This window comes from Ideonella paludis, assembly GCF_018069865.1.
GTDB lineage: Bacteria > Pseudomonadota > Gammaproteobacteria > Burkholderiales > Burkholderiaceae_C > Ideonella > Ideonella paludis.
This window is the reverse complement of the sequence record NZ_JAGQDG010000008.1, coordinates 1-57,671: the sequence shown is the minus strand read 5'-3', so window position 1 is coordinate 57,671 and position 57,671 is coordinate 1. Positions and strand designations below refer to the sequence as shown.

Genomic DNA, 57,671 nt, shown 5'->3' with positions numbered 1-57,671 from the left:
CGACAACGCCGGCCCCGTGCGTGGCGAGATCACCGAAGGCAGCACCACGGACGACGCGACCCCCACCTGGCAAGGCAAGAATGCCGAGCCCGGCAGCACCATCACTGTTTATGACAAGGGCGTGGCCCTGGGCAGCACCACGGTGGGCCCCGATGGCACCTGGCGCTTCACGCCGCCCGTCGCCCTGCCTGATGGCCCGCACAGCCTGACGGTGACCGCCACCGATGCCGTGGGCAATGTCAGCACGCCCACCGCGCCGCTGAACTTCAGCATCGACACCAGCGTGGTGTCCAGCCCCACCATCGACAGCGTCACCGAAGCAGGGGCCAGTGGCGAAGTGCCCATGGCTTTCAACCAGGCCAGCAAGGACACCACCCCCACCCTCAGCGGCAGCAGCAAGCCCAACCAAGTGGTGCAGGTGTTTGACGGCGAGACCCTGCTGGGGGAGACCCGCGCCGATGCGAGCGGCCAATGGCGCTTCACGCCCAGCACGCCGCTGCCCGATGGCCCGCATGACTTTGTGGCTGTGAGCCTGAACGCAGCCGGCGTGCCCAGCGAGCCTTCCAACGCCTTCCGTGTGGTGGTGGACACCCAAGCCCCCGATGCCCCGCCCAGCCTGCAAATCAGCGACGACGTGGGCCGCGTTCAAGGCAGCCTGCAGAGCGGTGACAGCACTGACGACAACACGCCCACCTTCAGCGGCAGCGGCGCCAACCCCGGCGACACCATCACGGTGCTGGACGGCGGACAGCCCGTGGGCACCGCCGTGGTCAAGCCCAACGGCACCTGGAGCCTCACGCCTCTCACACCGCTGACACCCGGCGCGCACGAGTTCACGCTGACCGCCACCGACCCGGCGGGCAACACCTCTGCGCCCAGCGCACCGTTTGCGCTGACCATCGACATTGCGCCGCCGGATGCGCCCACGATTGGCGGCATTTTTGACAACACCGGCGCCGTCGTCGGCGAGATCGCGCCTGGCGCCACCACGGACGACGCCAAGCCCACCATCTGGGGCTCGGCCGAGCCTGGCTCCACCGTTGAAGTCTTTGACGGCGATACCCTGCTGGGCCGCGTCACCACCGGACCGGATGGCTATTGGACCTTCACCCCCACGCTGCCGCTGCTGCTGGGTGAGCACGAGATCAGCGCCCGCGCCGTGGACGAAGCCGGCAACACCAGCGCCCCCAGTGCGCCGCGCGACTTCAACCTGATGGATGATGCACCGCCCTCGGCGCCGGCCATCGTCAATGTCATGGACGACCAAGGCACGGTGCAGGGCCATGTGGCCAAGAGCACCGGCATCACCGACGACACCCAGCCCAGCATTCGCGGCACGGCCGAGCCCGGCGCACTGATCACCGTGCGCGACGGCAGCAGGGTGCTGGGCACCGCCAACGCCGACAGCAGCGGCCGCTGGGCCTTCACGCCCGCCACGCCGCTGGCCGATGGCCCGCATGCCATCACCGTCACCGCCACCAATGCGGCCGGCAATGTCAGCGCGCCCACTGGCGTCTATGACTTTGTGGTGGACACCCAAAACCCCGACGCGCCCAACTCCGTCATCGCGCTGGACAACGTCGGCCCCGTGGTCGGCACCATCAGCAACGGCCAAACCACCGACGACGCCACCCCCAGCCTCAGCGGCACCGGTGAGCCCGGTGCCACGGTCACCATCTACGACCTGGGCCAGCCCATTGGCAGCACCGTGGTCAAACCCAACGGCACCTGGCAGTTCACCCCCACCACACCGCTGCAGGACGGTGAGCACAGCCTGAGCACCACCCAAACCGATGTGGCGGGCAACACCAGCCCGGCCTCGGCACCGACCACCTTCACCCTGGACACCAAGGACGTCACGGCCCCCACCATCACCGCGCTGCGCGATGACGTGGGCGCGGTGCAAGGCGCGGTGCAGCCCGACGGCGTCACGGACGACACCCTGCCCACGCTGCAAGGCACAGCCCCTGCAGGCACCACGGTCAGCGTTTATGACGGCACGACCTTGCTGGGCACCGTGCCGGCAGACAGCGCCGGGCGCTGGAGCTTCACCCCCAGCAGCCCGTTGGCCGACGGCCCGCACAGCTTCAGCGCCACCGCCACCAACGCCGCCGGTGTGGTGAGCCCCGCCACCGCCCCCTATGCAGTGACCGTGGACACCCAAGGCCCGGCTGCGCCCGCCATCACCAGCTTGGGCGACGATGTGGGCACGGTGCAAGGCGCACTGACCGAAGGCGCGCGCACCGACGACACCACCCCCACCTTGAGCGGCACGGGCGAGCCCGGTGCCACCATCAAGGTCTATGACGGCAGCGACCTGATCGGCACCGCCACCGTGGACCCAGACGGCCGCTGGACGCTGACCCCGGCCACGCCGCTGAGCGAAGGCCCGCACAGCTTCACCGCCACCGCCACCGACCCCGCCGGGAACACCGGCCCGGCCAGCCCGGTGCAGTCTTTGGTGGTGGACCTGACGGCCACAGCCGCGCCCACCCTCACCATTGCCGAGGACGCCAACGACAACGGTGTGGTCAACCTGGCGGAACTGTCCGGCAAGGTGGACATCACCATTGGCCTGCCTGCGGGCGCTCGCGTGGGCGATGTGCTCAACCTGAGCACCTCCACCGGCAACCAGACACTCACCATCACCGCCGAGCAGCTCGCCGCGGGCCGCGTGTTGACGCAGGTGGACGCCCCGGCCTCGGGCGAAGCCTTGATCGCCCGCGTCACGCTGACGGACGAGGCCGGCAACACCTCGGCTTCAGCCGGCGATGCGGCAGAGTTCGACTACACCACCCCAGACGCCAGCACCACCGCCCTGGTCATCAACTCCATCTCGGCCGACAACATCGTCAATGCGGCGGAGGCCGGCCAGACCTTGCAGGTCACCGGCCAAGCCCAAGGTGAGTTCAGCACCGGCGACACCGTCACGCTGAGCGTCAATGGCAAAAACTTCACCGGCATCGTCGCGCAAGATGGCAGCTTCAGCATTGCCGTGCCGGGTGCCGACTTGGCCGCCGACCCGGACCACAGCGTGGCCGGCTCTTTGCGTGCCACCGACCCCGCCGGCAACCAAGCCGACATCGGCGCCAGCCGCCTCTTCAGTGTGGACACCAGCGCCACCGGCGCACCCACCGTCACCTTGGTCGAGGACGCCAATAACGACGGCTTCATCAACCGTGCGGAGCTCAATGGTTTGATCATCACGCGGGTCGACCTGCCGCAAGGCGCCGCCGTGGGCGACCGCATCGATGTCTCCAATGGGGAGGTCACCAACAGCATCGTGTTGACGGCCCAAGACCTGAGCGCAGGCCATGTGCTCACCGGCTTTGTTGCCCCGCCCACCGGCGGCACCGTGACCATCACCGCCACCCTCACCGATGTGGCGGGTAACACCTCGCCGCAGGGCAGCGACAGCGCCCGCGTGGACACCAGCGGCCCCAGCAGCGCGACCACCGGCATCAGTCTCAACCCGCTGACGGCGGACAACGTGATCAACGCCGCAGAAGCTGGCGGCACGGTGCCCGTCACCGGCCAAGCCACGGGTGAGTTCACCCCCGGCGACGTGGTGACCCTCACCGCCAACGGCAAGACCTTCACCGGCACCTTGGGGGCAGACGGCAGCTTCACCGTGTCCGTCCCTGGCTCAGACCTGGCGGCCGACGGCGACAAGACGCTGGAGGTCTCGATCCGCATCACCGACCCCGCCGGCAACCAGGCAGACATCACCGCCACCCGCCCTTATGGCGTGGACACCGCAGCCACCGGCGCGCCCACCGTCACCATCGCCGAGGACGCGAACAACAACGGCTTCATCAGCCGCGCGGAGTTGAATGGTGTCATCGACGTGCGGGTCGATCTGCCCGCAGGCACCGTGGCCGGCGACAGCTTGAGCGTCTCCAATGGCAGCACCACGTCGACCTTCACCCTGACCCCCGAGCAAGTGGCGGCAGGCTTTGTCAACACCAGCTTTGCAGCCCCGGCTGAAGGGCAGACCGTCAACGTCACCGCCATCCTCACCGACATCGCCGGCAACGCCTCGGCCCAGGGCTCGGATGCCGCGCGCATCGACACCACCGGCCCCAGCGGCGGCCCTGGCGGCACCACCGGCTTGGTGCTGGACAGCCTGAGCGCGGACAATGTGATCAACGCCGCCGAGGCGGGTGACACGGTGCGCGTCACCGGCCATGCCACGGGCGAGTTCACCGCGGGCGACACCGTCACCCTGGACATCAACGGCCAAAGCTTCAGCGGCCAAGTCGCCGCCGATGGCAGCTTCAGCATCGCCGTGCCTGGCGCCGAATTGGCGGTGGATGCGGACAAGACAGTGCAGGCGTCTTTGCGTGCCACCGACCCTGCCGGCAACCAGACCGACATCAGCGCCAGCCGTGCCTATGCCGTGGACATCAGCGCCACGGGCGCACCCACGGTGGCCATTGCCGAAGACGCCAACAACAACGGCTTCATCAACCGCGCTGAGTTGAATGGCGTGATCGATGTGCGCGTGGGCCTGCCCGCAGGCACCGTGGCGGGCGACACGCTGACCGTCTCCAACGGCAGCACCACCGCCAGCTTTGTGGTGACGGCCGCTCAAGTGGCCGCAGGCCACATCGACACCAGCTTTGCCGCGCCGGCCGATGGCCAGATGGTCAACATCACCGCCATCCTCACCGACATCGCGGGCAATGCTTCGCCGCAAGGCACGGATGCCGCGCGCATCGACACGACCGGCCCGTCTTCGGCCACCACCGGCATCACCGTCAACCCGGTCTCGGCCGACAACATCGTCAATGCGGCAGAAGCGGCAGGCCCGGTCAATGTGACCGGCCAAGCCACGGGCGAGTTCACCCCCGGCGATGTGGTCACCATCACCGCCAACGGCAAGCCCTACACCGGCACGCTGGGCGCCGATGGCTCCTTCACCGTGGCCGTGCCCGGTGCCGATTTGGTGGCCGATGGCGACAAGACACTCGATGTCTCCATCCGCATCACCGACCCGGCCGGCAACCAAGCCGACATCGGCGCCACCCGCGCTTACTCGGTGGACACCACCGCCACGGGCGCGCCCACCGTGACGATTGCTGAGGACGCCAACAACAACGGCTTCATCAGCCGCGCCGAGTTGAATGGCGTGGTCGATGTGCGCGTGGGCCTGCCCGCAGGCACTGTGGCGGGGGATACCTTGACCGTCTCCAACGGCACAACGACGACCCCGATCACCGTGACTGCAGCGCATGTGGCCGCAGGCTTTGTGGACACCAGCTTTGCGGCGCCCGCCGATGGCCAGATGGTCAACATCACCGCCATCCTCACCGACATCGCGGGCAATGCCTCGCCGCAAGGCACGGATGCCGCGCGCATCGACACGACCGGCCCGTCTTCGGCCACGACCGGCATCACCGTCAACCCGGTCTCGGCCGACAACATCGTCAATGCGGCAGAAGCTGCAGGCCCGGTCAATGTGACCGGCCAAGCCACGGGCGAGTTCACCCCCGGCGATGTGGTCACCATCACCGCCAACGGCAAGCCCTACACCGGCACGCTGGGCGCCGATGGCTCCTTCACCGTGGCCGTGCCCGGTGCCGATTTGGTGGCCGATGGCGACAAGACACTCGATGTCTCCATCCGCATCACCGACCCGGCCGGCAACCAAGCCGACATCGGCGCTACCCGCGCTTACTCGGTGGACACCGCCGCCACGGGCGCGCCCACCGTCACGATTGCCGAGGACGCGAACAACAACGGCTTCATCAGCCGCGCCGAGTTGAATGGCGTGGTCGATGTGCGCGTGGGCCTGCCCGCAGGCACTGTGGCGGGGGATACCTTGACCGTCTCCAACGGCACGACGACGACCCCGATCACCGTGACCGCAGCGCATGTGGCCGCAGGCTTTGTGGACACCAGCTTTGCCGCGCCGGCCGATGGCCAAACCATCAACGTCACGGCCATCCTGACCGACATCGCGGGCAATGCTTCGCCGCAAGGTGCTGATGCCGCGCGCATCGACACCACCGGTCCGTCTTCGGCCACCACCGGCATCACCGTCAACCCGGTCTCGGCCGACAACATCGTCAATGCGGCAGAAGCGGCAGGCCCGGTCAATGTGACCGGCCAAGCCACGGGTGAGTTCACCCCCGGCGATGTGGTCACCATCACCGCCAACGGCAAGCCCTACACCGGCACGCTGGGTGCGGATGGCTCCTTCACCGTGGCCGTGCCCGGTGCCGATTTGGTGGCCGATGGCGACAAGACACTCGATGTCTCCATCCGCATCACCGACCCGGCCGGCAACCAAGCCGACATCGGCGCCACCCGCGCTTACTCGGTGGACACCGCCGCCACCGGCGCGCCCACCGTGACGATTGCTGAGGACGCCAACAACAACGGCTTCATCAGCCGCGCTGAGCTGAATGGCGTGGTCGATGTGCGCGTGGGCCTGCCCGCAGGCACTGTGGCGGGCGACACGCTGACCGTCTCCAACGGCACGACGACGACCCCGATCACCGTGACCGCAGCGCATGTGGCTGCAGGCTTTGTGGACACCAGCTTTGCGGCGCCGGCCGATGGCCAGATGGTCAACATCACCGCCATCCTCACCGACATCGCGGGCAATGCTTCGCCGCAAGGCACGGATGCCGCGCGCATCGACACGACCGGCCCGTCTTCGGCCACGACCGGCATCACCGTCAACCCGGTCTCGGCGGACAACATCGTCAATGCGGCAGAAGCGGCAGGCCCGGTCAATGTGACCGGCCAAGCCACGGGCGAGTTCACCCCCGGCGATGTGGTCACCATCACCGCCAACGGCAAGCCCTACACCGGCACGCTGGGCGCGGATGGCTCCTTCACCGTGGCCGTGCCCGGTGCCGATTTGGTGGCCGATGGCGACAAGACACTCGATGTCTCCATCCGCATCACCGACCCGGCCGGCAACCAAGCCGACATCGGCGCCACCCGCGCTTACTCGGTGGACACCACCGCCACGGGCGCGCCCACCGTGACGATTGCTGAGGACGCCAACAACAACGGCTTCATCAGCCGCGCCGAGTTGAATGGCGTGATCGATGTGCGCGTGGGCCTGCCCGCAGGCACTGTGGCGGGGGATACCTTGACCGTCTCCAACGGCACAACGACGACCCCGATCACCGTGACTGCAGCGCATGTGGCCGCAGGCTTTGTGGACACCAGCTTTGCGGCGCCCGCCGATGGCCAGATGGTCAACATCACCGCCATCCTCACCGACATCGCGGGCAATGCTTCGCCGCAAGGCCTGGATACCGCGCGTGTGGACACCAGCGGCCCGAGCGCAGCAGGCACGGGCTTGGTGCTGGACGCACTGACCGCGGACAACGTGGTCAACGCGGCGGAAGCCGGCGGCACCGTGGCCGTGACCGGCCGTGCCACCGGCGAGTTCACCCCCGGTGACACCGTGACCTTGACGGTCAATGGCAAGCCTTTCACAGGCACCGTCGCGGCCAACGGCAACTTCAGCATCAATGTGCCGGGGGCTGACCTGGCTGCCGATGGCGACCGCACGCTGGACGCCAGCCTGCGCGCCACCGACGCTGCAGGCAACCAGGCCGACATTGGCGCGAGCCGCGTCTACTCGGTGGACACCACCGCCACCGGAGCGCCCACCGTCACCATTGGTGAGGACAGCAATAACAACGGCTTCATCAACCGCGCTGAGTTGAATGGCGTGATCGATGTGCGCGTCAGCCTGCCCGCAGGCGCGGTGGTCGGCGACACCCTGACGGTGTCCAACGGCACGACCACCACACCGTTCACCTTAACGGCCGCCCAAGTGGCCGCTGGCTTCATTGACACCAGCTTTGCGGCCCCGGCCGAGGGCGCGATGATCAATGTCACGGCGGTGCTGACCGACATGGCTGGCAACAGCTCGCCGCAAGGCAGCGACAGCGCTCGCCTGGACACCACCGCCACGGCCGCCCCCACCGTCACCATTGCGGAAGACCTGAACAACAACGGCTTCATCAACGCGGCCGAGCTGGCCGGCCAGGTGGATGTGCGCATCACCCTGCCCGCCGGTGCGGCCGCGGGCGACACCCTGACCGTGACCGACGGCACCACCCAGCGCACCTTCACGCTGACGGCGGCCCAGGTCAGCGCCGGGCAGGTGCTGACCGACTTCCCGCCCCCGGCGGAAGGTGAGGTGCTGAACGTCACCGCCACCTTGCGTGACATGGCGGGCAACACCTCGGCGCCAGGCAGCGACAGCGCTCAGCTCGACACCACCGGCCCCTCGGGTGCCGGCACCGGCGTGACGCTGGACCCACTGACCGCCGACAACGTGATCAACGCCGCCGAGGCCGGTGGCACCGTCGCGGTGACCGGCCGCGCCACGGGCGAGTTTGCCGAGGGCGACCGCATCACCTTGACGGTCAACGGCAAGACCTTCACCGGCACGGTGGCGGCGAACGGCAATTTCAGCGTGAATGTGCCCGGTGCCGACTTGGCGGCCGACGGCGACAAGACCCTGGACGCGAGCCTGCGGGCGACCGACGCCGCCGGTAACCAGGCCGAGATCACCGCCTCGCGCGCCTACACGGTGGACACTACCGCCACCGGCGCCCCCACGGTGACCATCACCGAAGACGCCAACAACAATGCCTTCATCAGTGCAGCAGAGTTGAGTGGCGACATCGGCGTGCGCATCACCTTGCCTGCAGGGGCGCAGTTGGGCGACACGCTGACGGTGTCGGATGGCACCACCACCGACCGCTATGTGCTGAATGCGGCGCAACTGGCCAATGGCTTCATTGACACCAGCTTTGCCGCGCCGGCCGAAGGCGGCACCATCAGCGTCACGGCCACGCTCACCGACGTGGCCGGCAACACCTCCGCGCAGGGGCTGGATTCGGCCCGCATTGACACCACCGGCCCGAGCAACGCGACCACCTCCATCAGCTTTGGCAACGTGACGGCCGACAACGTTGTCAACGCGGCGGAGTCGGGCGGCAGTGTGAACGTCACAGGCACGGTGGCCGGCGAGTTCCGTCAGGGCGACACCATCACCCTGACCGTGAACGGCAGGACCTTCAGCGGCACCTTGGCGGCCAATGGCAGCTTCAGCGTGGCCGTGCCGGGCAGCGACCTGGCCGCCGACGGCGACCGCCGCATCGATGCCAGCCTGCGCGCCACTGATGCTGCAGGCAACCAGGCCGACATCACCGCCAACAAGGGCTACGGTGTGGACACCACCGCGGTGGCGACACCGACCGTGACCATCACCGACGACTCGGCCAACGACGGCTGGATCACACCGGGCGAGTTCGCCGGCGCCTTGGACGTGCGTGTCGGCCTGCCGGGCGGCACCGCGGTGGGCGATGTGGTCTCGGTCACCAATGGCCAATCCTGGCAGCACATCACCGTCAGCCAAGCGCATCTGAACCAAGGCTTCGTGGCCACCTCCTTCAGCATGGCCTTCTCGGGCTCGGCCACGGCACAGGCCTACATCACCGATGTGGCAGGCAATCGCTCGGGCACGGGCAGCGACAGTGTCACCTTCTATGACCCGCTGATCCTGGACCTGGACGGCGACGGGGTGGAAACCATGGCCATCAGCGAGGGGGTCAACTTTGACCTCAACGGCGATGGCGTCAAGGACCGCACCGGCTGGGTGGGCAAAGACGATGGCTTGCTGGTGGCCGACCTGGACAACAGCGGCACCATCGACAGCGGGCGCGAGCTGTTTGGCGATGCCACGATCAAGGCCGATGGCAGCCAAGCCAAGCACGGCTTTGAAGCCCTGGCCGACATGGACAGCAACCAAGACGGCAAGATCAGCGCGGCGGATACCAACTTCAATGTGCTGAAGATCTGGCAAGACGCGGACAGCGACGGCCTGACCGACACCGGCGAGCTGAAGTCCCTGACGGAGATGGGCGTGGTGGAGATCAACCTCAGCCACAGCACCGGCAATGAAAAGCAGGCCGGCAACTTCATCACCATGGAGTCGACCTACCTGAAGTCGGATGGCTCAGTGCTGGAGATCTCTGACGTCTGGCTGCGCAACAACAGCTCGGCCGGCGCGGCCCAGGGTGAAGAAGCGGGTGTGGTGCACATCAGTGACTTCAACCCGGCCACGGGCGATGCGCTGGACCTGCGCGACCTGCTCTCGCCCGAGCAAGGGATAGATCTGTCCACTTACCTGGACTTCGACACCACCAGCCAGCCGGGCAGCACCGTGGTGCATGTCTCGACCACGGGCCAATTCGCCAATGGCGAATACACCCCGGGGGCGAGCGACCAGACCATCGTGCTCGACGGCGTGGACCTGCGCAGCGCCATGGGCTTGGGCGCCAACTCCAGCGACAGCCAGTTGATCCAGACCCTGCTCAACCAAGGCAAGCTGCTGACGGACAACGGCGGTTAACCCCAATCCACCGCGCTGGGGGGCGCGGGCAGAATCTCGACTTCAAAAAAGTACGGTCGTGCTATTTTGTCGAGGTTCTGCAGTGCCCCACCCCGTTTGTCCCACGTCGTCTTTCTCCCGCCGCAAGGCCCTGGTTTATGCCGGGGCCTGCGCCGCTTGGCCCCTGGCTGCCCCCGCCGCTGAAGTCGCCGGTGTCAAGTTTGACGAGCGCATCACCGTCGCCGGGGTCAACCTGGGCCTGAACGGCGCCGGCATCCGCCACAAAGCGGTGTTCAAGGTCTATGCCGCCGGGCTCTACCTGAGCCGCAAAGCCGACACCCCCGAGGGCGTGCTCAGCGCCCCCGGCCCCAAACGCCTGAGCATCACCATGCTGCGCGACATCGACTCTGGCGAGCTGGGCAAGCTGTTTGCGCGGGGCATGGAAGACAATATGGACCGCAGCATCTTCTCGCGCCTGATCCCCGGCGTGATGCGCATGAGTGACCTGTTCTCTCGCCACAAGCAGCTGCGCACGGGCGAGACTTTCCAGGTCGATTGGGTGCCCGGCGCTGGCACCGTCATCACGGTCAAAGGCCAGGTCGAGGGCGAGCCCTTTAAAGAGCCTGAGTTCTTCAACGCGCTGATGCTGATCTGGCTGGGCCCCCGGCCGGCCGATTGGCAGCTCAAGGAAGCCCTGCTGGGCCAGGCGCCAACGTTGCGTCCTCGCTGAAGACACGCCTAGGGTTGTCCCTGGCTGAGGCGCGATATCACCCTGAGCCCGTGAAGCCTGCTCCGCAGCCGGTAGACTGCACGCGATTTCATCTCTTGTGCACACCACTCTCATGGCCCTCACCGATCAAGCCGTTCTGGCTGCGCTTCAAGCTGTTGTTGACCCGAATACGGGCAAAGACTTTGTATCCACCAAGCAGGTCAAGAACCTGCGGGTCGACGGGGGCGATGTCTCTTTTGATGTGGAGCTGGGCTATCCGGCCAAGAGCCAAGTGGCGGAGCTGCGCAAGCGCCTGATTGCGGCCGTGCGCACGCAAAGCGGCGTCGAGAACGTCAGCGTCAATCTCAGCACCAAGATCGTCGCCCACCAGGTGCAGCGCGGCGTGTCGCTGCTGCCGGGCGTGAAGAACATCATCGCCGTGGCCTCGGGCAAGGGCGGCGTGGGCAAGAGCACCACGGCCGTCAACCTGGCCCTGGCGCTGGCGGCCGAAGGCGCCACCGTCGGCATCCTGGACGCCGACATCTACGGCCCCAGCCAGCCCATGATGATGGGCATCAATGGCCGCCCTGAGAGCCTGGACGGCCAGACCATGGAGCCGCTGGAGAACTATGGCGTCAAGGTCGCTTCCATCGGCTTCTTGATCAATGTGGACGACGCGATGATCTGGCGCGGCCCCATGGCCACCCAGGCATTGGAGCAACTGCTGCGCCAAACCAACTGGGGCGAACTGGACTATCTGATCGTCGACATGCCCCCGGGCACCGGCGACATCCAGCTCACGCTCAGCCAGCGCGTGCCCATCACCGGCGCAGTCATCGTCACCACGCCGCAAGACATCGCCCTGCTCGACGCCAAGAAGGGCTTGAAGATGTTCGAGAAGGTCGGCGTGCCCATCTTGGGCGTGGTCGAGAACATGGCGGTCTACTGCTGCCCCAACTGCGGCCACACCGAGCACATCTTTGGCGCCGATGGCGGCAAAGCCATGGCCACCCAATACGGGGTGGACTACCTGGGCGCCTTGCCGCTGAACCTCAGCATCCGCGTGCAGGCCGATGCCGGCCGCCCCACGGTGGTCAGCGAGCCCGATGGCGAGATCGCCGGGATCTACAAGCAAGTGGCCCGTCAAGTGGCGGTCAAGGTGGCGCAGCGGGCCAAGGATTTTTCGTCCAAATTCCCCACCATCACCGTCTCCAAGAGCACCTGAGAGCCTTGGCCCCTGTGAGCAGTCCCCTCCCCACTTTGCGCGTGGCCGTGGTCATGGCCCGCGACACCCAGCCCAACCGCTGGGAAGACTGGCGGCACAGCCTGGTGGACGTACTTGTAGACGAGGGCCAGTGGGGCGAGCAGCCCCTGGTGCTGCGCGACGACGGCCGCCAGCGCCAAATGCTCTACCCCGGCTTCACGCTCAGCCTGCACCGCGACGAGGCCGAGGGCTACCACCTCAACCTCAGCAGCGGCTCGCCCGTCTGGTTTGTGATGTGGCGCCCGCGGGAGGAAGACCCCTCTGAAGCCCAGCCCGAGTTTGTGACCCTGTCCTACAACGAGGCCGGGCGCTTGCTGGATGCCCAAGAGCGGGTGGACAACTGCCCGCTGCCTGCCGAACTCTGCGCTTGGCTGCAAGCCTACACCGACGAGCACTACAAGCCCGAGCCCAAGAAGCGCAAACGCCCGGTGTCCTTCCAAGCGCCTGACCAGCGGCCACAGTCATGAGTGGCGAGGGTCAAGGGTTTTTCTCGCGCTGGTCGCAGCGCAAGGCCGAGGTGCGGCAGGCCCAGGCAGCACAGAAGGCAGCGCCTTTGCCGCCTGCTGCAGCCGATGCAGCCCCTGTGGCCCAGGCCGACAGCAAGCCACCGGCCACCGAGCCCGCGCCCGCCGATGCGCCCACACTGGCCGATGTGCAAAGCCTGGAGCCCGGCCAAGAGGTCAGCCGCTTCATGCAACGCGGGGTGGACCCGCAGGTCAAGAATGCGGCCATGAAAAAGCTCTTTGCCGACCCTCACTTCAATGTGATGGACGGCCTGGACACCTACATCGACGACTACAGCCAGCCCGACCCCATCCCGCAGGCCATGCTGCGCCAATTGGTGCAAGGCGAATTCCTCGGCTTGTTTGCAGAAGAAAAGGCGGCCGAAGACGCCGAGCGCCAACGCCTGGCCACCGCGCAGGCGGAGCTTCAAGCCTTGGCTACCCCCTCTGACCACCCGCCGGCCCCCGCGCCTGACGCACCCGACACCCCCGCAGCCCCTGCGCCCATCGCCCAAGAGCCCCTCCATGAAGACGCTGATCTGCGACTGCAACAAGACCCTGCCGCTCAACCCCCAAGCCCTGAGCCAAGCCCTGGCCCAGACACCCGGGGCTGACGGCGCCGGCCTGTCGGCCGTCCACACCGCCTTGTGCCGCCGCGAAGCGGCGAGCTTTCAGCAAGCCGCGAAATCGGGCGAAGACCTGCTGATCGCCTGCACCCAAGAGCAGCACCTGTTCTTGGCGCTGAACGACGCCACCGTGGGTGCGCAGCCGGTCAGCGAGCGCCCCATCCGCTTTGTGAACCTGCGCGAGACCGGCGGCTGGAGCCGTGACGGCGCCAAAGCCACGCCCAAGATGGCCGCCTTGCTGGCCGCAGCCCAAGGCCCAGCCCCCGAGCCGGTGGCCACCCACACCTATCGCAGCCAAGGCCGCGTGCTGGTGATCGGCGCGGCGGATGCCGCCCAAGCCGCCGCCAACCTGCTGGCCGACAAGCTGGAGGTCACGCTGCTGATCACCCGCGTCGGCGGCGCCTTGCCCCAGGTGCGGGCGCAGGCTGTGCACACCGGCACGCTGAAGAGTCTGACCGGTTGGCTGGGCCACTTCACCGCCGAGTGGGAAAGCAGCAACCCGATTGATGCCGAACTCTGCACGCGCTGCAATGCCTGCATTGCCGCCTGCCCCGAAGGCGCCATCGACTTCAGCTACCAAGTGGACTTGGACACCTGCCGCAGCCACCGCGCCTGCGAAGCCGCCTGCGAGGTGATCGGGGCGATTGACTTCAAACGTGCGCCTCAGCGCAGCAGCGACGAGTTCGACTTAGTGCTGGACCTGCGCGCCACGCCGGCCTTCAGCCAGCACCAGCCCCCTCAGGGCTATGCGCATGTCGGCAGTGACCCCGCCCTGCTCTTGAAAGCAACGCTCAACTTAAGGGAGTTAGTGGGCGAGTTCGACAAGCCCAAGTTCTTCCATTACAAGCAGCGCCTGTGCGCCCACAGCCGCAACGAGAAGATCGGCTGCCAGGCCTGCATCGATGTCTGCTCGGCCAGCGCCATCCGCTCCAATGCTTCGGCCAAGGGCGCCACCAAGCTGCAGGCGGCCACCGGCCATGCGCCGGGCGGCATCATCGTGGAGCCAGCGCTGTGCGTAGGCTGCGGCGCCTGCACAACCGTTTGCCCCAGCGGCGCCCTGACCTATGCCACGCCCACGGCAGGCGAGACCGGCCAGCGCCTGCGCCGCCTGCTGACCGCCTACCAAGCCGCCGGGGGCCGCGATGCGGCCGTGTTGCTGCACAGCCAAGGTACAGGTGCGCGCCTGATCGACGAGCTAGGCCGCGCGGCCGCTGTGGACAAAGCCGTGCACGGCGTGCCTGCCCGCGTGCTGCCGCAAGCCCTGTGGCACAGCGCCAGCGTGGGGGTGGAGTTGTGGCTCAGTGCCATCGCTTACGGCGCCAACCAAGTGATGGTGTTGGTCACCGACGAAGAAGCGCCGCAGTACCGCGACGCCCTGCGCGCGCAAATGGACATCGCCCAAGCCATCTTGAGCGGCCTGGGCTACAGCGGTGTGCATCTGCACCTGCTGCAGGCCCGCGACGCCCGCGACCTGGCCGATCTGGACGCCGCCCTGCGCTGCCCGCCCGCCCAAGGCGTGGCACAAGCCGCGCGCTTTGCGGTGCAAGCAGAAAAGCGCGCCACGCTGGACTTGGCGCTGGAGCATCTGCTGGCCCAGGCGCCAGCCCGCGCCGCCCTGCCCGAGGCCATCGCCCTGCCCGCCCAGGGCTCGCCCTTGGGCAGCCTGAGCGTGGACACGGATCGCTGCACGCTGTGCCTGTCTTGCGTGGGCGCTTGCCCTGAAAGCGCCCTGGCCGACAACACCGAGCGCCCGCAGTTGCGCTTCACCGAAAGCAATTGCGTGCAATGCGGCCTGTGCGCCAGCACCTGCCCTGAGCAAGCCATCACCCTGCAGCCGCGCCTGCTCTTGGCCGAAGGCGGCCAAGCCCGCAAGACCACCCGCGTGCTGCACGAGGTGCCGCCCTATGCCTGCATCCGCTGCGGCAAACCCTTTGGCACGCTCAAGGCCATTGAGAACATGCTGGGCAAGCTGGCCGGCCACAGCGCCTTCCAGGGCGCGGCTTTGGAGCGCCTCAAAATGTGCAACGACTGCCGCGTGATCGACATGTTCAACGACCAGCGTCAGACCCGCATCACCGACCTCTGAGCCCCCAGCCATGACCGCATCCCAAGCCCTCTCTTTTGCCACGGCCGACCAGGCCGAAGAAGGCGCCCGCGCCGAGCTCTATGGCGTGCTGGCCCTGCTGTGGCTGGCGCCCCCCAGCGACGAGCTGCTGGCCCAGTTCCGCGTGGCCGTGACCGAGGCCCCCGAGGCCGGCGCCTTTTTGCAAGGCCCCTGGGAAGCCTTGGTGGGCGCCCTGCGCAGCACCACGGTGGCGCAGGCGCAAGACGAGTTCGACGCACTGTTTGGCGGCGTGGGCAAGCCCGATGTGCTGGTCTATGGCTCGCACTACCTGGCCGGTTTCTTGAACGAGAAGCCGCTGGCCCTGCTGCGCCAAGACATGGCCCAACTGGGCCTGCAGGGGGATGCGCAAAGCGGCCAAACTGAAGACCACATCGCCGGGGTCTTTGAAGTGATGCGCTACCTGATTGCGGGCGACGATGTGGCCGTGTGCAACCTGGAGCAGCAGCGGCGCTTCTTCCGCACCCATGTGCAGCCCTGGGTGGAGCAGCTCTGCAACGCCGTGGATGCCCACCCCCGCGCCCAACTCTGGCGCGCCGTGGCCGACATGACCCGGGCCTTTGTACAGGTCGAAACCCAAGGCTTTGATTTGGTGGAGTGAGCGGGGGACTGCGACAAGCCCGCGGCACTAGTACTTCTCAGCCCTGCGCCAAAATGTCGGGTTGTTAATGCTGCGAAAAATCTGGCCAGCGATGCAATAGGTCAATATTGATCAGCATTTGGTGACACCGCGCTCCGCCTGTTGCAGGGAACAGGGCTTCTCGGGCGACCCGGGCGACAGGAGCATTTGCCACGCAAAAAATTGAAGGGAAGGTGATGCACGACCCAAAAATGTTGGTTTCATGGTTAACTGTTTTTGCTGCTGCAGGTCTGGCTTGTTACCTCGGCTACAGAACCAAGAGCCCAATACGACATGGTGGTGTCATTGGAACTTTAGTGGTGTATAGCTTTTATGGTTTTCTACCGGCCATAGCCATGAATGCAATCATGGCAACCCTCAATGAAATAGGTGTTTGGGAAAGTGGTGGGGACACGGATATAGGACCCGTCCTAACCCCACTTCTGATGACTCCTCTGTATTGGATTGGTGCTTTTTTTGGAATGTCACGATCCAAAAAATGACAAACATAGATTTCGTGGAATAAATTTTCATTTGCATGATCCCTGCCGATGAAGGCTAGGTAGCGCGAAGCCGCTACCTAGCCGTTTGTTAGATATTCCCGGTGAGCTTGAGATGGCGGGAGTTGCCACCGTAGATTGATCCGAGGCTCCAGACTGGCGGCGTGGGGCGCTGGGATCGGGGAGAGTGGGCCGCTGATGATCAGCGACACACAGGCTTGGACGGGGGATGCGTTGAGGCTGCTTCAGGTCTAGCTTTGAACGAGTTCCAGCCCCGACCGATCCCGCCTCGTGAACTTTGGCCCTGGGAATTTGTACGCCCAAGGCGTATAGTCCAGCAATGCTCACTGTCGTCGAAACCCTACTCTTCCAACGGCAGTGGCCGCTCTATTGGACAGAGGAAGAGCGTGGCGTGTTTGCGGCCTACATTGCTGAGCACCCTACTGCCGGAGACGTCGTGCCCGAATCCGGCGGCATTCGAAAAGTGCGCTGGGGTCGCGCAGGTTCGGGCAAGTCTGGTGGCGTGCGAGTGATCTACTTCACTCGGACGGAACATGGTGAAGTTGTCTTGCTCACGCTCTATGCGAAGTCAAAAACAGACAACCTGACCGGCCCAAAGTTAAAGGAGATTCGCCGTGCCCTCGAAGCGTAAACCCCTGACAGATGCGGAACTGACCGCTTACGAATCCAAACGAGATCTTGCTGCTGAGCTTCTGCAGTCCATCAACGAAATGAAGGCGGGGCAAGTCCGTGTTGTGTCGTCGCCTGTCATTGAGGCGCGGAAAAAAACTGGGCTTTCTCAGTCGCAGTTTGCCTCACTGATGGGCGTGTCTGTTCGTACCCTACAGGGTTGGGAGCAAGGGCGCAAACAGCCAAGCGGTGCAGCTCGCACCTTGCTGGCCATTGCGAGTTCTAACCCGAAGGCACTGCTCGCAGTGGCGCAAAGGTAGGCCTCGTGCGCAAGAGGTCGTGACCTGCCCCGCCCCCCCCCCGAGCCCTACTAACCAAAGCGAGCAAGCCGCTACGACAAGGCCAAAGCTAACGGCATCCCTAAGTGGCAGACCTGCCTCACCTGAGACGTCGGCTAGAAGCATGTCACACTGTCTGACCTGACTCGAGTTTTGGAGTGCCCATGTCAGCAGACACCAGCCCAGCAGCCGTCGTCCAGCGCCAGTTGGATGCCTACAACGCCAAGGACCTGGACGCGTGGCTGGCCACCTATGCGCCAGAAGCCCGCCAGTACGAGCACCCGGCCACCTTGCTGGCCATGGGCCGCGACGAGATCCGCGCCCGCACCGAGCCCCGCTTTGCTGAGCCCAATCTGCATGCCAAGCTGCTGCAGCGCTCGGTGGCTGCGAATGTGGTGATCGACCATGAGGTCGTGACCCGCACCTTTCCGGAAGGCCCTGGCAGCATCGAGCTGGTCTGCATCTACGTGGTGGAGGATGGGCTCATCCAGACCGCGTCTTTTGTGTTTGGCGAGACGCAGCTGGACTGAAAACGCGGCATCATGCCGCCCATGAGTACCGCACTTTCTCCCTCTGACATCACCGGCTTGGTCTTGGCCGGTGGCCGTGGCAGCCGCATGGGCGGCGTCGACAAAGGCCTGCAAAAACACCGCGGCCAAGCCCTGGCCCTGCATGCCTTGATGCGCCTGGGCCTGCAGGTGGGCGAAGTGATGATCAATGCCAACCGAAACCTCGGGGCCTATGAGTCCTTTGGGGTGCCCGTTTGGCCCGACGCGCTGGCTGACTACCCCGGCCCCTTGGCCGGCTTCCTGGCCGGCTTGGAGCACTGCGAAACCCCCTATCTGGTGACGGTGCCCTGCGACACGCCGCACTTCCCGCTCGACCTGGTGGAACGCCTGGGCCAAGCCCTGTTGGCCGAAGACGCTGACGTGGCGATGGCCGCCACCCGCGAGCCAGGGCCGGACGGCGCGCTGCGCCTGCAGGTGCAGCCGGTGTTCTGTTTGATGAAGGCCAGCTTGATGGAAAGCTTGGTCAAAGCCACGGCCGCTGGAGAGCGCAAAATCGACCGCTGGACCGCCCAGCATCGCTGTGCCACGGTGGTGTTTGAGGATGCCGACGCATTCTTCAACGCCAACACCTTGGACGAGTTGCAGCGCCTGGCCTGAGACCGTCCCGTCCCCGTCGCTGCTATCCCTTGCCTGATAAGGATGCCCATGAAGCTTGGCTACACCATCCTCTATGTGCCCGATGTCGCAGCCTCGCTCGACTTTTTTGAGCGCGCCTTTGGCCTGCACCGCCGCTTTTTGCATGAGAGCGGTACCTACGGCGAGTTGGAGACCGGGGCCACCACCTTGGCCTTTGCCGATCATGCTTTGGGCGAACACAACTTCCCCGGCGGCCATGTGGAGGCCCACCGTTCGCCCCAACCCTTGGGCATGGAGATTGGCTTGGTGACCACCGCCGTGGTGGCGGCCCATGCCCGAGCGCTGGCCGCTGGCGCACAGGAGTTGTGCCCGCCCACCGAGCGGCCGTGGGGCCAGACGGTGTCCTACCTGCGCTGCCCCGACGGCTGCTTGGTGGAGCTATGCAGCCCGATGGGAGGCGCTTAAACATGGCACGCCTGTGGATCAAGCGCGTGGCGCTGGGCCTCTTGGGCCTGCTCATCTTGGCGCTGCTGTGGCTCTGGCTGAACCCGCCCGCGATCTTGCGCGTGGGCGCCAGCTATGCCGCCAAGATCGTCTGCTCCAACGTCTTCTTGGCCCAGCGCGACGCGCAGGCCGTGCTGCGTGATGACGTTCAAAACCACGGACACCCGCTGTTGAAATACATGCGCGTCACCGTCGACCGCGAACGCGGCGAAGTCCACGCCGCCTTGTTGGGCGTGGTGGGCAAAGGCTTGGCGCTGCACCGGCCAGGACATGGCTGTGCCGTGGTGCCCGACGGTGACTTGGCAGCGGCGCGGGCGGCAGCCCCAGCCATTGAGCAAACCGCGTCCGCCCCTCCACCCATGCCCCCCGCACCGGCGCCCCATGCGCCACCACCGAATTGGCCGCAGGTCGACGCGGCGCCGACGGGCGGCCAATTGGCTGCACTCGTCAACCAATCCGCCCTACAAGGGCCGGGCATGCGGGCGGTGGTGGTGGTGCATAAAGGCCAGATCGTGGGCGAGACCTATGGCCCAGGCTTTGGCCCAGACACCCCACTGCTAGGCTGGTCCATGACCAAAACCGCTACGGCCACACTGATCGGCCGCCGCTTGCACGAGGGCGGCTTGACGCTAGAGCGCCCGCTGGCCCCCGCCCTCGGGTGGGAGAGCAGCGACCCACGTGCCGCCATCACCGCCTCGCAACTGCTGGCCATGTCCAGCGGCCTGAAGTTCGACGAGAGCTATGGCAGCGTCTCCGATGTCACGCGCATGCTCTATCTGGAGCCTGATATGGCGGCCTTTGCGGCGCAGCAGCCCCTGCTGCATCCACCGGGCACGCAGTTCAACTATGCCAGTGGCAGTTCGCTGCTGCTGTCGCGTTGGTGGACCCAAGGCGCCAACACCGACGCCCGGCGCCTGCTCTTTGCGCCTTTGGGCATGCGCAGTGCCACGCTGGAGAGCGACGCACGCGGCACCCCTGTCGGCTCATCCTATCTGTATGCCACGGCCAAAGACTGGGCTCGGCTCGCCCTGTTCCTGCTGAACGATGGCGTGTGGATGGGCCAACGCCTCTTGCCGGAGGGCTTTGTGGCGCGGATGACCGCAGCCTCTGCCGCCAAGCCCGGCAGCTACGGCCAAGGGCATCTGTGGCTGCATGGCCCGCAAGGCGCCACCCCCGAAGGCCAAGACCCCGACGTCGCCGCAGGCCTGCCCGCGGACACCTGGTGGATGCGCGGCCATGACGGCCAGTACATCGCCGTCATCCCCTCCAAGCAACTCATCGTGGTGCGCTTGGGGCTCACGCCTTCCAAGCTGGGGTATCAGCCGCAGGCGCTGGTCAAGCAGGTGATGGATGCGGTGAAGTGATTGTTCATCCAGACCTTGCCTGGCGCCGAGAGGCTCGGTAGAGGCGGGCCACCGCCGCCGCCTCTTGGGCCACGGCGGCTCGCAAGGACGCTGGCGCCAGTACTTCCACCTCGGTGCCTAAGCGCAGGAGCTGCCGCGCTGCATAGGCCTCGGTCTCGGTGGGCAGCTCGGCCGTGATCCAACCGCTGGCTGACGCAGAGCCTTCAGTGTGGGTTGCTGTGCGCACAGCCCAAGCCGCGACGGCCGGCTGGGTGGCGCGCAAGATTTCCAAGCCCGCGGGCGAGAGCCGCACCGTGGCCCGGCCGGACATCAGGCGCGCTTCAAATTCGGCCACCGAGGCCGGCCAATGCGCCGCCAACACAAAGCCTGCAGGGCGCTGAGCGGCCGTGCTCAGCACCCGTAAGCTCACGATGCCGCTGACGCGGTAGGTGCGCACCGCGCCGGCTTTGCCGCGCCCCTCCGCACAGGCCACGAGGTACCACAGCCCGCCTTTGAGCACGAGGCCCAGCGGCGAGAGTGTGCGCTCCGTGAGGTCGGTCCAGCTTTCATAGGCCACGCGCACGCGGCGCGCTTCCCACACCGCCTGCGCCAACTCCGGCAAGTGCGGCAGCGCCTCGGGGCGGTGATACCACGGCAGTGGGTCCACATGAAATCGCTCGGCAATGCGCCCCGCATCCGCCGCCGCATCGGGGGGCAAGCTGGCCAACAGCTTGAGCTGCACATCGGCGGCTTCGACGCCCCAGCCCAGGTCGCGCATGGCGTCCGCCAAACCCGCCAACGGCAGGCTGCGGGCCTCTTGCTCGGTCAGGCCGGTGAGCGAGGTGCGCCAGCCCCGCGCCAACACCATGCCACCGCCCCGACCCCTCTCAGCATGAACCGGCACACCGGCGGCGCTGAGCGCGTCCAGGTCTCGATAGATGGTGCGGACGGCGACCTCGAACTCGGCCGCCAGGTCGGCCGCCGTGCAGCGCCCGCGCATCTGCAACCTCAACAAGATGGAAAGCAATCGACTGGAACGCATGGCCTCGATTAGATGACATTCGATGTCATGTTTAAAGGCCCATCATGCAGACCCTGATCCTCAACCTCTGCCCAGGACGCCGCCACCATGACGCTGACTCGACGTGACTGCTTGATCGCCGGCTCGGCCACGCTGGCAGCCGCCCCCCTGGCAGGCGCCGCCTCTGTTTTGAAGGAGCACCACCGCACCATGCCTGACGACGACATGATCAACGCCGAGCCGAAGCGCTTCAGCCCGGTGCCGGCACGCCCCGCCACGCCCACGCCGGGCCAGCCCGGCGACTTTGCATTTCTCGACGGCCGTTGGCGCATCCGCAACTTAAAGCGGCGCAGCACCGGTTGGGATCGCTTTGACGGCGAGGCCCGCTGCGTCAGCATCTTGGGCGGCATCGGCAGCGTGGAAGAGCTGCTGATCCCGGCCCGCGACTTCAGCGGCATGGGCTTGCGCATGCTGGATGTCGAGAAGCGCCAATGGTCAGACCACTGGGTCAATGCCAAGAGCGGTGTGCTCACCACGCCCGGGCAATTGGGCAGCTTTGAAAACGGGGTTGGGCTGTTCACCAGCACCTATGAAGACAGCGGCAAGCTCATTCACTCCATGGGCATCTGGGACCAAATAGGCCCTGACCAATGCCGCTGGCGCCAGGTCTATTCGGCCGACGGCGGCCAAACTTGGGAGCACGACTGGGTCATGCATTGGCGGCGTGTGGGGTAGGTTCCAGTCTCTCGCCCTGCAGCCCTTGCGCTAGCGCACAGACGGCGCCTGCAGCGCCGCCGCACAATCAAGCGATGAACACCACCACTTCATCGCTGGGCCTGTTGCAACAGCCCCCACGCTTTTTGTTCTTCACCGGCAAGGGCGGCGTGGGCAAGACCTCGCTGGCCTGCGCGAGCGCCATTGCGCTGGCGGATGCCGGGCGGCGGGTGTTGATTGTCAGCACGGACCCGGCCTCCAACTTGGATGAAATGCTGGGCTTGCCGCTCAAGGCCAAGCCGCAGGCGGTGCCGGGGGTGAGGACCTTGTGGGCGCTAAACATCGACCCTGAGCGGGCAGCAGAAGCCTATCGGGACCGGGTGCTGGCGCAGATGTCGGAGCGAAGCACACTGGAAGAGCGCCGCACCGTGCACGAGCAGCTCTCAGGCGCCTGCACCACCGAGATTGCGGCGTTTGATGAGTTTGTTGCCCTGCTGGCCGACCCACTGCCCGAGTACGACCACATCGTCTTTGACACCGCGCCCACCGGCCACACGCTGCGTCTGCTGAGCCTGCCCAAAGCCTGGAGCGGCTTTCTGGAAGGCAATGACCGCGGTGCGTCCTGCCTAGGCCCGCACTCCGGCCTCAAGATGCAAGAGGCGCGCTTTCGGGCGGCTATGCAGGCCTTGGCCGCACCAGAGCGCACGCGCTTGGTCTTGGTGACTCGCGCAGATGCATCCGCCCTCAAGGAAGCCGCTCGTACCCATCATGAGTTGCAAGGCCTGGGTTTGAGCCACTTGTGGCTGGCGGTGAATGGCCGCTTCATGGCGGACCCGCAAGGCGATGCTGTAGCCGCTGCGTTGCAGTGCCAGCAAGCCCAAGCACTGGCGGATATGCCGCAGGCCCTCAAGCTCTTACCGCGCGACGACCTGCCGCTCAAACCTTTTGATATGGTGGGCCTGCCCGCGCTTCGGGCCTTGCTGCAAGACGACGCGCCACTGCCGCCCACCACCCAAGGAGCGCTGGAGCCTGTGCACGGCACCGAAGACTTGTGCGACTTGGTCGACCGCTTGGCCCAGCAAGACCATGCTTTGGTGATGGTGATGGGCAAGGGCGGCGTCGGCAAAACCACCGTGGCCGCCGCCTTGGCCGTGGCTTTGGCCGACCGGGGCAAGAGCGTGCACCTGAGCACCACCGACCCCGCCGCCCACCTGACGGCCACGCTGGGTGCCGAGGTGCCAGGCTTGCAAGTCGACCGTATTGACCCAGTGCTTGAAACCGAACGTTATATCGACAAGATGATGGCCACCCGCGCTGCCGGACTGAGCGCCGAGCAGCAAGCGCTGATGCTGGAAGACCTGCGCTCGCCCTGCACAGAGGAAGTGGCGGTCTTTCATGCCTTTTCGCGCACGGTGGCCGAGGCCCGCAGTGCCTTTGTGGTGCTGGACACCGCCCCCACTGGCCACACCTTGCTGCTGATGGATGCAACCGGTGCCTACCACCGCCAAGTGGTGGCTGGGCTGCCCGACAACCAGCGCCATCACTTCAAGACACCGCTGACGCGCCTGCAAGACGCCGCCTACACCCACATCGTGCTAGTGACCTTGCCAGAGACCACCCCAGTCTCTGAGGCGGCCGCCTTGCAAGAAGACCTGCGCCGTGCGCAGATTGAGCCGTCGGCCTGGGTGGTCAACCGCAGCTTGCTGGCCTCGGGCAGCCGCCACCCCATGCTGCTGCAGCGGCTGGCCGGGGAGCGCGCGCAACTCTTGCGCGTCAGCACCCGCTTGGCGGCACACACCCATGTCATCGCCTGGCAGGCCACGCCTCCCGTTGGGGTGGCGGCGCTGAGGGGCCTGACGGCCAAAGAGCGCTGACGTCAGCGCTCTTTGCATTCATGCGGCGCAGACCGCGGGGCAAACTTCAGCCCTGCGGCCTGCCTGCGCGCCCGCTTACTTCGGCAGCACCACCGTGTCGATCACGTGGATCACGCCGTTGTCGGCCACCACATCGGCGCTGATCACTTTAGCGCCGTTGACGGTGACGCCACCCGTGGTGGCCAGGGTCAACTCACCGCCTTGCACGGTCTTGACCTTGCCAGCCTTGACGTCCTTGGCCATCACCTTGCCGCTGACCACGTGGTAGGTCAGCACAGCGGTCAGCTTGGCCTTGTCTTTGAGCAGGGCATCCAGGTCCGCCTTGGGGATCTTGGCGAAGGCTTCGTCGGTAGGCGCGAACACGGTGAACGGGCCCTTGCCCTTGAGCGTGTCCACCAAGCCAGCGGCCTGCAGCGCGGTGGCCAATGTCTTGAAGGAGCCCGCAGCGACGGCGGTGTCCACGATGTCCTTGGCTTGGGCGGCCACAGCAGAGGCGCACAGGGCGGCAGCAATGATCAGTTTCTTCATGGTGTCTCTCAGTTGGTAGGGGAATGTCAGAGCAGCAGAAGCGCCACGCACCGTGGCTTCACCGCCGGAGACCTCACCCGAATGGCGAGGTCACGGAGCGGAGTATGAACTACAAAGTTCTCCATGTGAACTGTGTGGTATTTTTTATTACCAAACGGTCACACATCAACATCCCCAGGGAAAGCGATGCATCACCCCTGCCTGCCCTCCTCTTGCGGCCCATGCACCCGCACAGCCGCAGTTGCCAAACTGGTTCCGGCCCACAACTCTTGCAATATCCCGCACGCCTGCGCCGGCCCGCTGTGATGGCAGGCGGCCTGCAACGCTTGCAATTGCTGCTGCAGCGCTTCAAGCTCACGCAAGCGCTCGGCCACATGGCCCAGGTGCGCGTCAATCAAGGCGCTCACCCGATCGCAAGACGCCTCAGGCTCATCCATCACCGCCAAGAGCGCCCGGACCTCGTCCAAGCTCAGCCCCAGCGCGCGGCTGCGGCGTATCACCTGCAGGCGCTGCAAATGCGCCGCGCTGTAGCGCCGGTAGTTGTTGTCACCCCGCGCAGGCGCAGGCAATAGCCCTTCGCGCTCGTAGTAGCGAATGGTCTCGGTGGGGGTGTCGGTGGCACGGGCCAGGTCGCTGATCTTCATGCGCGCATGCTACCGACGCTCTTGACCTTGCAGCGGCTTCAACGTTTCCAATGCAGGCATCAACCCTTTGGAGAGACCCATGAGCGGCCATTGCTGTGACCATGACCATGCCCCTTCGGCCACCAGCTCGCCCCGTTATCGACGCGTGCTGTGGGCAGCCCTTTTGATCAACTTGGGCATGGCGGTGGTGGAGATCATCAGCAGCCGATTGACAGGTTCGGTGTCGCTGCTCGCGGACGCAGCGGACTTCATGGGGGATGCGGCCAACTACGGTGTCTCGCTGTGGGTCTTGGGCGTGGCGGCCGTTTGGCGGGCACGCACGGCGTGGCTCAAAGGCCTGAGCATGGGCCTGTACGGCCTGGGCGTCTTGGCGGTCGCAGGCTGGCAGTGGTGGCAAGGCAGCACACCCGAGGCCGCCAGCATGGGCTTGATCGGCGCGCTGGCGCTCGCGGCCAACCTCAGCGTCGCCGCACTGCTCTACGCCTTCCGCGAGGGCGACGCCAATATGCGCGCGGTGTGGCTGTGCACCCGCAATGACGCGATTGGCAATGTGGCCGTGCTGGTGGCCGCTGGGCTGGTGATGCTCACGGGACAAGCCTGGCCAGACCTGGCGGTGGCAGCGGGCATGGCAGCCCTGGCCTTGACGGGCGGGGTGTCGGTGATGCGCCAAGCGCAGGCTGAGCTGCGCTGGGAGCACGGCGGTGCCGAGGCTCATCGCACCCACGGCACCTGATGAGAACTCAATGACCCGATTGGCCGGTGAGTTGGCGGATCGCCCCGGCCCAGTCTTCCAAATGGTGGGTGTAGGCGATCTTACCGTCCCGCAAGGTGTGGATGTCGATGGACATCACCTTGAAGCTGCGGCCGGTGTGAGGCACGCCAAAGAACGGGCCCGCCGGTGTGCCCGAGCCTTGGCCGCGCACCACGATGCGGTCACCCGCTGCGATCACTTCCAACACCTCCCACTTCATGTCGGGCAGGCCTTTCTTGATGCCGCCCAACTGCCCCGCCAAAGGCTCGCGGCCTTGGCAGTCGCTGCCGTTGGCACCACAAGACTGAAAGTCTGGCGTGGTGGTTTGAGCAAAAACCTTGGCGGCATCCCCTGCCACGCCATAAGCGCTGTAGTGCAGGTCGATCAGCGCGCGCTGAGCGGCTGTGGGCGCGGAGCTTTGGGCCCACACGGGAGCCGTTGCACCCAGCACGACCACAGCCAGCATTCGACGAAAAGACATGGAGCAAACCTCTGGACAATGAAAAGCTCAGTGTGCGTGCGCTGGCAAGGGCTGCAACAGCGCCCCACCACGCCCGCCGACTTGACAAACCCTTAATCCAGAGACAGGCGCTGCGCCAGAAAATCCAACCAAGCCCGCACCGCGGCCGACACCAAACGCGTGGTGGTGACGGCCTGCAGGGGCAAGCTGGGGGCGGCCCAAGCCGGCAGCACCGGCTCCAGGCGACCGGCGAGCACGCTGTCGCGCACCTGTTGCGGCGGCAGCATGGCCACCCCCAGACCTTGCTCGGTCAGGCGCTGCACCATGCCAATATTGTTCAGCCCCAGTGGCCCGCGCACCGGCACCTCCACCACCTCTTTGCCTTGGCTCAGGCGCCAGCGGCTGCTGCGTTGCGCGCTGCCCAACACCAGCGCTTGATGAGCGGAGAGGTCGGCCGGTTGCTTGGGCCGCCCTGCACGAGCCAAGTACTGCGGTGAGGCAAACAAGGCCTGCTCCACCCTGCCCAGCCGACGCACCACCAACTGCTCGCCCCTCACGGTGCCCAAGCGCAGCGCCACATCCACAGCTTCTGCACGCAGGTCCACCACCTGGGCCGATAAATCCAAATCCAGGCTGATGCCCGGAAAGCGGGCCAGGAACTCCGGCACCAAGGGCGCCACCCAGAACTGCCCAAAGTCCACCGGCATGGTCACGCGCACATGGCCTTCGGGGCGTTCGGCAGTCTCGCGCAAGGCTTCTTCGGCCAAGAGCGCTTGCGCCACCACCGGCTCACAACGCTCGTAGAAGCGCTGGGCCGCTGCCGTCAGCGTCAGGCGGCGGGTGCTGCGCTCAAACAAGCGCACCGCCAAGCGCTGCTCCATCTGCGCAATGCGCCGCGACAGCGTGGCCAATGGCACACCCGTCTGGGTACTCGCCTTGTTCAGGCTGCCCGCTTGGGCCACCGCCACAAAAAGCGCCATGTCATCCAGCGCTGTGAATTTGTTCATGCCCTCAGTGTCTCATTCCTGGAAGGCCGGTTTTCGCGGGTGGAATCCCTTGTTCAGCAGGGCGCAGCGCTGGGCTCACTCACAAGAAAACAAGCCCTCACAGAGGAGGGCTTGCTCTCAGGGCAGATGAATGATCTGTCTATGCGTCAGACCGCCAAACGCTGCCCCCGCAAGCGCAGGAACACCCACACCAAGCAGCGCCACACAAAGCGCACCAACACCAGCGTCAAGATCGCCTCGATGAAGGTCTGGATGAAGGCCACAAAGGCCCCACCCCGGCGCTCGCTGCGGCGGCGGTATTTGGCGGCCATGCGGTCCCGCGCGATCTCGATGCTGTCGTAGAAGCTGGGCACCATCAGCAGGGTCAGGAAGGTGGAGGTGATGGTGCCGCCGATGATGGCCACGGCCATGGGACGGTAGAACTCACCGCCCTCACCGACGCCGATGGCCACCGGCAGCATGCCGGCCACCAGGGCAAAGGTGGTCATCAAGATGGGACGGAAGCGCTTGCGCCCCGCATGCATCAAAGCCTCTTCACGCGGCACACCCTTGGCTTCTTCTTGGCGTGCGGCGTCCAGCAGCAGGATGGCATTCTTGGCCACCAAGCCCGCCAGCATGATGATGCCGATGAAGCTCATCAAGTTCAGCGTGCCCTTGGTCATCAGCAGCGCCAGCACCACCCCAATGAGGGACAGCGGCTGCGAGAGCATCACGCCCAAGGGTGCGGTGAAGCTGCCGAACTGAATCACCAAGATGAAGTACATCAGCGCAATGCCCGAAACCAAGGCAATGCCCATCTCTGAGAAGACCTCTTGCTGGTCTTTGGACGCGCCGCCCAACTCAATGCCATAGCCCTCGGGGAAGGTCATGCTCTTGGCCAGTTTGAGCGCATCGCTGGTGACCTCACCGGGCGAGCGGCCCTGCGCATTGGCCGACACGGTGATGACACGTTTGCCATCGCGGTGCTCAATGCGCGCCGGGCCTTTGCCGGTGCTGATCTTGGCGATTTGCTCCAGCGGCACCTGCATGCCAGTGCCCGCCACGGTGATGGGCAAACGCTCAATGTTGGACGCCTCAACACGCTCGGCGGGGTGCAGGCGCACCGCCACGTCGCGGGTCTCGCCCTGTGGGTCCACCCAGTCCCCCACTTCGACGCCGGCAAAAGCCACGCGCAGCGCACTGGCCGTGTCGCTCACCGAGATGCCCATGGAATTGGCCAGGCTGCGGTTGAGCTCAATCTGCAGCTCGGACTGCGGGTCTTGCTGAGACAAGCCGACATCGACCGCGCCGGGAACCTTGCGCAGTTTGTCCATGAAGTCGCTGGTGATCTCCACCAGCTTGCGCGAGTCTGGCCCGGTGAAGCGGACCTGCACCGGCTTTTGCGCGCCGTTGTTCAGGTCGTCCAAGACCACATACTCTGCGCCGACCAACTGGGCCACGCGCTTGCGCAAGTCCTGTGCGATGTCTTGGCCCGAGCGCTTGCGCTCGGTGCTCTTGCCAATGTCCACATAGATACGGCCGCCCGTCGGGTTGATCCAACTGTTGGTGGCCTTGGTCTCGGGCATCTGGCGCGCCACTGCGGCGGCGGCCTCCATCTTCAGGCGGGCATATTCCAGGCTGGCGCTGGCGGGTGTGCGCACCTCAATGGCCAGGGTGCCCCAGTCGCCGCTGGGCAGAAAGCTGGTGCCGCCAAACTTGGACTGCAGGCCAATCGCCGCCACAAAGCTCAGCACGGCAAAGAACCCCATCCAACGGCGATGGTGCAAGGCCCACGCGATCACTCGGCCATAGGCATCCGCTTGCGCGTCGAACCAGTCGTTAAAGCGCTTCAGCACCAAAGAGATGCCGCGCTTGGGCGCATGGTGGTGGCCCGGAGGGTCGCCCCAGAAGGCCGACAGCATCGGGTCCAGGGTGAAGCTGATCAGCAAGCTCACCAGCACAGAAGCCACCACGGTCAAGCCGAAGGGGCGGAACCACTCGCCCGCACCGCCACCCATGAAGGCCACCGGCACAAACACAGCGACGATGGACAAGGTCGTGGCCGTCACGGCCAAGCCAATTTCGGCCGTGCCGTTGAGCGCTGCGGTGCGCCTGTCAGCGCCCATTTCCATGTGCCGCACGATGTTCTCGCGCACCACGATGGCGTCGTCGATCAGCACCCCAATGGCCAGGGACAGGCCCAGCAAGCTCATGAAGTTGAGCGTGAAGCCGCACAACCACACCGCAATGAAAGCCGCCAACACCGACGTGGGCAGAGACAAGGCGGTGATGAGCGTGGAGCGCCAAGAGTTCAGGAAGGCATAGACCACAAAGATGGTCAGGCCCGCGCCAAACACCAGGGCGTGAATCACGTTGTTCAGGCTGTTCTCAGCCTCTTTGCCGCCGTCGCGCGTGACTTCCAGCGTCGTGCCCTTGGGCAAAGTCTTGCGGATCTCCTCCACTTCCTTGCGCACATCGCTGGCCACCGTCACCGTGGAAGCATCGCGCGCCCGCTTGATGAAGATGGCCACATTGGGGCCGCCGTTGCGATAGGACAGGCTGGCGCGCTCGGCAAAACCGTCTTGCACCGTGGCCACTTGGCCCAGGCGGACGAGTTGATCACCACTGCGGCGCACCACAATCTGCTCAAACTCCGCCGGGCTCTCAACACGCCCCACCAAGCGAATGCTCTGGTCTTCCAAGGGGCCTTTGACCTTGCCCACCGGTGAGGTGGTGTTCTGCGTGCGCAGGGCGTTGACCACCTCGGTGACCGAGACGCCAAACTCCCTCAATTTGCCGGCATGCAGCAGCACCGACAGCTCACGACGCAGCGCCCCACCGACCTCCACCGACGACACGCCCTTGATGGCCCGGAAGCGGTCCGCCAGTTGGTCTTCGGCCAGCCGAGAGAGTTGGGCATGGGTTTGGTTGGCCGACGACAGCGCCACCTGCACGATGGGCTCGTCCGACATCTGCCAGCGGAAGAGGTTGGGTTCGCGCATCTCCACCGGCAGCTTGTGCCGCACCGAGGCAATGGCATTGCGCACCTCGTCACCGGCCTCGATCATGTTCTTGCCAAACTGGAACTGCAGCACCAGCTCAGCATTGCCTTCTTTTGCCGTGGAGTTGACCTCGTCCACGCCAGGGATGGTCTGAAAAGACTTCTCCAAGCGATTGATGATTTCGCGCTCCACCGATTCGGGCGAAGCCCCGGGGTAGCTGATCACCACCACCAACACGGGCGGCGTGACATCGGGGTTTTGGTTGACCTTGAGCTTGGACAGCGCCAACAGGCCCATCGCCATCAAGGAGATGATGAGCACGATCGTGGCGATCGGCTGCTTCACACTGAAATTGGATAAGAACATGGTGGGCTGTCCTTACTGAGCCGAAGCTGCCGATGCGGCCTGTGCGCCGGCCTTGGCCCCGGAGGCTGGGGCGCTGACCACCGCAGCACCCGCCCCCCCTAGGCGGAAGGGCTGACCCGGGCTCAAGGACGCAGTGGGGTTGCGCAGCAAGCGGTCACCGGCTTGCACCCCGGTCTTCACCGGCCACCAGCCGTGGCGCGGGTCCAGCTCGCCCAAGGTCACTTCCACTCGTTGCAGCTTGTTGTCGGCGCCCAAGCGCCAGACCATCTGCTTGCCTTCCAGGGGTTGCACGGCGCCTTGCGGCAGCACCAGCTTGCCTTGGGCGGCTTCGGCTTGGGTCAGCACCTCGCCTTCGGCGAACAGGCCGGCCACCGTCGGCGCCTCGCCCACCAAGGCCACCACCACTTCCACCTGGCGGGTGCTGGCATTGGCCACGGCGTCCACGCGCTGCACCCGGCCTTCAAAGCGCTGTGCGCCATAGCCATTCAGGCTGAAGCGCACACTTTGCCCCACACGCACTTCGCGCAGTTGGTCCGCCGAGATCCGGCCTTCCAGGCGCAAGGTGCGCGGGTCCATCACCTTGAGCAACTCACGACCCACCTGCACGGTGTCACCCACCGAGACCTTGCGCTCCACCACCACGCCATCAAACGGCGCACGCACTTCCGTGCGTTGCAATTGCTGGCGGGCATTGACCACCCGGGCTTTGGCGGCCAGCACATCGCTGTTGGCATTGTTGCGGCGGACTTCAGCGTCTTCAGCGGCCTGCTGCGACACCATGCCTTGGGCTTGCAAGGACTTGACGCGTTGCAGCTGGCGCTCGCTTTGCTCAAACGACAAGGTGGCCGCGCGCAGCGATTCTTCAGCGGCATTCAGGCTGTCACGCACCGTCGACTCGTCCAACTTCACCAGCACATCGCCGCGCTGCACGGTGTCTCCGTTCTCCTTAAGCACCTGCTGCACCACCGCGCCCAGCTCGGCCCGCACGTCGGCCCGCTTCTCAGGCACGATGGCGCCGGTTATCAAGGCACCTCGGCCCGCCGCACCGGCCTGGCCCACGGTCAGGATGTCTTCGGGCGACACCAACAGCTCCACCGGCGCTTTCGCAGCCGCAGACGCCGCCGTGGCTGCAGACGCTGCAGCCGGGCCATCTTTGCCGCCGCCCCCGCAAGCTGCAAGGCCGCCGAGCAGCAGCAAAGCCGCCAAGGCCAAGACCGTGCGCTGTGCTGACGGTGCGGGGGTGTATAGGGACGCGGGCATACAGATATCTCCTCTGAACTCTTGAGGTCGGCCACAACACGCAGACCGCCACGCCTGAAGCCAGGCTTAAGGCCACGGACTGTAGGTGAAGCGCGACGAATTTGGCAGGCAGTCGTGACGATTGGGGGTTTTTGAGGGGTCAGATGCCGTGTTGGCCGACGAACTGCAAGCCCCAAAGCTCAAGTATCGCCAGCCGAGACGTCCGGTCGCATCCCCGGCCATCCCCAACTCACCACCGAAACTTGTGCAGGCCGCCGACTACCATGCTGACCCACACCAGAGGAGTTGGGGATGGACTTGAGATTGGCCTTGTATGAGTTGAGCGCCCGCCACGGCTTAAGTGCCGAAGGCGCCCGGCGGTTGGAGACCTTGGCAGGCTTGCAGCACACGCCTGAGCGACTGGCACAGCGCGTCGCGCGGGGCGTGGCCGTGCTGGCCGCAGCACTGGGCGGCTTCGGCCTGATCTTGTGGCTGGCCGCCAACTGGGACACTCTGGGGCGCTTCGGTCGCTTTGCGCTGCTCGAAGGGGTGATCGTGGCCATGAGCCTGGGCGCGTGGCTGCGGCCTGTGTGGCGCGCGCCGCTGAGCCTGCTGGCCTTGCTGGCCACCGGTGGCTTGTTCGCCTATTTTGGCCAGACCTATCAAACCGGCGCCGACCCCTGGCAGCTCTTCGCGGTGTGGGCGGCGCTGACGCTGCCGCTGTGCTTGGGCACCCGCAGCGACATCACCTGGACACCCTGGGCCCTGGTGGTGATGACCGCACTGTCGCTCTGGGTCCATGCCCACACCGACCACTCGTGGCGGGTGGAGCGCACCGACCTGGGTGTGCATTTCACCGCCTGGGCGGGTGCGCTGGCCCTGTGCGCAGCCCTCAGCCCCAGCCTGAGCCGCTGGACCGGCGCCGGGGTGTGGGCCTTCCGGCTGGGGCTGACCCTGGCGGCCATCACCTTGACCCTGACCGCCCTGGGCGGCTTGTTCAGCCGCGAAGCCTCCGCCCTCTATGCAGTCGGCCTGATGATGCTAGGCGCTGCTGCGGCCCTGCTGACACAAGCCCGCTTCTTTGATGTGTTTGCACTCAGCGTGGCAGCCCTGGGCCTGAATGTGCTCTTGGTCTTTGGCTTGGGCGACGCGCTCTTCAGCGGCCACAGCAGCGATTGGGTGGGTGCGCTGTTCCTGCTGGGCATTTGCGCCGCAGGCCTGTTGGCGGGGACGGTCTCCCTCATCTTGCGTTGCCATCGGCAGCACACCGCCACTCAAGGAGCCAGCGCATGAGCACGACCCGTCTTGACGCGGCGCTGGCCGCCGCCCAGGCCGAGGGCCTGCTGCCCAACACCTTGGCGCCGCTGGACACCGACAGCCGCCCTTGGCCCGTGGTGCTGCTCACCGCTTTAGGCGCCTGGCTGGCGGCCGTGCCCTTGCTGATCGTGGTGGGCTTTTTGTTGGGAGATGCCTTTCGGCACAGCGGCACGGCCGGCTTTGTGGGCGCGCTGCTGTTGGCCTGGTCCGTGGTGATGCTGCGCTCCAAAGCGATTCCCCTCTTCTTAGAACAATTGGCCATCCCGGGCTTGATGACGGGCGTGGGCCTGATCACCTGGATGGTGGCCGAGCAGCTGGACGACGCCCAAGGTGCGGCCGCCGTGCTCTGCCCCCTGCTCTTGCTGTTGTCTGCCACGCTGCCGCAAACTTGGCTGCGAGCCCTGCTGGGCGCCGCCAGCGCGGCCTTGGGTGGCTTTGCGCTGATGAGCAATATGGGCTGGGAGCGCCGCGATGCTGGCCTGTCGCCTTGGCTCACCTTGCACCTGCTGCTGGCCGTCGTGCTGGCCTTGGCGGCAGCCCTGCTGCGCCAAGCGCCCGCCGGCCCGCAAGCCCGCGCAGCCGCCTGGGCCGAAACCGTGGGCAGCGGCTGGCTGTTGGCGACCTTGGCAGGTTTGGCTTGGTGGGCCGGCATGACCTTCCTGGTCGGTGCCAGCCTGGGTGCCTCGGCTGCCCAAGACTTGGCCGGTGAGGCCCTCCGCCACCAAGAGCCCTGGCTTTACCTCGGCCTCAGCAACGCGGTGTCTGCCGTGCTGACGGGGCTGGGCGGGCTGTGGCTCGCCCAACGTTGGCCGGTGTTGCGCCAGGCCTGGTGCGGTGGCGTGGTGCTGGTGCTGATGGCGCTGGCGTGGATGATGCCCACGCTGGGCGCCTGTTGGCTGGTCTTGGCCCTGTGCGTGGGCACCCAGCGTTGGCGCTTGGGCGCTGCGGCTGCGGTGGCGGCCGTGTGGATTCTGGGCGCCTTCTACTATGCGCTGAGTTGGCCCTTGGCCACCAAAGCCGCAGCCCTGGTGATGGCCGCCGCCGTGTTGGCCGGCTTGGCCGTGTGGGGCTTGCGCAGCCAGCGCGCAGCACCTTCACCAGAAGCAGCAGCGGCAAGCTCCGCTCAGCGCACATCCCGTCGTGCCCATTGGGGCATTGCGCTGAGCCTGCTGCTGACGCTGGTGGCCGCCAATGGCAGCATCTGGCAAAAAGAGCAGCTCATCCAACACGGCCAAGCCGTGTTCGTGCCCTTGGCCCCGGCAGACCCGCGCTCGCTGATGCAAGGCGACTACATGACCCTGAACTTCCTGCCTCGCTTCAGTGCCAACGCCCCCGAGCTGGACATGGAGCGCGAAGCCTTCAACTTCGAGCACCCGCGCATGGTCTTCAAGCGCGACGCCCAAGGCATCCTCAGCGCTCAAGGCCCAGACCAGGGCCAAGCCCTGGCAGCCGACGAAGTCGCCATCCAACTCGTGCCCAAGAATGGCCGCTGGATCTTGGTGACCGACGCCTTCTATTTCAAGGAGGGCGAAGCCGAGCGCTGGGCCGCCGCGCGCTTTGGCGAGTTCCGTGTCGACGCCAAGGGCAAAGCCTTGTTGGTGGGCTTGCGTGGAGAAGGGTTGAAGCCGCTGTAGCCCTACGGACGCGCCGCCGCCTCCAAGCCCGCCGAGCCATAGAGCACCCACAAGGTCTCTTGCAGCGCGGGCGTCAAGGCGGCCACCGCGTCGTTGCAGCCCTGGGGCAGAAAGGCAGAGGCAGCGAAGGTGTGGATGTGTTGCACCGGCAGAGGCGGCTGCTCAAACGGCCATAACGTGAGCTTGAGCCGCCATTGCTGGGTGCCCACTTGGGTGCCAGGCTCCAAAGCGATGTCATCCAGCGTGGCCCGCAGCGGTGGCACCTGGCTGTTCAGCAAACCCGCCATCGTCGACTCGGTATTGAGCCCACGCTCCAGCATGGCCGAGAACGTGTCTCGCCCAGTGCCAAACACCGGGTAGCCCTCGCGACACAAGAGCACCCGCGCGGCACCGGTCTGGTCGAACAACACCCGCGGCAAGGCAAGGCCTTTTTCACGCAAGCCCATCAAGAACTCGACGTTGCGGATGGACGGCTGATAGCTGGGCGCCACATAGACCCGGGTCGACGCCACCACCATCACACGTCCACCGGGCAGGGTGACCGACTCCACCTCGGTGGCGTGTGCGGCCTGGATCAGCGAGCTGCTCAACATGATCGTCAGCAGGGCTCGCTCCAGCCCTTGTGATTTCAGCAATGACATGACCGTCCGACTCCGCACTCCAAGAGAGCCAGATGTTAGGACATGGCTTGGTAGGCGTTCATTTTCCGGATTTCCATCAAGCGGTCAGGCTGAGAAACCGGTGCAAAGCCCAATCGCGCATACAAACTGTGGGCGTCACGCGTCGCCAGCATCCAGCGGCGCAGGCCTTGCAACGCCGGTTGCGCCATCAGCCCTGCCACCATCGCCTGCGCCAAGCCCTGGCCTCGATGCTCGGGCAAAACATAGACATCGGCCAAATAGGCAAAGGTGGCGCAGTCGCTCACCGCCCGCGCAAAGCCGACTTGCGCCGCACCGTGGAACAAGCCCGCGCATTGCGAGCCGGCCACGGCTCGCTGCACCACGTCCAGAGGAATATCGGGCGACCAATAGCTCTGGCTCAGAAAGGCGTGGATGGCGGCGAGGTCCAGCTCGGCCGCATCAAAACTCAGTCGGTAAGCAACGGGTAATGCCGGCATTCAAGGGTGTCCCATGCGGTCGAGCACAGATTGGGCTTGATGGCAGGCCTCAAAGCGGCTGCGCAGGTAGTGCGCCACGGCCGGGGTTTGGCAGACTGCCACATTGAAGCGCAGGTGTTGGTCAGCCTCGCTGCTCGCTGAAAAGGTGGCTCCCCGGGCCAGCAAGATGTGGTTGTGAAAGGCGTCGTTGACCAGCAGGTCCACGTCCACGCCCTCGGGCACTTGGCCCCACAGGAACAGGCCGCCTTCGCCGGGGTGGTTCAGGCGCACGCCGGCGCCGCTCAAGTGGCGGCGTGCCGCTTGGTGAGCCTGCTGCAACTTGCGCTGGAGGCGGTCCAGGTGCTTGCGCCAGCGCCCGGCCTGCAGCACCTCCAGCAGCACCAGCTCATTCAACGCGGCACCGGTCAACACCGCGCAGATCTTTTCGCGCATCAAGGGGCGCAGCAGTGCGGGGTCGGCAGCGATATAGCCCATGCGCAGGGCGGGGCTCAGGGCCTTGCAAAAGCTGGAGTAGTAGATGACGCGGTCCAGCCCCGAGAGTGCCGCCAAGCGCGTGGGATGGCCCGGATGAAAGTGGCCCTGCACATCGTCCTCGGCCACCAAGAAGCCATGGCGCTGGGCCAGGGCCAAGACCCTGACGAGGTTGGCCGGCGTGCTGCCCCAGCCTGTCGGGTTGTGCAGCACGGTTTGCATGAAGAGCAGGCGCGGCCGATGCGCCTCGCAGGCGGCTTCCAATTGCGCCAGGTCCAGCCCCTCGGGTGTGCGCGCCACGGGCACGATGCGCAGGCCATCCCGGCGCAGGCGGTCATACATCAAGAAGTAGCCCGGGTCTTCGACCAGCACCGTGTCGCCCGGCTGCAAAAAGCTGCGGCAAATCAGGTCGATGGCCTGGGTGCCACCGCTGGTGGTCAACACCCGCCCTGCATCCACCGCCACGCCTTGGCCACGCAGGATTTGCGCCAGTTGCTCGCGCAGCTCCGGCAAACCTTGAGGCGGGCAGCGAGACGCCATGCCGGCCACCGACCGACTCATGGCGCGCTGTAAAGCGGCTACGGGCACGGCGTCCTCCAGCCAGGCCGGCGGCAGCGCCCCGCTGCTGGCCAGCAGCATGCCGGGGGGCTGGTCTTTGGCCTGCTGCACCAGCCACACGCCTTCTTGTGCCTCGCCTGCGGCCAAGGCTGCTGGCGCTTCGCTCGCATCGGCCGGGCGGCAGACAAAGTAGCCGGCCGTGCCCCGCGCGTCGATCAAGCCGGCCGCCGTCAGGCGGTCATAGGCAGCGACCACCGTGTTGGCGCTGACCCCCAACTGCCGCGCCAACTGGCGAATGGACATCAGGCGCGCACCCGGCGGCAAGCGGCCGCCCTCGATCAGTGCGCGCAAGCCCTGCTCGACCTGCTCGGTCAAGGGCGTGGTGGCGTGGCGGTCGAGGCTGAACATATCTTCAGGTTAGCGCAGAAAGCTCACCGCCAGCGCCAGCAAGGACGCCGCCATGCTGAGATTGAACACCCGCTGCGCGGGAGGGTGTGACAACCAGCGCCGAATGGCCACGCCGAACAGCGTCCACACGGACAGGCTGGGCAGCGCGATGACCGCGCCCACCAGCGCCAACACCAACGCACCGGCCCAGGGGCTCAAGCCGGGCGGCATGAATAAAGACGCCATGGTGAAGGCCTTGACCCAGGACTTGGGGTTGACCACTTGAAACAGCGCGCCTTGCGCAAAGCTGGGTGTGGGCGCCGCGCGCGCCTCACCCAGCGCGGCACGGCTGAGCTTGACGGCCAGAAACACCAGGTACAAGGCTCCAGCCACCCGCAGGGCCTGCTGCACCACAGGGTAGGCCGTGAACACCGCGCCCAGCCCCAAGCAGACCAGCGCCGTCTGCACGGCCACGCCCACGACAATGCCCAAGATCTGCGGCAGGGTGCGGCGCAAGCCGAAGTGGACCCCGGAGCTGGTCAGCATCAGGTTATTGGGGCCAGGCGTGCCTGACATCAGCAGGCAATAGGTGCTCACGGGCATGAGGTCCAGGGCAGTCATGGTGTTGGCGTGTCGATGAATGGCAGACAGCGTACGCAAACCCAGCGACGAGGCCCCGACACAGCGTCGATGCGCTGTACCTGCGAACGGATGGTGACAAGTCACCACAGCGCCGGTGGATCGGCTGCTCGCCATGCCGATAGGCCTGCAGGCCTTCAGCCTCCCCACAATCTCTCCACATTGGGTGCCTAGGCTGTGAACCCAGGCGACTTGCCGGATGCAGTACGGATACGACATGACACCCACCACCTCTCCTCCCAAGCCCCTCTTTCCCACGCTCTTGCTCAGCTTGTGGGCTCTGACCCTCGTCGGCTGCGGCGGTGGCGGTGGCACCGACCCTGCCGCCACGGACCCCGGCAACACCAACGCCACCAATGGCGTGCGCCCACCGACCCCTGTGCCAGCCCCTTCGCCAGCGCCAGTGCCTGCACCTGCGCCCACTCCGGCGCCAGTACCCGCCCCAGCACCTGCACCCACGCCCGCGCCAGCCCCAGCCCCCACACCTGCCGTGGCGACTCGGGCGGCCTTGGGCGAATTGGCCTTCAACGACGCGTCGCTGTCCGTCAGTGGCCGGGTGTCCTGCGCCACATGCCACACCGCCGCCACAGCCAAGGCCGATGCAGCCGGCGGCTTTTTGCCGCTGGGTGGGCCCACGGCCAGCACCCAGGGCTTTCGCAGCAGCCCGTCTTTGATGTACCTGGGCACCAACACCGCTTTCCGCTTGGCGTCGGACGGTCAACCCTTTGGCGGCTTCACCTGGGACGGTCGCGCCGCCAGTCGAGTGATCCAAGCGGGTGGCCCGCTGCTGGATGCGACTGAAATGGCCAACCCCAGCGTGGCCGCCGTCGCCGCCAAAGTGCGTGCCGCGACCTGGTGGGCCGACATGCAGCGCTTGTTTGGTGTGGCCGCCAGCGCCAGCGACCAGACGGTGTTTGACACCTTGACCCAGGCCCTGGCCACCTACCAGGCGGAAGACCCCGAGTACGCGTTGTTCAACAGCAAGTTCGACCGCTTCCTCGACAAAGAGGTAGCGCTCACGCCGCAAGAGACACGCGGCCTGCAAATCTTCAACGACCCGGCCAAGGGCAACTGTGCGTCTTGCCACAGCAGCCAGGTCGGCGCCGATGGCAGCCGCCCGCTGTTCACCACCTTCGGCTATGCCGCCCTGGGCTTGCCGCGCAATGCCAACATCACAGCCAATGCGGACGCTAGCTTTTTCGACATGGGCTTGTGCGGCCCCAAGCGCACGGACCTGAGCGCCCGCACCGACCTGTGCGGCAGCTTCAAGATCCCCACGCTGCGCAATGTGGCGCTGACCGCGCCCTACTTCCATAACGCCACAGCCAGCACGCTGGGCGAGGCGGTGAGCTTCTACACCACGCGAGACCTCAACCCAGGGCGCTGGTACCCACTGGTCAATGGCCGGCCCGACAAGTTCAACGACCTGCCGCCCAGCCTGCGGGGCAACGTCATCCAAACCGCACCCTTTGGCCTGCAGCCCGGCGCCGCGCCGCGCCTGACGGCTCAAGATGGCGCCGACCTGACCACCTTCTTGCGCACCTTGACCGACAACCCCAACGCCCCCGCCCGCCCGGCCAAAGTGGCCGGGTTCTGAACACCCCGAAGGAGAGAAGCCCATGAAATCCTGGACCCCTTGGACCGCTTTGCTGCTGGCCGCGCTATGCGCAAGCGCCATGGCCCAAACTGCAGCCCCCGGCAAGCCCAACCCCATGCCACCCGGCACGGCCGCATCTGCCCCCATGAGGGGCCATCCAGGGCCTGGCGCTCAGGGTGGCCCCGGTGGCGAGCACCGCGGCCCACCGCCCGAAGCCCTGGCGGCCTGCAAAGGCCTGAAGGCGGATGCGGCCTGCGGCTTCACCAGCCCCCACGGCGCCGTGCAGGGCCGCTGCTGGGCGCCACCCGACAAGCCCCTGGCTTGCAAGCCCGAGCACCCCAAGGGCGCAGCGCCTCAGGCGCCGCAGCGCTGATCAGGCGTCTTGCCACTCAAAGCGATAGCCCACGCCGTAGACGCTGTGAATGCAGCTCTGCTGAGGGCGGGCCGCGGCCAGCTTGCGCCGCAGGTTCTTGATGTGGCTGTCGATGGCGCGGTCAAAGGCCTCGGCCTCTTGGCCGCGCGCATGCTCCAGCAGCTGAGCCCGGCCCAAGATATGGCCCGGCCGCGCGGCCAAGGCCTGCAGCAGGCGGAACTCGGTTTCGGTCAGCTCCAGCGCCTGCCAGCCGCCCTCGCCGCGCACCCGCACCGTGCGGCTGCTCTCGTCGATCTGCATCAGCGCAGCGTCAGCGTCGGCCTCAGGCTGACTGCGGCGCAACACGGCGCGCACCCGCGCCACCACCTCGCGCGGGCTGAAGGGCTTGCAGATGTAGTCGTCTGCACCCAGGTCCAGCCCTAAGAGGCGATCGACCTCGTCGACCCGCGCCGTCATCATCAAGATGGGCACGCGGCTGAACTGGCGAATCTCGCGGCACAGGCTCAGGCCATCGCGGCCGGGCAGCATTACGTCCAGCAGCAGGGCATCGGGCGGCGCGGCGCGCACCCGTGCGGGCAGGTCGTTGCCGTGCAGCAGGTGCAGCACCTCATAGCCAGCATGGCGCAGGTAGTCGGCCACCACCTCGGCGATGGCGGGCTCGTCTTCGACCAGCCAGATGTGAATTGGTCGGTTCATGGAGGGCCTATCGGCAGCCACAGCACCAGCTTCAAGCCGCCCAGCGCCGACGGGAAGGCCTGCAGGCTGCCGCCGTGTTGCTCGGCCATGGCGCGGCCAATCGCCAGGCCCAGGCCGCTGCCGCCGGTGGCGCGGCTGCGCGAGGCCTCGCCCCGGTAGAAGCGCTCGAACAAGCGCGGCAGCGCCTCGGGCGGAACGCCGGGCGCGCTGTCTTCAAACTCGGCCTGCCAACCGCCGGCCGCGCGCCGCAGGCTGATGTGCAGGCGGCCGGGCGCGTCGGTATAGCGTAGGCTGTTCTCGACCAGGTTCAGCACCAACTGGCGCAGGCGCTGGGGGTCGGCCTGCAGTGTCACGTCGGGGTCCAGGTCGTCGAGGCTGAGTTGCAGGCCCGCCTGCTGCAAGCGGGGTGCCAGCGCGTCCAGCACATCGTCCACCAGGTCATGCGGCCGCACTGGGGCCAGCGCCAGCGCGTGGCTGCCGGCATCGTGCTGGGCCAACTGGTGCAGGTCATCCACCAAGCGGGTCAGAGACATCACCTGCTCGTGCAGGCGCTGCAGCGTGGCCGGGTCACCTTGGCGTATGCCTTCTTGCAGCGCCTCGATCAGGGCGCGCAGCACCGTCAAGGGCGTGCGCAGCTCGTGCGAGGTGCTGGCCAGCCACTCGCGGCGGCTGCGCTCCTGCTGCTCCAACTGCGCCGCCATCAGGTTGAAATGGTCGGCCAGCAGGCCAAACTCGTCGCGCCTGTCGGTGGGCAGCCGGGTGGTCAGCGCGCCGCGGGTCAGGGCCTGGGTGCCGGCCACCAGCTCGCGCACCGGGCGGCGCAGATGGCGCGCAAACAGCAACGAGACCACCGCGCTCAGCAGCAGGGCTGCTGCGCCCATCCACAGCGCATCGCGCCATTGCTCGCGCAAAAAGGCCAGCGCAGCCGTGGCCAGGGCATCTTTTTGAATGTGCAGCCCCACTTGGCCCACCACCTGGCCGTGCACCTCCACTGGCACGGTCGCGCACTGGCTCAGTGGCACGGGTGCACCGCCCACATTGCGGCCCTGGGCGTCAAAGAAAGCCACGCGGCGCATCAAGGCCAAGCGGTCCGGTGGGCGCGGCGGCGGGCGGTTGGCGTCGCGGGGCGGCGCATCGGGCGGCGCTGCATCAAGCGGCCCTTCATTCGGACCATCGCGCGGTGGCCCATCTGGTGCGGGCGAGGGCAGGCCCAAGGCCTGGGTCACATCAGCAGCGGGGCCGCGCGGTGGGCGCTGCTGGCCCATGGCGCGGTTGAACCAGCGCCGGTAGCCCTCAGGGTCTTGCGCCTGGTCGGGCACAAAGCCCCAGTCGCCGCGCACCGCATGGTCGCGCTGCACCTGCTCGACCAGGCCGCGCAAGCGCTCCAGCTCCAGTTGCAACACATAGCGTGAAAAGCTGCGGTCCACCCGCCACACCGACGCGGTGGTGATGGCGACCACCAGCAGCGCAGCGGTGCCAAACACCGCCCAAAACACCTTGACCGCCAATGAGCCCCGCAATGCCGCTTCCTCTCTTGTGAGCCGCCGCCCCTGGCCGCAGCCACCCGATCAGACCACAGGATTGTGGAGAGAGTGTGGACTCAGCAGCCGGTGGTCACGCTGCTGATCTGTGGCACAGAGCCCCAGGTGGGGGCCTCCACGTACTGCACATAGCAACTGGCCGGGGTGGGGGCGCTATTGACTTGCCATCGGGTGGTGGTGAAGCCGGGGTGAACACGCGTGAACTCGCCAGAGACGCTGAACCACATCTCGATGCCCGAGCCAATGTTGTCGCCGCCATCCGGGTAGGCATTGAGATAACGCCGCGTGGCGCCGTCCACAGTAATGTTCAGCGCCACATTGCCCACGTAGCAGCTCGGCGTCATCACGCACTTGCCGTGCGCGATGTTCATGCTGGACTTGATGGTGGCCTCCAAGCCCGCGAGAGCAGCCTTGTTGGCCTCCGAACGCATGTCCATGAACTTGGGCAAGGCCGTGGCGGCCAAGATTCCAAGAATAACAATAACGACGATCAGTTCGATCAGCGTGAAGCCGCGAGCAGGGCGACGTGAAGTCATGGTGAAGCAAGAGACGGGGACATGCAGGCCCATATCGGCCGATCCCGTCCTCAGCTTGAGCACGATTCCAGCGCTCGCTCGCGCAGCACCTGCTCCAAGGGCTCGGGCCGGTGCAGCAAAAAGCCTTGGGCAAAGTCGATGCCGATGTCGCCCACCCGCTTCAACACCTCAGGCTTGTCCACATACTCGGCCACGGTCTTGACGCCCACCACGCGCGCGACATCGACAAAGCAGCGCACGGCTGCATCGTCCAGTGGGTCGTCGATCAGGTCTCGGATGAACTGGCCATCGATCTTGATCAGGTCCACCGACAAGGATTTCAGATAGCCGAAGGACGACGCCCCGGCGCCAAAGTCATCCAGCGCAATGCGCACGCCCAAGGCATGCAATTGGGCAATGAACGACGCCGCTTCGACCAAGTTGGTGATGGCCGCCGTCTCGGTGATCTCTAGGCACAGGCAGCGGCACACTTCGGGGCCTGCTGCGGTGAGCATGTCGATGGCACGTTGGTGGAAGGCGCGGTCGCCGACGGACTGGCCCGACAGATTGATGCACACCATGTCGATGTCATTCAGATGGGTCTGCTGCCTGAGTTGCGCAATGGCTTGGCGCAAGACCCAACGGTCGACCCGACCACTGAGGTGAAAGCGCTCAGCCGCGGGCAAAAAGGCCCCCGGCAGCACCACGCCGGCCGACTTGTCCATCAAGCGCAGCAAGACTTCTAAGTGCAAGCCGCTGCCATGGCCTTCGCCAATGGGCGTGATGGCTTGGGCATAAAGCACAAAGCCATCCTCATCCAAAGCCTGCTCCAGCCGCGTGGCCCATTGCATCTCGCCCTGGCGCAGGCGCATGGCTTGGTCGGTGTCAAACCACGCGTGCACCCGGTGCCTGCCCGCCTCTTTGGCTGCATAGCAGGCGGTGTCGGCGGCCTGCATCACGGCGGTGGTGTTTTGCCAGCGGTGGTCCAGCGGCACCAAGCCGATGCTGGTGCCGATGCGGAAGCGCCGCTCGTCATGCGTGAAGCGGAAGTCCTCCATGCGCTCGCAAATCTGGTGCGCGACGCGCTGCGCCTGCTCTACCGTGCAGTGCTCCAGGATCACCGCAAACTCATCGCCGCCCAAGCGGGCCAGGGTGTCGCGGGTGCGCACGGTGTCGGTCAGTAGCTTGGCCACTTGCTGCAGGAGCTGGTCGCCGACCATGTGGCCGCAGGCATCGTTGACCAGCTTGAACTGGTCCAGGTCGATGTAGAGCAAGGCGTGTTCGCTGTGATGCTCTTGGACGCGCTGCAGCAGCCGCCCCAAGCGCGTCTCAAACTCGGCACGGTTGAGCAAGCCCGTCAGGGTGTCATGCATGGCACGGTAACGCATCTCGCCGCTGAGCCGGCGCTGCTCCGTCACATCATGGAAGACCAAGACGGCGCCCAAGACATGGCCATGCTCGTTGCGGATCGGTGCGGCAGAGTCTTCGATACCGTAGGCCATGCCGCTGCGTGAGATCAAGACCGTCTGGCTGGCCAAGGAGACCACCTCGCCGCGCCGCAAGCAATCCGCCACCGGGTTGGGCGCGGGCTGACGGGTTTGCTCATGCACGATGTAGAACACCCGCTCCAAAGGCAGGCCCTGGGCTTCGTTGGAGATCCACCCGGTCATGCGCTCGGCCACCGGGTTGAGCCAGGCGATGCGCCCTTGCGCGTCGGTGGTGATGACCGCATCGCCAATGGAGCGCAGCGTCACCCGCAACAACTCATGCTCCTGCGCCATCCGTGCCGACATCTCGCGCAGCGCCGTCACGTCTTGAATCGCACCATGCAGGCGAACCATGCGGCCCGCTTCGATCTCGGCGGCTCCCACCATGCGAAACCACAGCAGTCGGCCATCTGGGTGGTTGAAGGGCAACTCAATGTCCCATCCCTCGCCGGTGGTCATGGCCTTGTCGATGGCCAAGCGAATGCGGGCCCGGGAGGCGGTGGGGTAGAGGGCCAAGGCCTCTTCCAGCGTGGGCGCCACGTCATTGGGCATGCCGTGGATCGCGAAAGTTTGTGGAGACCAGGTCAGGCGGCGGCTGGCCACCTCCAACTCCCAACCTCCGACAGACGCCAAGGCGCCGGTGCGGTGCAGGAGCTGCTCACTTTTGCGCAGCGCCTCTTCTTGGACCTTGCGCTGGGTGATGTCGCTGCGGATCGACAGGTAGTGGGTGATCTGGCCATCCGGGCCTTTGAAGGGGGTGATGACGCTGTCCACCCAATAGAGCGAGCCGTCTTTGGCACGGTTGCAAATGTCGCCCCGCCAAGACTCGCCCTGCGAGATACGGCGCCACATGTCTTCAAAGAACTCGCGCGGGTGCTGATGCGAATTGATCACCCGATGGGTCGCCCCCAACAACTCCTCTCGGCTGAACTGACTGATGGCACAAAACGCGTCATTGGCCTCCACGATCACCCCTTGGGCGTCGGTGATCGACACAATGAAATGCGTGCGCAGCACATCCAACAAAGCCGTTGGCACCTCTGGGCTCAGGACAAACGCAAGCGGCAAAGGCTTGTTCGGCATGGCTTCTCCGTCATCGGCAGCAGATTAACGATTATGGTCCCGCGCACGAAACCCCACCCGGCACTCAGGCCTCAATCCATGCCCTTGCTGGCGCCGCAGCCCAGGGTCCCTTGCACCCATACCCCGCCGAGCCCGCCTTAAGATGGCGCCATGAACTTGAACATCAACGGCAAATGGGCGCTGGTCTGCGGCGCCAGCAAGGGCTTGGGCCGGGGCTGCGCCGCAGCCCTGGTGCAAGAGGGTGTGAACGTGGTGATCACCGCGCGTGGGGCCGAGGCGCTGCAAGTCACCGCCGCCGAGCTGCGCGGCCTGAACCCCGGCGTGCAGGTGCAGGCGGTTGTGGGGGACATCACCACCCCGGAGGGCCGAGCCCAGGCTCTGGCCGCCGCCCCGCAAGTGGACATCTTGGTCACCAATGCGGGCGGGCCACCGCCGGGCGACTTCCGGCAATGGGGCCGCGAGGCCTGGATGGCCGCGCTGGACGCGAACATGCTGACGCCCATCGAGCTGATCAAAGCCGTGGTGGACGGCATGGCAGAGCGCGGCTTTGGCCGCATCGTCAACATCACTTCGGCCGCCGTCAAAGCGCCCATCGACATCTTGGGGCTGTCCAACGGCGCACGCTCTGGGCTGACCGGCTTTGTGGCCGGCCTGGCCCGCCAGCCCCAATTGGCCAGCCGCAACGTCACGCTCAACAACCTGCTGCCCGGCCCCTTTGACACCGACCGCCTGCACGCCGTGATGAACGGCGAAGCCCAGCGCAGCGGCCGCCCGCTGGCCGATGTGATGAGCGCCCGCGCAGCCCAAAACCCCAGCCGCCGCTTTGGCCAAGCCGCAGAGTTTGGCGCCACCTGCGCCTTTCTCTGCAGCGCCCATGCGGGCTATATCACCGGGCAGAACATCCTCATGGATGGCGGGGCGTATCCGGGGACGTTTTGACAAAGCCTGCGCAGGCCTGCATGCAAAACATGCAAGAGCCCACCTCAGACCTCAGAGCGGGCTGTGTGTTGCCAAGCCCTCGTCCGCTGCGCTGACCAACGCTACAGCGCGTCGTTCTCGACCACCGACTGCCCCGCAGCGGGCCGCAGCGCCGCCTGCAACAGTGCCCGCGCCACGGCCTCGGTGCGCACCGCGCGATAACGCGCCGGAATGAGTGGGCGGGCCACGCGGGCGAACCACAGGCCCAGGGCCTCGCCCGGCCGGGAGTCGGGCCGAGGGCCGCCATCGAGCAGCGAAGGCCGCACCACCGTCAGCGAGGTAAAGCCCAGGGCAGCCAGGGCGTCTTCGGTTTCGCCCTTGGTGCGCAGATACAGATTGCCGCTGCTGGCCGCTGCCCCCAGAGAAGAGTTCAAGGCAAAGGTCGGCGTGCCTGCGGCCCGCGCCAGCCGCGCAGCGGCCAGCACAAAGTCATGGTCCACCTCCCGGAAGGCGGCGGGCGAGCCGGCCAGCTTCAGCGTGGTGCCCAGGCAGCACACCACCGCATCCGCCGCCCACCAGTCGGCCTGCGGCAAGGCTTTAAAGTCAACGATGGGGTTGAGCAGCTTGGGGTGGGGCGCCAGCGGCCTGCGCGTGGGCGCCACCACCCGGGCCACGGCTGGGTTGGCCAGCGCCTGGGCCAAAACTTGTTGGCCGACGAGGCCGGTGGCGCCGAGGAGGAGGAGTTGGGTCATGCTCAGCCAGGCACGTGGCACACCGCCTCGATGTTGTGGCCGTCTGGGTCCAGCACAAAGGCGCCCCAGTAGTCGGGGTGGTAATGCGGGCGCAGGCCGGGGCCACCGTTGTCGCGGCCACCTGCCGCCAAGGCGGCGGCATAGAAGGCGTTGACCTCGGCGCGGGTGCCCACCTGAAACGCCACATGGATGGGTGGGTGGTTGGGCGTGCCTTGGCTGATCCAAAAGTCCGGCTTGGGGGCCACCCCAAAACCGGCCGCATCGGTGTGGCCCGTCACGCTGGCCGGGATGTCGGCCAAAAGGCTGTAGCCAATGGGCGCGAGGGCCTGGGTGTAGAAGGCTTTGCTCTTGGCAAAGTCACTGACGTTGACGCCGGTGTGGTCGATCATGATGTGGCCTTTCAGAGCCTGATCAAGGCTTGGTGACGGGCTTGAGCGGCGCCTGTTCGCAATAAGCCTTGAAGCCCGCCGAGGTGTTGGCAAAGCCCTTGGCGCTGGCCAGCTCCCACGAGCGCTCGCATTGCTGGGTGTGGCCGCACCACTGGTAGCCGGCAGAGCCGATGCAGCCATTCGCGTCGCGGTCCCCGCCCACCTTGACAGGCTGAGGCGCAGCCGGGGTCACGACCACCACTTTGGGGCCGGTGGGCTCGGGTGGCGCCTTGCTGCTGCAAGCAGCCAGAGCCAGCACTGCGGTGGCGAGAGCGGAGGTGGTGAGAGCGCGCATGAACAAATTCCTCAACGTTGGAAACAACTGCCGCACAACACGCGCCGCACGGCGGCAACCTGATGTTGTGCGTCGGTGTGAGCCGACATGTTAAAGGCCATTGCGAGCGAGACGATTCAAGCGAGTTTGTCCTAAAGCAATCAGGGCTGCACTTGCGCCCCCTGCTCGATTGGCGTCTTTAACGGCGTCTCGCTCGGTGACCCATCGGCTTACATCCGCGTCGCTGAGTGCAGGCCGCAAGCAAAAGTTTGGCAGTGGGATGGGGGCAAGGCAGGTGCGGAGTTGAACCAACTGGTCTTGCAAGTCGGTATCCTCAGCCCAGCGTTCGTGAGTAGCCTCAGCCATTGCAAGCCGAATCAGCCAAGCGTTGTGCGGATAGGCCGTCGGCGATACCGACGAGAGATGGTCCAAGTAGTCCTTGCTAGGTTTAAGGGATGCCAACCAACCCGCAATGACAATGCCGCGCCATGAGTACTGCCCTGAGCAAAGGTCCGCCAGAACATTCACATTGAACGCTGCCAGGTACTTAAGCAACACATAGTGATGGTCCAGCGGCTGGTATCGGACGCGTGGGTACTGCGAGAGAACCCCTTTGAGCTCAACAGCATCACGAGCTAATTTTGCGACGTGCCTCTTCGCGCCAGGCACGTCCATGACCCGCATGTACTGCAGATCAGCGATCATGCGCACCACATCGTCGTGATCGAAATGCATGCCGTGATTGTTGCCGTTTGAAATGATGGGAGGTCCTTAAGCCGCCCCTTCGATGGGAGCGCTGGTCAACGAGGCGCCGCGGACGGCCTGATAGTGCAGCACGACGGGAAGCGGCTCGTAGAAGTGGTGAAGCAGCCTCTTCCATTCTTGGTACTCGGCCGATTGCCGGAAGCCAACTTCATGGTCATCGAGCGTTTGCCAGGTCACCAGCAAGATGTACTCACGAGGCCGCTCGATACAACGCTGCAAGTCGTGTGACAGGTAGCCTGACATGGACAAGATGATGCGTTGAGCTTGCAGGAACGCAAGTTCGAACTGGCTCTCCTGACCAGCCTTTACCTGCAGTGGCGCGACTTCAGGAATCATGCTCTACCCCTTCCTCTGCGGCGGGCGAGTCCTCCGCCGGTCGTTCAAGTTCACTTTGGCACGGCGCTGCTCGTTGGCGAGCAACCGTGAGCGCTTAGCAGGCGGCGAAACCGTCCGCTGCAGTGAAGGGTTTGATGTCACTTGACAGGTAGAGCCGATCGCCTTTCGTTCCACTCGTCGTTTTCATCTTGCACGATCTCCCTCAGGTCAATCTCAGAGCTTGATATGCGAAATATCCTCCCGAAATCTTGCCCCAGGTAATCACCTTCTTTCAGGCGCCAAGCGACGCCGTCTGGTGAAACAACGATCGCTTGAAACCTACCACCTTGACCGAGAATAGCACCTACCCGCAGGGAGTCGAGTGGAAAGAACTCGAGCGGCTGGCATATGCGCAGCCGATGGGGAAGCATGGCTTTGACTGCCGCCTGAAGATCTGGATATCGATACGGGCAATTGTTTTCGCGCGGTACTGGGAGGGCTACTTGTGGCTCGGCCGGATTTTCACCAATCTGAATTGCCTCCGCATCGCGTTTTACGACAGTGCTTAATAGGGAAGCGAAGTGAGCAAAGAATACTTCCTCGCTCCGATACTCCCCTTGAACGTTGATCTGCTGCTCACCTAGCTTCGGGTCAATGAATACTTTTTTGCCAAGCAAATCTGCTGAGAACCTGAGCACGACAGCCGCTTTGACGTTGTTTGCGCGCACGTAGATCGGCGCGGTTGTTTCCGATCCCCAGGCACTGGAACAAGCCATGAGTAAGAGAACGACAGCTTGGAGGAAGAGGAGTCGCATGGTGGGACCTAACGTGGAAGCTCAGCGGGCGACGCACCCGTCCGATGCAATGACGGGTCGAACCGACTCATCGCACGTCGAACCGAGAAATGCGGAACTCAACCGCGCCGTCACACGGAACCTCGCCAACGTCGATCCGGAACCCGAGCACTTCAATCAGCCCCAGCGACTGATCGACAACGCGAGCAACGCCCCTATAAGCATACTCGCCGACCTTTTCCAACCGCTCTACAGAGCGTTGGCATTGAATATCCTCCGGCCAATCAGCCAAATAGGCAGATTGCAATTCGGCATCCAAAACAGATAGCGCGCAATCCACGTAGGCGCCGGGAGCCAATTCGCATTGCCAGCAAAACGCCTCGATGACGCCCTGCGCACTCCGCAGCGTCACAGTCGCACTGTCAGACCCAGGCGTGAATGGCGCAACTCGTTCAACGAGCAGTCGTTGCATATCGGTTCAACGTTTAGTTAACCGGCGGAAAACATGCTGGCACAATGAAATGAAGCCAGCATGTTTGGAGTCCGGTTGAACGCCATGTTAGAAAACGGCTTCACCAGTAATGCCAGTATGCATTAACTCATAAATATCCATCAATTCATGGCAAGCAAAAATTGCTGAGTTGTGATTTTCCGTGTAGCTAGGCTTGCCATTTTCTAAGGTTATATCAACGCCATTAAGAATCAGGGATTGACTTTTCCCCTTGTGAACCCCTAGGTTATGAATTGTATTTCTTTGGTTTCTATAAAAATTCAGAAAAATGCGTACCTCATCTAACCTATCTTTTTGAATTCCAGATTTAGATAAAACGTAATCTATTTTTTCAGCGCTGGATACATAGAAGGTAACTTTTTTGATTTGCTCCAAGATCGAAGCCTTCTTGTCACCGTCACTACTTTCGGAGTATTTGCAAATCAACTCAACAAGTTTTCTTTCTTTTTTATCGCTTCTTGGTTTTCTAAGCAATAACCTTTCATATAGCTCCTCGACATGTTTTTCAAAGGAGGAAAATGTGCTTACTTTGAAATCAAGTAAATTTGATCCGATGATAAAATCAGTTCTGTTTGCAAACAGGTCTTGCAAATCATCTTCCGCATATTGCAGTCGTTTAAAATGCTCATCGCTATAGTGACTATTCTTAACCTCTTCGATTAATTTTGTTAAAGGCCCTCTTTCAAGTAGAGATGCGGTTATTTCATCATTTATTAAATAAATAAGAAGTGGGTCGATTTGATCGGAAATTGCAGTGAAAAAATTACTATGTAACTCGCCGCAAGCTTTACCTTGGCGCAAGGCCAAGAACTGCCCCTTCAGCAAGGCCTCGCCCTTTAATACCAATAGGTTATATATTCTCTCTTTGTTGTTTTCGTCGAGTTTATTCACTTGTGGGTACATGAACTATCACCGTTTTCTAACTTTTTTATGTGGCGACAGATGCCTGTCGCCCGAAAAAACCCTGTCGCCAGCAACAGGCCGGGTAAGCAGCCTCTAAGTGCTTGTCGCTGCAGACGTATTGCGCTTTGAACTGGATAAACATGCAGTATTAACAGATCGGCATTTTGGCGCAGGGCTGGGCAGCACTATATCCCCGGGTGGTCACTTTGGGACACGTTTTGAAGGGAGGACGGCTGGGCAGTAACCCTCGGAATGAGCTGGGCTCACGCTGACCTCCTGCAAGCCATCTGCGCCGGAGCGGCGGGGCGGCCAGTCATCCCAGCGCTCGGCCACTCAAACTGCTGCGCGTGACTTCTCGCCTCCAACTCGCCCCAATCACCTCGCCACCCCAAACCGCAGCGTCCGCGCCCCCACCAACTCGCTATGCGGCACCCGCTCAGCCGCCGCCACCGGCCGGCCATCCAACAGCGCTTGCAGTCGGTGCGCCCGGCCACGCATCGCAGGCGCTAGGGCTTCAGCCGGCGCGGTCAGCGTCAGGGTTTGGGTGGGCCCCAACTGCAGCGTGGCTTGGCGCACCAGGGGCAGGCCCAGGGTGTAGTGGGCTTGGCCGGGGGTGACGGGGTAGAGGCCAAGGGTGGCAAAGACCAGCCAGGCGCTCATTTGGCCGCAGTCGTCGTTGCCGATCAAGCCGCGTGGGCCTTCGCGGTAAAAGCTCTGGGCGATGCGTTGCACCAGGGCGTGGCCCTTCCAGGGCGTGCTGCTGTAGGCATAGAGCCAAGCGGCGTGGTGGCTGGGCTCGTTGCCGTGGGCGTTCTGGCCGATCATGGCTTCTTGGCCCAGGTGTTTGTTGTCGCCAGCCGCGGCGCGGCTGAAGTAGGCGTCGAGCCAACGGGCCAGGGCTTGCTCGCCGCCCATCAGGCGGCGCAGGCCTTCGGGGTCGTGCAGGGCGGGGGTGAGGGTGTATTGCCAGGCATTGGCCTCGGTGTAGTCGCCGGGGTTGTTCAGCGGCGAGGTGGGCGTGTCGGGGTTGAAGGGCTCGCGCCAGCGGCCTTGGCTGTCTTTGCCGCGCATGACTTGGGTGCTTGCATCCCAGAGCTGCGTGTAGCCGGCCTTTGCGCGGGCGGCAAAGCGGGCTTGTGTGGCCGTGTCGCCCAAGAGGGCGGCGGCGCGGGCCACGGCGTCGTCGCCATAGCCCAGCTCCAGGGTTTTGGAGACGGACTCGCCCGGTTCTTTGTCAAAGGGCAAGTAGCCATATTGATCCAGCAGGGTCCAGTCGCGCTGCGCCCATTCGGGCGCATGGGTGCGGGGCCGGGTGCTGGTTTCGACCATGGCTTGCAGAGCCGCGCGATGGTCAAAGCCTTTAAACCCTTTGGCCATCGCGTCGGCGATCACCGGCAAGGCCGGGTTGCCGATCATGGTGTGGGTTTCGCGGCCCCAGGCCGTCCACAACGGCAAATAGCCTTGTTGGGCATGGTGGTCCAGCAGGGTTTGGACCATGCCGTCCACCCGCTCGGGCGCGATCAGGGTGAACAGCGGGTGCACTGCGCGAAAGGTGTCCCACAGCGAAAGGGTGCTGTAGTAGTGGCCGCTGCGGGTTTGAAGCACCTCACCGCGCGGGCCACGCACGCGGCCGTCGGCGTCGGCGATGTCGCTGGGGTGGATGAACACATGGTAGAGCGCGGTGTAGAAGATGCGCTGCTGGGTGGCGGGGGCCTGGTGGAGGCGGATGCGGCCCAGGTGCGCGTTCCAAATGGCCTGGGCTTGCTGGCGCACGGCCTCAAAGCTGGCGACGTTGTCTGCCGCCATATTGGCCCAGGCGCCGGCCACGTCCACGGTGGAGAGTGCCACCTTGGCCTGCAGCACGCGGCCGCCCTTCAAGTCAAACGTGAAGACTTGGCGCGGAGCGCGCTCGCCGGGGCGCAGGGGCAGGTCAATAACGCTGTGAATGGGGTGGTCAAAGCGCACAGCGGCAGAGGCCTGGCGCTCGACCCAGTTACGCGAATGTACGGTGAGCTGCCACTCGCCTGCCTCGGGCCGCAGCGCATGGTCAGCCACAGACAGCACGCGCTCGGGTTGGCGGCCATCGGGCAGCTCGCCCATCACAAAGTTCAGGCCATGTTGGCCGTCCACCAGCACCTGCACCTTGCCGCCGCGCGCAAAGGTGTAGCGGTGCCAGGCCACGCGCTGGGTGGCGCTCAGCTCCACCGTCACCTGGGCTTGGGGCAGGCGCACGCGGTAGTAGCCGGGCCGGGCGTGCTCACTGGCGCGGCTCTTGGCCAAAGAAAAGTCGGTGGTGGCGGCCGTCCAGGGCTGGCCTTGGTGGGGCTGCAGCAGGATGTCGCCCAATTCGGGGATGCCGGCGCCGCTGATGTGGGTGTTAGAGAAGCCGCGAATGCGGGCGTCGGCGTGCTGGTAGCCACCGCTGTAGCTCCAGCCGCGGTCATTCGTGTCAGGGCTGGGGGCCACCATGCCAAAGGGCAGCACCGCCCCTGGAAAGGTGTGGCCGGTGCCCTGGGTGCCCACAAAGGGGTCGACCAAGCGGGTGAAGTCGGTCGCGGCAGCGCCTGGCTTGGCCTGTGCGGCCTGCGCCGAGAGCACCGATAAGGCCGTGAGCGCCATAGCCGCCGCCCCCCACCAGCGGCGCAGCATCAGCGTGCCCCCCACAAGAACAGCAGCGGAATCTCCAGCCGCTCGGCCCAGGCCTTTTCGTTGTGGCCCGTGCCTTCAAACACGCGGGTCATGAAGTTGGCCTGCGCGCCCTTCTCGGTATAGCCGCGGTCGCGCACGATCTGGTTCACAAACACTTGGTAAGGCGCATAAAGCGCGTCCAGCTCGGTGGTGCCGTGGTCTTGGTAGAGGCGGTGGCTGGCGGGGTCGGCCAGGTGATCTCGCAGATAGACATAAGCCGCCAGCGGCATGTGCGAGTTGGGCTCAAAGCCGCCAATCCAGTGGGTGGACAAACCCGCCGCACGGCCAAAGACCTGCGGGTACTCGTTCATGGCATAGACCGAGATCAGCCCGCCCATGCTGGAGCCCATGATGGCCGTGTGCTCTGGCCCGGTGTGGGTGGGGTAGCGCGCGTCGATCAGGGGTTTGAGCTCTTGCACCAAGAAGCGCAGATAGGCGTCGGACTGCGGCTTGTTTTGAAGGCCCTTGCTGATGAGCAGCTCGCGCGCCTCGGGCCGCATATGCGCCAAGTACTTTTGCGGAAAGTACTCGCTGTGGCGGTACTTGCCGTTGTTCCACACGCCCACCACCAGGGTGGGCGGCAAGCGGCCTTCGCGCATCAGGCGGCTGACGGTGCGGTCCACATTCCAGGCCTGCTTGTTCCACGTGGTGCGGGCGTCATAGAGCATTTGACCGTCGTGCATGTAGAGCACGTGAAAGCGCTGGCCGGCGGCCTTCAGCGCCTCGAAGTTCTCGGGCAACCAGACATCCACATGGCGGGCGTCCACGTGCTGCGAAGCCACGTTGGCCAGACGCTCAACACGGCCCGATTCGGGCTGGGGCAAGGGTTCAGGGCTGGCGGCCATCGCGGGCGCGTTCCAAGTGAGAAGCAGCGCTGCAGCGATCAGGGCGCAGCGGCGCGTCAGAGTGGTCAGGGGCATGCATCACCTTGTGGGTCTGTTAAAGGTCAGTTGAGCCTGAGCTTGGACGAAGCAATCTTGGGCCAAGCGCCAGAGTTGGGCGGCGTCCGCATAGCGGTCGGTGGGCTCGCCCGCCCAACGGGCTGCGCTGTGGCCGGAGCGGCTTTGAGCATAGTGCAGCCACAAGTCGCCCGCGCGCATGGGCAGCAGCTCGGCATTGAAGCTCAGTACCTCGCCGGGCTGGGCGTGTTGCAAGAAGCCCAGACAGCAGGCCGTCCACAGGGCGCGGTAATGCGCTAGGTAATCACCGGCCTCGTCCAACGCGGTTTGCAGACAACCGCTGTTGCCGATGCGGCCATGCAGGGCGCGGGTGCGCTCGAAGACAGGGGTCAAGTGCGCCATACGCTGTGCAAACTCGCCGCCATAAGTCAGCTCATGTCCGCTGTACCAATGGCTTAAATCGGCGGTAAAGCGCAACTCAGGAAAGCGCTCCACCCAGCGCAGCGTGCGCCAGATGTCTTGGGTGGCGGTGGCGCGGTGGGTTTCCACCCACAGTGGGTGGCCGTGGCGGGCCTGCGCGTTCAGCAACGCATGGGCCAGAGCGTCCATCTCGGCATCGCTCTCAAAGCCGGTGCCCACATGCAAGGTGGTGAACTCCAGCCCGGCCGCTTGGTGGCGGCGCGCCACCTCGTCGGCCTCCTGCGGCTGGCGCACGCGCGCCATGCCGGTGGCCCGCAAGCCCGCCGCCTGGGTGGCGGCCCACACAGCTTCGTCGCCCCAGCTTTGCACGGCCTCGTGGCCATCCTCACGCAGCATCTGCAATTGCTCGGGCAGGCTGGCGCGCCAACCCAGGGAATCGGGCGGCAAGGCCAGCAGCGTGCCCAGGTTGATGTCGCGCCGCAGACGCGGCGCGGGCAGTCCTTGAGCCAGGTCAGCGGGCATAAACCACCGGGTTCTTGCGGCTGGCCGCCAACTCACCCGGCTGCACACCCGGGCACCACTGGGCCGCGTCGTTGGCCTGGATGGCATTGAGCGCCGGCACCAGCCGCATGGCGGCGTCCATGTAGATGATGGTCATCACCGAACGCGGCAGGGCGGAGCGGTTGGCCCCGGCTTTGTGGAAGGTCCAGCCCAGGTGGAAGCTGACCTCGCCCAGCTCAAAAGCACCGCTGCAAAACTCAAAGCCGTGACGGGCCATGTTGGCGCTGATTTTTTCTTCGCTCTCGTCGCTGATGCCCAGGTCGCGGCCAAACTCCACCGACTGGCTGCGGGCATAAAAGCCCAGCGGGCCCATGTCCTCAGGCACGGCCTGCAAGGGGATCCACGCGGTGATGGTGCGGTCGCTGTCCAAGGGCCAGTAGTACTGGTCGGCATGCGCAGGCGTGATGCCCCCGCTGGGCTCTTTGTAGAGTGACTGGTCGTGATAGAGCCGCACACCGTTCACCTCCAGCAGTTGAGCCGCCAAACGGCCCAAGCGCTGGCCCATCACAAAGCGGCCCACCAGCGGGCTGTGCTCCCACAAGTTCATCACCTGCAGAAAAGCTTTGTCATAAGTGCTGCGCTCTTCCAGCGGGCGCTGCTGGGTGTTGAGCTCAATCGTCAGGCGCGTGATGGCTTGGCCAAAGTGGGCCAAGGCGGCGGGGCTCAGCACGTCTTTGAGCTTGATGAAGCCGTCGCGGCGGAATTGCGCGATCTGCGCGTCGCTTAAGGGGTAGAGGCTGTCGATGTCCAGGTCACTCATGATGGTGTGGCGGTGGTGGAGACGGGGCCAATCCAAACGGCCCAGGGTTGAAGCAGGGTGCCGCCTTCGTGAGGCGCGCTGCCTTGCCACGTCAGCGCGGCGGGCCCATCAAGGTTCAGGCGGCACAGCGCGGGCGTGGGGCTGAGGTTGAAGACGCACACGAGTTCATCCGTGCCGTGCTGGCGGCGCAGGGCCAGCACCTGCTCGTCTGCCTGCATCACCTGCACATCGCCCCAGCGCAAAGCGGGGTGGGCGCGGCGCAGCGCGATGAGGCGGCGGGCCCAGTGCAAGAGGCTCTCGGGGTCGGCCTCCTGCTGGTCCACCGCCAGGGCGCGGTGCGGCGCCCACAGCGGCAGCCAAGTGGCGCCCTCGGTGTGTGAGAAGCCCGCATGCGCAGCCTCCGCCTGCCAGGGCATGGGCGTGCGGCAGCCGTCGCGGCTGGGGATGCGCGGGTAATGGGCGATGCCAAAGGGGTCGCGCATGTCGGCGGGGGCAATCTCGGCTTGACCCAGGCCCAGCTCCTCGCCTTGGTAGAGAAAGAGCGTGCCGCGCAGGGCCATCAGCAAAGCCAAGCATTGCGCAATGCGCAGCGGGTCGCCCTCGGCCCAGCGGCTGGCCACGCGCGGCGTGTCGTGGTTGGACAAGGCCCAAGAGGGCCAAGCTTGGGCGCCCTCGCCCTGCTGCCAGGCGTTCAGCATCTCGGCCAAGGCGGTGGGTGTGGGCTGGGGGCCTAACAATAGGAATGAGTAGGCGGTGTGCAGGCGCTGGGTGCCAGCGGTGTACTCCACCATGCGGGTCAGGTTGTTGGCCGAGCCGATCTCCGCCACAGTGAATGGAGCCCCTCGCCTGACGGGTACGTCAGTCGATCCCCCGAGGGCATGCGGGCCAGCTTGGGAGCGGCCCGGCGCTCGGCCCGCCTCTTCCGTTGTGAACTCGTCCATCAAAGCGCGAATGCGCTCCAAGAAAGGCAGCGTCTGCGGCTGGCAGATGTTGAACAGGTGCTGC

50 protein-coding genes (1 of these 50 running past the window's edge) are annotated in these 57,671 nt (G+C 65.4%); 22 read left to right on the top strand and 28 right to left on the bottom strand.

Features of this window, described 5'->3' with window-relative positions:
• From KAK11_RS18770 to KAK11_RS18705, 14 genes are all read left to right on the top strand, one after another.
• Window positions 1-10,396, top strand: partial view of an Ig-like domain-containing protein gene (locus KAK11_RS18770; RefSeq protein WP_210810912.1) — the 3' portion only. 2,075 nt of this gene lie to the left of the window's left edge; the window shows 10,396 of its 12,471 coding nt (coding positions 2,076-12,471); the start codon falls outside the window, past its left edge; the stop codon is at window positions 10,394-10,396.
• A gap of 130 nt (window positions 10,397-10,526) precedes the next feature.
• On the top strand, window positions 10,527-11,105 hold the full coding sequence (locus KAK11_RS18765; RefSeq protein ID WP_210811154.1) for a chalcone isomerase family protein: 579 nt from the start codon (window positions 10,527-10,529) through the stop codon (window positions 11,103-11,105).
• A gap of 112 nt (window positions 11,106-11,217) precedes the next feature.
• On the top strand, window positions 11,218-12,309 hold the full coding sequence (apbC, locus tag KAK11_RS18760; RefSeq protein ID WP_210810910.1) for an iron-sulfur cluster carrier protein ApbC: 1,092 nt from the start codon (window positions 11,218-11,220) through the stop codon (window positions 12,307-12,309).
• A gap of 14 nt (window positions 12,310-12,323) precedes the next feature.
• Window positions 12,324-12,815, top strand: coding sequence for a DUF3305 domain-containing protein (locus tag KAK11_RS18755; RefSeq protein WP_310737834.1), 492 nt, complete (start codon window positions 12,324-12,326; stop codon window positions 12,813-12,815).
• Entirely contained in the window at window positions 12,812-13,465 is a 654-nt protein-coding gene (locus tag KAK11_RS18750; RefSeq protein WP_210810909.1) for a DUF3306 domain-containing protein, read from the top strand. The genes KAK11_RS18755 and KAK11_RS18750 overlap by 4 nt, the downstream gene beginning before the upstream one ends.
• Window positions 13,377-15,563: a 4Fe-4S binding protein gene (locus KAK11_RS18745; RefSeq protein WP_210810908.1), complete on the top strand. Its 2,187-nt coding sequence runs from the start codon at window positions 13,377-13,379 to the stop codon at window positions 15,561-15,563. The genes KAK11_RS18750 and KAK11_RS18745 overlap by 89 nt, the downstream gene beginning before the upstream one ends.
• 10 nt (window positions 15,564-15,573) lie before the next feature.
• The gene (locus KAK11_RS18740) at window positions 15,574-16,200 is read left to right on the top strand and encodes a TorD/DmsD family molecular chaperone (protein ID WP_210810906.1); all 627 of its coding nucleotides are present in this window, start codon (window positions 15,574-15,576) and stop codon (window positions 16,198-16,200) included.
• 215 nt (window positions 16,201-16,415) lie between these two features.
• Complete coding sequence (locus KAK11_RS18735) at window positions 16,416-16,721, top strand: hypothetical protein (protein ID WP_210810905.1); 306 nt, start codon at window positions 16,416-16,418, stop codon at window positions 16,719-16,721.
• A 337-nt stretch (window positions 16,722-17,058) separates the two neighbouring features.
• Window positions 17,059-17,370 (top strand): type II toxin-antitoxin system RelE/ParE family toxin, encoded by a 312-nt coding sequence (locus tag KAK11_RS18730; protein WP_210810904.1) that lies wholly within the window; start codon window positions 17,059-17,061, stop codon window positions 17,368-17,370.
• Window positions 17,354-17,668 carry a helix-turn-helix domain-containing protein gene (locus KAK11_RS18725; RefSeq protein ID WP_210810903.1) on the top strand — a complete coding sequence of 105 codons (315 nt, stop codon included), beginning with the start codon at window positions 17,354-17,356 and terminating at the stop codon, window positions 17,666-17,668. Before KAK11_RS18730 ends, KAK11_RS18725 begins: the two co-directional genes overlap by 17 nt.
• Before the next feature lie 182 nt (window positions 17,669-17,850).
• Window positions 17,851-18,216, top strand: a complete 366-nt coding sequence (locus KAK11_RS18720; RefSeq protein WP_210810902.1) for a nuclear transport factor 2 family protein — start codon at window positions 17,851-17,853, stop codon at window positions 18,214-18,216.
• A gap of 21 nt (window positions 18,217-18,237) precedes the next feature.
• A complete protein-coding gene (gene mobA / locus KAK11_RS18715) occupies window positions 18,238-18,852 on the top strand; it encodes a molybdenum cofactor guanylyltransferase MobA (RefSeq protein WP_210810901.1) in 615 nt (204 codons plus the stop codon).
• Between the two features lie 48 nt (window positions 18,853-18,900).
• Window positions 18,901-19,296, top strand: a complete 396-nt coding sequence (locus KAK11_RS18710) for a VOC family protein (protein ID WP_210810900.1) — start codon at window positions 18,901-18,903, stop codon at window positions 19,294-19,296.
• Between the two features lie 2 nt (window positions 19,297-19,298).
• Window positions 19,299-20,699, top strand: a complete 1,401-nt coding sequence (locus KAK11_RS18705) for a serine hydrolase domain-containing protein (protein WP_210810896.1) — start codon at window positions 19,299-19,301, stop codon at window positions 20,697-20,699.
• A gap of 4 nt (window positions 20,700-20,703) precedes the next feature.
• Here KAK11_RS18705 and KAK11_RS18700 read toward each other — a convergent pair whose 3' ends face one another.
• Window positions 20,704-21,720: a helix-turn-helix transcriptional regulator gene (locus tag KAK11_RS18700; RefSeq protein WP_210810895.1), complete on the bottom strand. Its 1,017-nt coding sequence runs from the start codon at window positions 21,718-21,720 to the stop codon at window positions 20,704-20,706.
• An 87-nt stretch (window positions 21,721-21,807) separates the two neighbouring features.
• On the opposite strand from KAK11_RS18700, the gene KAK11_RS18695 reads away from it, so the two are divergent.
• The gene (locus KAK11_RS18695) at window positions 21,808-22,434 is read left to right on the top strand and encodes a hypothetical protein (RefSeq protein WP_210810891.1); all 627 of its coding nucleotides are present in this window, start codon (window positions 21,808-21,810) and stop codon (window positions 22,432-22,434) included.
• A 74-nt stretch (window positions 22,435-22,508) separates the two neighbouring features.
• Window positions 22,509-24,287, top strand: coding sequence for an arsenical pump-driving ATPase (arsA, locus tag KAK11_RS18690; RefSeq protein WP_310737833.1), 1,779 nt, complete (start codon window positions 22,509-22,511; stop codon window positions 24,285-24,287).
• Window positions 24,288-24,362: 75 nt separating this feature from the next.
• Here the strand turns inward: arsA and KAK11_RS18685 are convergent, their stop codons facing one another.
• Window positions 24,363-24,815: a fasciclin domain-containing protein gene (locus tag KAK11_RS18685; RefSeq protein ID WP_210810890.1), complete on the bottom strand. Its 453-nt coding sequence runs from the start codon at window positions 24,813-24,815 to the stop codon at window positions 24,363-24,365.
• A 191-nt stretch (window positions 24,816-25,006) separates the two neighbouring features.
• On the bottom strand, window positions 25,007-25,459 hold the full coding sequence (locus tag KAK11_RS18680; RefSeq protein ID WP_210810889.1) for a MerR family transcriptional regulator: 453 nt from the start codon (window positions 25,457-25,459) through the stop codon (window positions 25,007-25,009).
• A 79-nt stretch (window positions 25,460-25,538) separates the two neighbouring features.
• Here KAK11_RS18680 and KAK11_RS18675 point away from each other — a divergent pair, with 79 nt between their 5' ends.
• The gene (locus tag KAK11_RS18675) at window positions 25,539-26,192 is read left to right on the top strand and encodes a cation efflux transmembrane domain-containing protein (protein ID WP_210810888.1); all 654 of its coding nucleotides are present in this window, start codon (window positions 25,539-25,541) and stop codon (window positions 26,190-26,192) included.
• Between the two features lie 7 nt (window positions 26,193-26,199).
• Here KAK11_RS18675 and KAK11_RS18670 read toward each other — a convergent pair whose 3' ends face one another.
• From KAK11_RS18670 to KAK11_RS18655, 4 genes are all read right to left on the bottom strand, one after another.
• Window positions 26,200-26,691, bottom strand: a complete 492-nt coding sequence (locus KAK11_RS18670) for an ester cyclase (protein ID WP_210810886.1) — start codon at window positions 26,689-26,691, stop codon at window positions 26,200-26,202.
• 92 nt (window positions 26,692-26,783) lie between these two features.
• Window positions 26,784-27,677 carry a LysR family transcriptional regulator gene (locus tag KAK11_RS18665; RefSeq protein ID WP_210810885.1) on the bottom strand — a complete coding sequence of 298 codons (894 nt, stop codon included), beginning with the start codon at window positions 27,675-27,677 and terminating at the stop codon, window positions 26,784-26,786.
• A gap of 146 nt (window positions 27,678-27,823) precedes the next feature.
• Entirely contained in the window at window positions 27,824-31,024 is a 3,201-nt protein-coding gene (locus KAK11_RS18660; RefSeq protein ID WP_210810883.1) for an efflux RND transporter permease subunit, read from the bottom strand.
• Window positions 31,025-31,036: 12 nt separating this feature from the next.
• Complete coding sequence (locus KAK11_RS18655; protein WP_210810882.1) at window positions 31,037-32,284, bottom strand: efflux RND transporter periplasmic adaptor subunit; 1,248 nt, start codon at window positions 32,282-32,284, stop codon at window positions 31,037-31,039.
• 291 nt (window positions 32,285-32,575) lie between these two features.
• Between KAK11_RS18655 and KAK11_RS18650 the strand changes: the two genes are divergently transcribed.
• A complete protein-coding gene (locus KAK11_RS18650; protein ID WP_210810881.1) occupies window positions 32,576-33,556 on the top strand; it encodes a DUF2157 domain-containing protein in 981 nt (326 codons plus the stop codon).
• Window positions 33,553-35,214: a GDYXXLXY domain-containing protein gene (locus KAK11_RS18645; RefSeq protein WP_210810879.1), complete on the top strand. Its 1,662-nt coding sequence runs from the start codon at window positions 33,553-33,555 to the stop codon at window positions 35,212-35,214. Before KAK11_RS18650 ends, KAK11_RS18645 begins: the two co-directional genes overlap by 4 nt.
• A 2-nt stretch (window positions 35,215-35,216) precedes the next feature.
• On the opposite strand, the gene KAK11_RS18640 is transcribed toward KAK11_RS18645, so the two are convergent.
• The 4 genes from KAK11_RS18640 to KAK11_RS18625 are packed head-to-tail and all read right to left on the bottom strand — an operon-like array spanning window position 35,217 to window position 38,368.
• Window positions 35,217-35,855: a hypothetical protein gene (locus tag KAK11_RS18640; protein ID WP_210810876.1), complete on the bottom strand. Its 639-nt coding sequence runs from the start codon at window positions 35,853-35,855 to the stop codon at window positions 35,217-35,219.
• A gap of 35 nt (window positions 35,856-35,890) precedes the next feature.
• On the bottom strand, window positions 35,891-36,331 hold the full coding sequence (locus tag KAK11_RS18635; RefSeq protein ID WP_210810875.1) for a GNAT family N-acetyltransferase: 441 nt from the start codon (window positions 36,329-36,331) through the stop codon (window positions 35,891-35,893).
• Complete coding sequence (locus tag KAK11_RS18630; RefSeq protein WP_210810873.1) at window positions 36,332-37,768, bottom strand: aminotransferase-like domain-containing protein; 1,437 nt, start codon at window positions 37,766-37,768, stop codon at window positions 36,332-36,334.
• A gap of 9 nt (window positions 37,769-37,777) precedes the next feature.
• Complete coding sequence (locus KAK11_RS18625) at window positions 37,778-38,368, bottom strand: LysE family translocator (RefSeq protein WP_210810872.1); 591 nt, start codon at window positions 38,366-38,368, stop codon at window positions 37,778-37,780.
• A gap of 235 nt (window positions 38,369-38,603) precedes the next feature.
• On the opposite strand from KAK11_RS18625, the gene KAK11_RS18620 reads away from it, so the two are divergent.
• The gene (locus KAK11_RS18620) at window positions 38,604-39,983 is read left to right on the top strand and encodes a cytochrome-c peroxidase (protein ID WP_210810871.1); all 1,380 of its coding nucleotides are present in this window, start codon (window positions 38,604-38,606) and stop codon (window positions 39,981-39,983) included.
• 22 nt (window positions 39,984-40,005) lie between these two features.
• Window positions 40,006-40,356: a hypothetical protein gene (locus KAK11_RS18615; RefSeq protein ID WP_210810870.1), complete on the top strand. Its 351-nt coding sequence runs from the start codon at window positions 40,006-40,008 to the stop codon at window positions 40,354-40,356.
• Here KAK11_RS18615 and KAK11_RS18610 read toward each other — a convergent pair whose 3' ends face one another.
• The 4 genes from KAK11_RS18610 to KAK11_RS18595 all read right to left on the bottom strand — a co-directional run bounded on the left by KAK11_RS18610 (window position 40,357) and on the right by KAK11_RS18595 (window position 45,678).
• Entirely contained in the window at window positions 40,357-41,052 is a 696-nt protein-coding gene (locus KAK11_RS18610; protein ID WP_210810869.1) for a response regulator, read from the bottom strand.
• Window positions 41,049-42,572, bottom strand: coding sequence for an ATP-binding protein (locus KAK11_RS18605; protein WP_210810867.1), 1,524 nt, complete (start codon window positions 42,570-42,572; stop codon window positions 41,049-41,051). The genes KAK11_RS18610 and KAK11_RS18605 overlap by 4 nt, the downstream gene beginning before the upstream one ends.
• A gap of 80 nt (window positions 42,573-42,652) precedes the next feature.
• Window positions 42,653-43,129 carry a type II secretion system protein gene (locus KAK11_RS21945; protein ID WP_246499154.1) on the bottom strand — a complete coding sequence of 159 codons (477 nt, stop codon included), beginning with the start codon at window positions 43,127-43,129 and terminating at the stop codon, window positions 42,653-42,655.
• 50 nt (window positions 43,130-43,179) lie between these two features.
• Window positions 43,180-45,678: an EAL domain-containing protein gene (locus KAK11_RS18595; RefSeq protein WP_210810866.1), complete on the bottom strand. Its 2,499-nt coding sequence runs from the start codon at window positions 45,676-45,678 to the stop codon at window positions 43,180-43,182.
• A 150-nt stretch (window positions 45,679-45,828) separates the two neighbouring features.
• Between KAK11_RS18595 and KAK11_RS18590 the strand changes: the two genes are divergently transcribed.
• Window positions 45,829-46,617, top strand: coding sequence for an SDR family oxidoreductase (locus tag KAK11_RS18590; protein WP_210810865.1), 789 nt, complete (start codon window positions 45,829-45,831; stop codon window positions 46,615-46,617).
• A 101-nt stretch (window positions 46,618-46,718) separates the two neighbouring features.
• On the opposite strand, the gene KAK11_RS18585 is transcribed toward KAK11_RS18590, so the two are convergent.
• From KAK11_RS18585 to KAK11_RS18525, 13 genes are all read right to left on the bottom strand, one after another.
• A complete protein-coding gene (locus KAK11_RS18585) occupies window positions 46,719-47,348 on the bottom strand; it encodes an NAD(P)H-binding protein (RefSeq protein ID WP_210810864.1) in 630 nt (209 codons plus the stop codon).
• Window positions 47,349-47,350: 2 nt separating this feature from the next.
• A complete protein-coding gene (locus KAK11_RS18580; protein WP_210810863.1) occupies window positions 47,351-47,737 on the bottom strand; it encodes a VOC family protein in 387 nt (128 codons plus the stop codon).
• 22 nt (window positions 47,738-47,759) lie between these two features.
• Window positions 47,760-48,071 carry a hypothetical protein gene (locus KAK11_RS18575; protein WP_210810862.1) on the bottom strand — a complete coding sequence of 104 codons (312 nt, stop codon included), beginning with the start codon at window positions 48,069-48,071 and terminating at the stop codon, window positions 47,760-47,762.
• Window positions 48,072-48,161: 90 nt separating this feature from the next.
• On the bottom strand, window positions 48,162-48,785 hold the full coding sequence (locus KAK11_RS18570) for a hypothetical protein (RefSeq protein ID WP_210810861.1): 624 nt from the start codon (window positions 48,783-48,785) through the stop codon (window positions 48,162-48,164).
• 36 nt (window positions 48,786-48,821) lie between these two features.
• Window positions 48,822-49,151: an antibiotic biosynthesis monooxygenase family protein gene (locus tag KAK11_RS18565; RefSeq protein WP_210810858.1), complete on the bottom strand. Its 330-nt coding sequence runs from the start codon at window positions 49,149-49,151 to the stop codon at window positions 48,822-48,824.
• A 137-nt stretch (window positions 49,152-49,288) separates the two neighbouring features.
• Window positions 49,289-49,945: a pilus assembly protein PilP gene (locus KAK11_RS18560; RefSeq protein ID WP_210810856.1), complete on the bottom strand. Its 657-nt coding sequence runs from the start codon at window positions 49,943-49,945 to the stop codon at window positions 49,289-49,291.
• 67 nt (window positions 49,946-50,012) lie between these two features.
• Complete coding sequence (locus KAK11_RS18555) at window positions 50,013-50,396, bottom strand: hypothetical protein (protein WP_210810855.1); 384 nt, start codon at window positions 50,394-50,396, stop codon at window positions 50,013-50,015.
• Between the two features lie 87 nt (window positions 50,397-50,483).
• Window positions 50,484-51,326: a hypothetical protein gene (locus KAK11_RS18550; protein WP_210810854.1), complete on the bottom strand. Its 843-nt coding sequence runs from the start codon at window positions 51,324-51,326 to the stop codon at window positions 50,484-50,486.
• 387 nt (window positions 51,327-51,713) lie between these two features.
• Entirely contained in the window at window positions 51,714-53,957 is a 2,244-nt protein-coding gene (locus tag KAK11_RS18545; RefSeq protein ID WP_210810853.1) for a GH92 family glycosyl hydrolase, read from the bottom strand.
• A gap of 29 nt (window positions 53,958-53,986) precedes the next feature.
• On the bottom strand, window positions 53,987-54,946 hold the full coding sequence (locus KAK11_RS18540) for an alpha/beta hydrolase (protein ID WP_210810852.1): 960 nt from the start codon (window positions 54,944-54,946) through the stop codon (window positions 53,987-53,989).
• Window positions 54,947-54,949: 3 nt separating this feature from the next.
• Entirely contained in the window at window positions 54,950-55,867 is a 918-nt protein-coding gene (locus KAK11_RS18535; protein ID WP_210810851.1) for an IolE/MocC family protein, read from the bottom strand.
• The gene (locus tag KAK11_RS18530) at window positions 55,857-56,666 is read right to left on the bottom strand and encodes a phytanoyl-CoA dioxygenase family protein (protein ID WP_210810850.1); all 810 of its coding nucleotides are present in this window, start codon (window positions 56,664-56,666) and stop codon (window positions 55,857-55,859) included. Before KAK11_RS18530 ends, KAK11_RS18535 begins: the two co-directional genes overlap by 11 nt.
• Window positions 56,663-57,671, bottom strand: a 1,009-nt coding sequence (locus KAK11_RS18525; protein ID WP_210810849.1) for an alpha-amylase family glycosyl hydrolase, incomplete at its 5' end; no start/stop codon positions are given. The genes KAK11_RS18530 and KAK11_RS18525, both read right to left, overlap by 4 nt.

Bases quoted from the DNA above. Each gene is read 5' to 3' on its own strand.
- apbC (WP_210810910.1), top strand. From the start codon at position 11,218: ATGGCCCTCACCGATCAAGCCGTTCTGGCTGCGCTTCAAGCTGTTGTT.
- KAK11_RS18750 (WP_210810909.1), top strand. From the start codon at position 12,812: ATGAGTGGCGAGGGTCAAGGGTTTTTCTCGCGCTGGTCGCAGCGCAAG.
- KAK11_RS18745 (WP_210810908.1), top strand. From the start codon at position 13,377: ATGAAGACGCTGATCTGCGACTGCAACAAGACCCTGCCGCTCAACCCC.
- KAK11_RS18740 (WP_210810906.1), top strand. From the start codon at position 15,574: ATGACCGCATCCCAAGCCCTCTCTTTTGCCACGGCCGACCAGGCCGAA.
- KAK11_RS18735 (WP_210810905.1), top strand. From the start codon at position 16,416: ATGCACGACCCAAAAATGTTGGTTTCATGGTTAACTGTTTTTGCTGCT.
- KAK11_RS18730 (WP_210810904.1), top strand. From the start codon at position 17,059: ATGCTCACTGTCGTCGAAACCCTACTCTTCCAACGGCAGTGGCCGCTC.
- KAK11_RS18720 (WP_210810902.1), top strand. From the start codon at position 17,851: ATGTCAGCAGACACCAGCCCAGCAGCCGTCGTCCAGCGCCAGTTGGAT.
- mobA (WP_210810901.1), top strand. From the start codon at position 18,238: ATGAGTACCGCACTTTCTCCCTCTGACATCACCGGCTTGGTCTTGGCC.
- KAK11_RS18710 (WP_210810900.1), top strand. From the start codon at position 18,901: ATGAAGCTTGGCTACACCATCCTCTATGTGCCCGATGTCGCAGCCTCG.
- KAK11_RS18705 (WP_210810896.1), top strand. From the start codon at position 19,299: ATGGCACGCCTGTGGATCAAGCGCGTGGCGCTGGGCCTCTTGGGCCTG.
- KAK11_RS18700 (WP_210810895.1), bottom strand. From the start codon at position 21,720: ATGCGTTCCAGTCGATTGCTTTCCATCTTGTTGAGGTTGCAGATGCGC.
- KAK11_RS18695 (WP_210810891.1), top strand. From the start codon at position 21,808: ATGACGCTGACTCGACGTGACTGCTTGATCGCCGGCTCGGCCACGCTG.
- arsA (WP_310737833.1), top strand. From the start codon at position 22,509: ATGAACACCACCACTTCATCGCTGGGCCTGTTGCAACAGCCCCCACGC.
- KAK11_RS18685 (WP_210810890.1), bottom strand. From the start codon at position 24,815: ATGAAGAAACTGATCATTGCTGCCGCCCTGTGCGCCTCTGCTGTGGCC.
- KAK11_RS18680 (WP_210810889.1), bottom strand. From the start codon at position 25,459: ATGAAGATCAGCGACCTGGCCCGTGCCACCGACACCCCCACCGAGACC.
- KAK11_RS18675 (WP_210810888.1), top strand. From the start codon at position 25,539: ATGAGCGGCCATTGCTGTGACCATGACCATGCCCCTTCGGCCACCAGC.
- KAK11_RS18670 (WP_210810886.1), bottom strand. From the start codon at position 26,691: ATGTCTTTTCGTCGAATGCTGGCTGTGGTCGTGCTGGGTGCAACGGCT.
- KAK11_RS18665 (WP_210810885.1), bottom strand. From the start codon at position 27,677: ATGAACAAATTCACAGCGCTGGATGACATGGCGCTTTTTGTGGCGGTG.
- KAK11_RS18660 (WP_210810883.1), bottom strand. From the start codon at position 31,024: ATGTTCTTATCCAATTTCAGTGTGAAGCAGCCGATCGCCACGATCGTG.
- KAK11_RS18655 (WP_210810882.1), bottom strand. From the start codon at position 32,284: ATGCCCGCGTCCCTATACACCCCCGCACCGTCAGCACAGCGCACGGTC.
- KAK11_RS18650 (WP_210810881.1), top strand. From the start codon at position 32,576: ATGGACTTGAGATTGGCCTTGTATGAGTTGAGCGCCCGCCACGGCTTA.
- KAK11_RS18645 (WP_210810879.1), top strand. From the start codon at position 33,553: ATGAGCACGACCCGTCTTGACGCGGCGCTGGCCGCCGCCCAGGCCGAG.
- KAK11_RS18640 (WP_210810876.1), bottom strand. From the start codon at position 35,855: ATGTCATTGCTGAAATCACAAGGGCTGGAGCGAGCCCTGCTGACGATC.
- KAK11_RS18635 (WP_210810875.1), bottom strand. From the start codon at position 36,331: ATGCCGGCATTACCCGTTGCTTACCGACTGAGTTTTGATGCGGCCGAG.
- KAK11_RS18630 (WP_210810873.1), bottom strand. From the start codon at position 37,768: ATGTTCAGCCTCGACCGCCACGCCACCACGCCCTTGACCGAGCAGGTC.
- KAK11_RS18625 (WP_210810872.1), bottom strand. From the start codon at position 38,368: ATGACTGCCCTGGACCTCATGCCCGTGAGCACCTATTGCCTGCTGATG.
- KAK11_RS18620 (WP_210810871.1), top strand. From the start codon at position 38,604: ATGACACCCACCACCTCTCCTCCCAAGCCCCTCTTTCCCACGCTCTTG.
- KAK11_RS18615 (WP_210810870.1), top strand. From the start codon at position 40,006: ATGAAATCCTGGACCCCTTGGACCGCTTTGCTGCTGGCCGCGCTATGC.
- KAK11_RS18610 (WP_210810869.1), bottom strand. From the start codon at position 41,052: ATGAACCGACCAATTCACATCTGGCTGGTCGAAGACGAGCCCGCCATC.
- KAK11_RS21945 (WP_246499154.1), bottom strand. From the start codon at position 43,129: ATGACTTCACGTCGCCCTGCTCGCGGCTTCACGCTGATCGAACTGATC.
- KAK11_RS18595 (WP_210810866.1), bottom strand. From the start codon at position 45,678: ATGCCGAACAAGCCTTTGCCGCTTGCGTTTGTCCTGAGCCCAGAGGTG.
- KAK11_RS18590 (WP_210810865.1), top strand. From the start codon at position 45,829: ATGAACTTGAACATCAACGGCAAATGGGCGCTGGTCTGCGGCGCCAGC.
- KAK11_RS18585 (WP_210810864.1), bottom strand. From the start codon at position 47,348: ATGACCCAACTCCTCCTCCTCGGCGCCACCGGCCTCGTCGGCCAACAA.
- KAK11_RS18580 (WP_210810863.1), bottom strand. From the start codon at position 47,737: ATGATCGACCACACCGGCGTCAACGTCAGTGACTTTGCCAAGAGCAAA.
- KAK11_RS18575 (WP_210810862.1), bottom strand. From the start codon at position 48,071: ATGCGCGCTCTCACCACCTCCGCTCTCGCCACCGCAGTGCTGGCTCTG.
- KAK11_RS18570 (WP_210810861.1), bottom strand. From the start codon at position 48,785: ATGCATTTCGATCACGACGATGTGGTGCGCATGATCGCTGATCTGCAG.
- KAK11_RS18565 (WP_210810858.1), bottom strand. From the start codon at position 49,151: ATGATTCCTGAAGTCGCGCCACTGCAGGTAAAGGCTGGTCAGGAGAGC.
- KAK11_RS18560 (WP_210810856.1), bottom strand. From the start codon at position 49,945: ATGCGACTCCTCTTCCTCCAAGCTGTCGTTCTCTTACTCATGGCTTGT.
- KAK11_RS18555 (WP_210810855.1), bottom strand. From the start codon at position 50,396: ATGCAACGACTGCTCGTTGAACGAGTTGCGCCATTCACGCCTGGGTCT.
- KAK11_RS18545 (WP_210810853.1), bottom strand. From the start codon at position 53,957: ATGGCGCTCACGGCCTTATCGGTGCTCTCGGCGCAGGCCGCACAGGCC.
- KAK11_RS18540 (WP_210810852.1), bottom strand. From the start codon at position 54,946: ATGCCCCTGACCACTCTGACGCGCCGCTGCGCCCTGATCGCTGCAGCG.
- KAK11_RS18535 (WP_210810851.1), bottom strand. From the start codon at position 55,867: ATGCCCGCTGACCTGGCTCAAGGACTGCCCGCGCCGCGTCTGCGGCGC.
- KAK11_RS18530 (WP_210810850.1), bottom strand. From the start codon at position 56,666: ATGAGTGACCTGGACATCGACAGCCTCTACCCCTTAAGCGACGCGCAG.